Genomic DNA, 55,602 nt, shown 5'->3' with positions numbered 1-55,602 from the left:
CGCCCGTGGTGTCTCAGGCATCCTCAACGTGGAGATCACGCCCGAGCTGGCCGTACGGCTCGCCGGTGCCTATGCGACCACGTTGAAGAAGGGCTCCACGGTCACCACGGCCCGTGACCACTCCCGAGGCGCCCGCGCACTCAAGCGAGCGGTGATCTCCGCGCTGCAGGCCAGCGCCATCGACGTACGGGACCTGGAGAACGTTCCGCTGCCCGTGGCCCGGCAGCAGACCGCGCGCGGCAGTGCCGGCGGCATCATGATCCGGACCTCGCCGGGTGTGCCGGACTCCGTCGACATCATGTTCTTCGACGGGCAGGGCGCGGACCTGTCGCAGGGCGGCCAGCGCAAGCTGGACCGTGTGTTCGCACGGCAGGAGTACCGCCGGGCGTTCCCCGGTGAGATCGGCGACCTGTACTTCCCGGCGAGCGTCTTCGACTCGTACACCGGGTCGCTGCTGCGGAACGTCGACATCACCGGGATAGCGGAGTCGGGCCTCAAGGTCGTCGTGGACGCGTCCAACGGCAGCGCCGGTCTCGTGCTGCCCAGCCTCCTCGGCAAGCTCGGCGTGGACTCGCTGACGATCAACCCCGGTCTCGACGAGTCCCGGCCCACGGAGACCGAGGAGATGCGGCGCAAGGGCCTGGTGCGTCTCGGTGAGATCGTGGCGTCCTCCAGGGCCGCGTTCGGTGTGCGGTTCGACCCCGTCGGCGAGCGGTTGTCGCTCGTGGACGAGAAGGGCCGGATCATCGAGGACGACCGGGCGCTGCTCGTGATGCTGGACCTGGTGGCCGCGGAGCGGCGCAGCGGCCGGGTGGCGCTGCCGGTGACCACGACCAGGATCGCCGAGCAGGTGGCCGCCTATCACGGCACCCAGGTCGAGTGGACCACCACCTCTCCCGACGACCTCACGCGCGTGGGACGTGAGGAGGGCACCATCTTCGGTGGCGACGGCAAGGGCGGGTTCATCGTCCCCGAGTTCAGCAGCGTCTACGACGGCACGGCGGCCTTCGTACGGCTGATCGGGCTGGTGGCCCGTACGCAGCTCACGCTGAGCCAGATCGACGCGCGGATTCCGCGGGCGCACGTCCTCAAGCGGGACCTGGCGACTCCGTGGGCCGTCAAGGGCCTCGTCATGCGGCGCGTGGTCGAGGCGGCCGGGGACCGGTCCGTCGACACGACCGACGGTGTGCGGGTCGTGGAGACCGACGGGCGCTGGGTGATGGTGCTGCCCGACCCGGCCGAGGCCGTCACCCATCTGTGGGCCGAGGGGCCGGACGACGCCTCGGCGCAGGCCCTGCTGGACGAGTGGGCGGCCGTGGTGGACAGCGCCGGGCGGTAGGACCGGCGGCTCCGGACGGCGAAAGCCGCCGCACGCGCGCGTGCCGGACAAGTGCCCCCAGGGGGGCCTGTCCGGCACGCCGGTGGGGCCATTCGGAGGTACTGCTCTCGACATGCGACGATGTGCGGCATGCCGCAGCAATCCCCCGTTCGGAGCAGCCCCCCGCGGTCGTCGCGCCCGGACGCGTCCATGTCGCTGATCACCAACGTCATGGACCACAGCCTCGACGACGGCTACGCGGAGGCCGCCGCCCGGCGGGCGGCACAGGGTGAGGCCGGCGGGCTGCCGAAGACGCTCAGGGCGAAGCTGGGCCTGGCGGCGGGCCTGGTCCTCACAGCGCTGGTGGTCACCGTGGGAGCGGCACAGGCGAGGATCGCGGCACCCGTGGTGGCCAAGGAACGCCAGGAGCTGATCGACCGCATCGACCGGGAGACCGCGGACGCGGACCGGCTCGAAAGCGACGTCGACAAGCTGCGCGACGATGTCGACACGCGCCGGCGGGCGGCACTGCGCCGCAGCGGCGGCGGCTCCGAGGCCGATCTGGTGGGCGTGCTGTCGGGCGCGAGCGCGGTGCACGGCCCCGGCATCAAGCTCGTGGTGAACGACGCAAAGGAGGCCAGCGCCGGCGGCGACGGCTCCAATCCGCGCGAGACCTCCGGCTTCTCCGACACCGGACGGGTGCGCGACCGGGACATGCAGCGGGTGGTGAACGGACTGTGGGCCTCCGGGGCCGAGGCCGTCTCCATCAACGGGCAGCGGCTGACGGCCCTGTCCGCGATCCGGGCCGCGGGTGACGCGATACTGGTCGACAACAGGCCGCTGGTGCCGCCGTACACGGTGCTGGCGGTGGGGGACGGGCAGAGGCTGAGCACCAGGTTCCAGGACAGCGCCGACGGGCTGTATCTGCACGCCCTGGAGGAGAACTTCGGCATCCGGGCCACCATCTCCACCGAGGGTGACGTCCGCGTGCCCTCCGCACCGAGTGTGATCGTACGCACAGCACAGCCGAACGCCGAGAAGACTGAGAAGGGCACATCGTGATCGCCGTACTGGGCCTCATCGTGGGAGTCGTGGCCGGCCTGTTGGTCCGGCCGGAGGTTCCCGCGGTCGTCGAGCCTTATCTGCCGATCGCCGTCGTGGCCGCGCTGGACGCGGTGTTCGGCGGTCTGCGGGCCATGCTCGACGGCATCTTCGACGACAAGGTCTTCGTGGTGTCGTTCCTGTCCAACGTGGTCGTGGCCGCGCTGATCGTCTTCCTCGGCGACAAGTTGGGCGTCGGGGCGCAGTTGTCCACCGGTGTCGTGGTCGTCCTCGGTATCCGTATCTTCTCCAACGCCGCGGCGATCCGGCGACACGTCTTCCGGGCTTGAGAGCGATGAGCAACCAGGACGAGCGGCCGGAGAACAGGCTGCGCAAGGAACTGCCCGACGAGGTCCCGGCCCCGGCCGCCGAGCCGGAGCGAACCCCCGCCGGTCCGGAGTGGACGCCCGCGGAGCCGCGGCGGACACCTGCCGAAGGAGCCGAGGGTGGCGAGCCACCGCTCACGGGCCGGCAGCGGCTGGTCAAGGGGGTGTGGCCGCCGCGTGTCACCCGGGCCCAACTCATCGTCGCGGTCCTGCTGTTCGGCCTCGGCTTCGGTCTGGCTGTGCAGGTGGCGTCGAACAGCGACAGCGACAGCGCGCTGCGCGGGGCACGTCAGGAAGATCTCGTTCGCATCCTCGATGAACTGGACGACCGTACTCAGCGTCTTGAGGACGAGAAGCAGGGACTCGACAAACAGCGCCAGGAGCTGCAGAGCAGCTCCGACCAGGCCGCCGAGGCGCGCAGGCAGACGGCCGAGAAGGAGAAGCAACTCGGCATTCTGGCGGGCACCGTGGCGGCGCAGGGTCCCGGTATCACCATGACGATCGAGGACCCGAAGGGGACGGTCAAGGCGGACATGCTGCTCGACGCGATCCAGGAGCTGCGCGCGGCCGGCGCGGAGGCGATCCAGGTCAACGGCGTGCGCGTGGTCGCGAGCACCTACTTCACCGACTCCGGCAAGAGCGTGAGCGTCGACGGGAACAAGATCAACGCACCGTATCGTTTCAAGGTCATCGGTAAGTCGCAGGATCTCGAACCGGCTCTGAACATTCCGGGAGGCGTGGTGCAGACTCTGGAGAAGGAGCAGGCCACGGTGACTGTCGAGCGGGCGGGCAAGATCGTCGTGGACGCCTTGCGACAGGTGAAGCAGCCTGACTACGCTCGGTCGTCCTCCCAGTGAACCGGCGGTGCATGGGGGGCATCCGGCAGGGGCATGAGGTTGCGGGGGGTCGGCGCACCGAAGAAGTGGCGTGTGGTGGAAACTGTCTGGTGGATACGGACGTTGTGAGGATGTCCGGGTCGACCGGTGTAGGCAATCAGGGTTCGTCCTGCCCCACGGGCGGGTCTGTTTCGGTCAAGGGGAATCGCCCGTGAAGTTGTTTGCGAAGTTGTTCGGCAAGAGCGCGCGAGAGGGCAGCGACAACGCGACCGCTCGTCATCGCGCACAGCCTGACGCAGAGGGCCGGCGCCCACTGTTCCGGGACCAGGTCGCTGGTCCGGGCGGTGACATTTCCGGAGGCCAGGGCGCGGCGTCTGTTGACCCTGCCCAGTCCGGCGGCATAGGTTTCGGGCAACCGTCAACCTCAAGTGCGGGTGGAGGGTTTGCCTCCGACCCGTATGCGTCCAACGCCCCCGCGGGGCAACCGCGGCAGGAGGATCCGTCCATGTCCGTCCTGGTGTGTACGAGGTGCGGTAACCGCAACGCGGAGAACGCCCGCTTCTGCTCCAACTGCGGTGCGCCGCTGCGGCCCGGTGTGGCGCCGGAGCGTGCCTCGGAGACCACGTCCACGATCTCCATCTCCGGCATCGAGGCCTACGACGCCGAGGTGACCGGGCAGACGCAGGTGCCGATGCTCTCGCCCGAGGCGCAGGCCGCGGTCGACGCGCTGCCGTTGGGCTCGGCACTGCTGGTGGTGCGCCGGGGACCGAACTCGGGCAGCCGCTTCCTGCTGGACAGCGACCTGACCACGGCCGGCCGGCACCCGCAGAGCGACATCTTCCTGGACGACGTCACGGTCTCCCGTCGGCACGTGGAGTTCCGGCGCTCCCCGGACGGCTCGTTCACGGTGGCCGACGTGGGCAGTCTGAACGGCACGTACGTCAACCGTGAGCGGATCGACCAGGTGCCTCTGTCGAACGGTGACGAGGTACAGATCGGCAAGTACCGGCTGGTCTTCTACGCGAGCCGACAGGGCATCTGACCCCCTGGACTCCGTCCGGGGGGAACCCAGGGAAGGTCCATGCTGCACACACCGAGCGGCGGTGCCCGAGGCGGTACCGCCGCCACGGACGCACTGATGAGCATCGGCACGGTGCTGAACGCGCTGCGTGACGAGTTCCCCGAAGTCACCATCTCCAAGATCCGCTTCCTGGAGTCCGAGGGGCTCATCGAGCCGCGGCGGACTCCGTCGGGATACCGCAAGTTCAGCCCCGGGGACGTCGACCGCCTCGCGCACGTCCTGAGGATGCAGCGGGACCACTACCTGCCGCTCAAGGTGATCCGCGAACACCTGGACGCCATGGAGCGCGGTGAGGCCGTGCAACTGCCGGTGGTGGGGCGCCAACGCACCGGGGAAGAGCCGCCTGAGCCGTCCGAGCGGCCCACGGTCGCCCGGGTCGGGCGGGCCGAGCTGCTGGCGGCGGCGGACATCGGCGAGGACGACCTCGCGGAGTGGCAGTCGTACGGGCTCATCGCTCCGCTGGAGGACGGTGTGTACGACGCGGCGGCCGTCACCGTGGCCTCGCTCGTCGCCGAGCTGGGCCGGTTCGGGATCGAGCCGCGCCATCTGCGGGCGATGAAGGCCGCCGCCGACCGGGAGGCGGGCCTGGTGGACCAGGTCGTGGCCCCTCTGAAGCGCCACCGCAACCCCCAGACCAGGGCTCACGCCGAGGCCCGGGCGAAGGAGCTGGCGGCGCTCACGATGCGGCTGCACGCGGCGCTGGTGCAGACCGCTCTCGGCGTGCGTCTGCCCTGAACGGCGGGATGTCCCGGGCGGCCGGATCGGGCACCTGTTCCCGGCCCGACTACCCAAAGGTCCCGAGCACGGCCTAGGGTTGCTGTGTGAACGAGCTCGATGTCGTAGGTGTCCGGGTCGAAATGCCCTCCAACCAACCGATCGTGCTCCTGCGCGAAGTGGGGGGCGACCGCTACCTCCCCATCTGGATCGGGCCGGGGGAGGCGACGGCGATCGCTTTCGCCCAGCAGGGCATGGCCCCCGCGCGACCGCTGACCCACGACCTGTTCAAGGACGTGCTGGAGGCCGTCGGCCAGGAGCTGACCGAAGTACGCATCACGGATCTGCGTGAGGGCGTCTTCTACGCGGAGCTGGTCTTCGCCAGCGGGGTCGAGGTGAGCGCCCGTCCCTCCGACGCCATAGCGCTGGCCCTGCGTACCGGGACGCCGATCTACGGCAGCGACACGGTGCTGGACGACGCGGGCATCGCGATCCCGGACGAGCAGGAGGACGAGGTGGAGAAGTTCCGCGAGTTCCTCGACCAGATCTCGCCGGAGGACTTCGGCACCAGCAGCCAGTGAGGTGCAGCGGCTCGGCGACCCGGAGGCGGTGACCTGCGGGCCGCTTCCCGGCGTCGTGGCAATTGCCACCGGCCATCCAGAGCGTCACGCGGCCCTCCGCGAGAGCATTCGGCTAGCCTTTCCCCGCGGTGGGGCACGAGAAACCACTCTTAGGGTGATTATCACCCGGCGTGGCGAGTGTGGCGATCGTTGACGCACCCCTGGTGACTGCCTACCGTCGAGAAGGCAGTTCAAGGACGGAGGTCGGCGTGAGAACGAGCGGCGACGGTACGGCTGGGGGTGCCCCCGGACGCGGTTTCGGGGAGAGCGGTCCGTACCCTCCCCCGGGTTCCCAGCCGCGTTCCAGCGGGCAGTACGCATATCCCGGCGGCGCGGTCGACCACGCCCCACAGCGGCCGACGGCGGTGCCGAACGGCGAAGGGGTGGCGTCCATGGCGTCCGAGGAGATCGGCTACCGGGGGCCCACGGCCTGCGCGGCCGCCGGCATCACCTACCGGCAACTGGACTACTGGGCCCGCACCGGCCTGGTGGAGCCGAGCGTTCGGCCCGCCTACGGGTCGGGCACCCAGCGCCTCTACAGCTTCCGGGACGTGGTCGTCCTCAAGATCGTCAAGCGGTTCCTGGACACCGGGGTCTCGCTGCAGAACATCCGCACGGCCGTGCAGCACCTCCGAGAACGCGGTTTCCAGGACCTGGGGCGCATGACCCTCATGAGCGACGGCGCCACGGTGTACGAGTGCACCTCGCCGGACGAAGTGCACGCCCTGCTCCAGGGCGGCCAGGGCATCTTCGGGATCGCGGTCGGCGTGGTCTGGCGGGACGTGGAGAGCGCGCTCTCCCAGCTGCACGGCGAGCGTGTCGACACGGGGGAGACCCTGGTCGGGCACAACCCGGCGGACGAGCTGGCGCGGCGGCGCAACCGGGCCGTCTGAGTACGGCCCACCGAGCCCCACGGGCCGTGCGCCCGCGTTGTCAGTGGTGTGGTGCAGCATCGGAGATGTGAGAAACGCGCCCACGATCCTGCATCTCGACATGGATGCCTTCTACGCCTCGGTGGAGCAGGCATCCAAGCCGAGCCTGCGGGGCAAGGCCGTGATCGTGGGCGGACTCGGACCGCGCGGCGTGGTGGCCACCGCGTCCTACGAGGCGCGGGTGTTCGGGGTGCACTCGGCGATGCCGATGGCCCAGGCGCGCCGGCTGGCACCCAACGCCGCGTACCTGGTGCCGCGCTTCAGTCTCTACCGGTCTGTGAGCGAGCAGGTGATGGCGCTGCTGCGGGAGCTGTCGCCGCTGGTGGAGCCGCTGAGCCTGGACGAGGCGTTCGTCGACCTCGAGGTCCGGGAGGCGGCCTGGGACGCGGACTCGGCGCGCCGCGTGGGGACGAGGCTGCGCACCGAGATACGGGCGGTCACCGGGCTCACGGGGTCGGTGGGGCTCGCCGCCTCCAAGATGCTCGCGAAGATCGCCTCGGAGGAGGCCAAACCGGACGGACTCGTCCTCGTGGAACCCGGCACCGAGCGGGCGCTGCTCGGGCCGATGCCGGTGCGGACCCTGCCCGGGGTGGGGCCGGCGACCGGGGACCATCTGCGGCGGGCCGGGATCACCACGGTCGAGGAGCTGGCCGAGGCCGGCGAGGACGAACTCGTGCGGCTGCTCGGCAAGGCGCACGGGCACGCGTTGTACGCGATGGCGCTGGCGCGCGACGACCGGCCCGTGGTCGCCGAGCGGGAGACCAAGTCGGTTTCCGTCGAGGACACCTACGACGTGGACATCCACGACCGGCTGCGGGTCGGTATCGAGGTGCGGCGGCTCGCCGACCGGTGCGTGCGGCGACTGCGCGAGGCCGGGCTGTCGGGGCGGACCATCGTGCTGAAGGTCCGCCGGTACGACTTCTCGACGCTGACCCGGTCCGAGACGCTCAGAGGGCCCACGGACGACCCCGCGGTGATCCGGGAGGCGGCCGAGCGGCTGCTGGACCCCGTGGACACCACGGGCGGGGTGCGGCTGCTCGGTGTGGGTGTCACCGGGCTCGCCGACTACACCCAGGAGGACCTGTTCGCCCAGGCGGCGCAGCCCTCGCGGGCGGCGCAGGCGCCGGAGGAGCCCGTGGCCGAGAGGGTGCGGGAGCGGCCGGAGCCCGTCGAGCGGCAGTGGCGTGCCGGGCAGGACGTGCGGCACGCCGCGTGGGGCCACGGCTGGGTGCAGGGCAGTGGCCTGGGCCGGGTGACGGTGCGCTTCGAGACGCCTCAGTCGGAGCCGGGGCGGGTGCGGACGTTCGGCGTGGAGGATCCCGCGCTGGAGCCGGCGGATCCGCTGCCGCTGGTACTGGGCAGGGATCCGCTGCCGCGGGTGCCGGACGCCGGTCCGCCGCCGCGCCTGTCGGGTGCTGTCGACGCCGATCCGTAGCGGGTGCCCGTGGTCCGCCGGATGCGGGCTTCGTCGTGGTCGCGCGCGGTTCTCCGCGCCCCGCGGTGCGGGCTCAGGGCTCCTCGGTGCCCGCCAGCTTGCCGAAGTCGTGGTCCGCCAGCGGGGAGGGCGCCGCCACGTCCAGCCCGTAGTGGTGGTAGAGCTGGAGTTCCTGTTCGGGGGAGAGGTGGCGGCCCACGCCGAAGTCGGGTGCGTCCTTGATGAGCGCACGGTCGAAGGGAACCTGCAGGGCGCCCTCGACGATCTCGCTGGGCTCAAGGGGGACGAAGGCGTCCCGGGAGAACAGACCGGTGCGTATGGCGGCCCACTCCGGCACACCCGTGGCGTCGTCGAGGTACACCTCGTCGATGGTGCCGATCTTGGTGCCGGTGCGGTCGAACGCCTTGCGGCCGATCAGGTTGCGCGGATCGATGTCGGTCTGCACGGTCCCTCTCCCTCCACTGGTCGCAACTCATCCGTAAGCACTACGAAAGAGCACAATCAGGGAGGCGGCCACTCGAAGGCCCGGGCGTTGACCTCGCTGGTAGGCTGACAGCGGCTGCTGACCCCGTGCGGGAGAGTCCTCCGACCACCTCGGAGGCGCCGAAGGAGCAAATCCTCCCCGGAATCTCTCAGGCTCACGTACCGCACGGACGAGGTCACTCTGGAAAGCAGGGCGGATGTCGACGGCGTCCGCCCTCACCGACGGTGAAAGCCGGCGCCCTCGGGCCGCCGGTGAAGCTCTCAGGTCGAGATGACAGAGGGGGAGGCCGTCGGGGTATCCGTACCGGGGTGCCCCTCGAAGGTCGTGTCAGACCAGGAGGCCTCCGCAATGACCGCCTATCGCACCCCGCTCTCCGAGCTCGAAGCGGGCATCCCCTTCGAGCAGCGCCACATCGGGCCCGACCAGGAGGCGCGGGCCAAGATGCTCGCGCACGTCGGCTACGGCTCGCTCGACGAGCTCACCGCCGCCGCGGTCCCGGATGTGATCAAGAACGCCGACGCCCTGGACCTGCCGGGTGCCCGCACCGAGGCCGAGGTGCTCGCCGAGCTGCGCTCGCTCGCCGACCGCAACCAGGTCCTCGGCTCCATGATCGGCCTTGGCTACTACGGCACCTTCACCCCGCCGGTCGTGCTGCGCAACGTCATGGAGAACCCGGCCTGGTACACGGCCTACACGCCGTACCAGCCGGAGATCTCCCAGGGCCGGCTCGAGGCCCTGCTGAACTTCCAGACCATGGTCGCCGAGCTGACCGGGCTGCCGACGTCCGGCGCCTCCCTCCTCGACGAGGGCACGGCCGCCGCCGAGGCCATGGCGCTGTCCCGGCGCATGGGCAGGAACAAGAAGGGCCTGTTCCTGGTCGACGCGGACGCCCTGCCGCAGACCGTCGCCGTCATCGAGACGCGCGCCGAACCGACCGGCGTCGAGGTCGTCGTCGCCGACCTCTCCGACGGCATCCCGGCGGAGATCGCCGAGCGCGAGATCAACGGCGTGCTGGTCCAGTACCCGGGCGCCTCGGGTGCCGTCCGCGACATCAAGCCGGTCATCGACCAGGCGCACGAGCTGGGCGCCCTCGTCACCGTCGCCGCCGACCTGCTCGCGCTCACCCTGCTGACCTCGCCGGGCGAGCTGGGCGCGGACATCGCCGTCGGCACGACCCAGCGCTTCGGCGTGCCGATGGGCTTCGGCGGGCCGCACGCGGGCTACATGGCGGTGCACGAGAAGTTCGCGCGCAGCCTGCCCGGCCGTCTCGTCGGCGTGTCCGTCGACGCCGACGGGCACAAGGCCTACCGCCTGGCGCTGCAGACCCGTGAGCAGCACATCCGCCGCGAGAAGGCGACCAGCAACATCTGCACCGCCCAGGTGCTGCTCGCCGTGATGGCCGGCATGTACGCCGTCTACCACGGCCCCGAGGGACTGCGGACCATCGCCCGCCGCACCCACCGTTACGCCACGATCCTCGCCGAGGGACTGAAGGCGGGCGGCGTCGAGATCGTGCACGGCGCCTACTTCGACACCCTCACCGCGCGCGTGCCCGGCAGGGCCGCCGAGGTCGCGGCCGCCGCCCGGGACAACGGCGTCAACCTGCGTCTCGTCGATGCCGACCTCCTCTCCCTGGCCTGTGACGAGACCACCAACCGGGCTCAGGTGGCGGCCGTCTTCACCGCCTTCGGCGTCGAGGGCGACATCGAGGCGCTGGACGCGGCGGCCGGCGAGGCCCTGCCCGAGGCCCTGCTGCGCACCGACGACTACCTCACTCACCCGGTCTTCCACGAGCACCGCTCCGAGACCGCGATGCTGCGCTACCTGCGCCGGCTCGCCGACCGGGACTACGCGCTCGACCGCGGCATGATCCCGCTGGGCTCCTGCACCATGAAGCTCAACGCGACCACCGAGATGGAGCCGGTCACCTGGCCCGAGTTCGGCCAGCTGCACCCCTTCGTGCCCGCCGAGCAGGCCGAGGGCTACCTCACGCTCATCCGCGAGCTGGAGGAACGTCTCGCCGAGGTCACCGGCTACGACAAGGTCTCGCTCCAGCCGAACGCCGGTTCGCAGGGCGAGCTGGCGGGTCTGCTGGCCGTGCGCGGCTACCACCGCGCCAACGGTGACGAGCAGCGCACCGTCTGCCTCATCCCCTCCTCCGCGCACGGCACCAACGCGGCCAGCGCCGTGATGGCCGGCATGAAGGTCGTCGTCGTCAAGACCGCCGAGGACGGCGAGATCGATGTCGCCGACCTGCGGGCGAAGATCGAGCAGTACCGCGACGAGCTGTCCGTACTGATGATCACCTACCCGTCGACGCACGGTGTGTTCGAGGAGCACGTCGCCGACATCTGCGCCCAGGTCCACGAGGCCGGCGGCCAGGTGTACGTCGACGGCGCCAACCTCAACGCGCTGGTCGGCCTCGCCAAGCCCGGTCACTTCGGCGGCGACGTCTCGCACCTGAATCTGCACAAGACCTTCTGCATCCCGCACGGCGGCGGCGGTCCCGGCGTCGGCCCGGTGGGCGTCCGGTCGCACCTGGCGCCGTACCTGCCGAACCACCCGCTGCAGCCGGCGGCCGGCCCCGAGACCGGCGTGGGCCCGATCTCCGCCGCGCCGTGGGGCAGCGCCGGCATCCTGCCGATCTCGTGGGCGTACGTCCGCCTGATGGGCGGCGAGGGGCTCAAGCGCGCCACCCAGGTCGCCGTGCTCTCCGCCAACTACGTCGCCAAGCGCCTCGAGCCGCACTTCCCGGTGCTCTACAACGGTCCCGGCGGCCTGGTGGCGCACGAGTGCATCATCGACCTGCGCCCGCTGACCAAGGCGACCGGCGTGAGCGTGGACGACGTCGCCAAGCGGCTCATCGACTACGGCTTCCACGCGCCGACCATGTCCTTCCCGGTGGCCGGCACGCTGATGATCGAGCCGACCGAGTCCGAGGACCTCGCGGAGCTGGACCGGTTCTGCGAGGCGATGATCGCCATCCGCGCGGAGATCGAGAAGGTCGGCTCCGGCGCATGGCCGGCGGAGGACAACCCGCTGCGCAACGCGCCGCACACCGCGCGGGCGCTCGGCGCGGACTGGGACCACGCCTACAGCCGCGAGGAGGCCGTCTTCCCGGGCGGTGTCGCGGTCGCGGACAAGTACTGGCCGCCGGTGCGCCGCATCGACCAGGCCTTCGGCGACCGCAACCTGGTGTGCTCCTGCCCGCCGCTGGACGCGTACGAGGACTGAGCGAGCCGTACGTGTGAGCCCCGCCCGTGGTACGGGCGGGGCTCCCGCGTTTCCGCGTTTCTCAGGCCGTGGCCAGCGACACCTCGGTCGCCTTGATCAGGGCGACCACGTCGGAGCCCACGAAGAGGCCGAGGTCCTCGGCCGCGTCCCTGGTGATCGCGGCGGTCAGTTCGCCGCCGGCCACGGCGACCTTCACGGAGGCCATGACCTCGCCCCGGGTGAGACGGGTGATCGCGCCGGGCAGCTGGTTGCGGATCGACAGGCCCTCGATCCGGCTGGTCGAGAGGGAGACCTCGGTCGACTTCACCAGGACGCGGACAGCGGTGCCGGGGGCGAGGGCGAGTTGCTCGGCGGCCTCCAGGGTGATGGCGGCCGTCAGCTCCGGGCCGCCGTCCAGCCGCACCTTGACGATCGCCATGACCTCGCCCGGGTGGACCTCGGTCACGTTGCCGGGGAGCTGGTTGCGGATGCTCAGTGTCATGAGCACCCACCGTAGAGCGCCTGCCCGGTCAGGCGGGGTACGCGTGGGTCTGCGTCGCCTTCACTGTCGCCCATACCGACGCACCCGGACGCAGGTCCAGTTCGGCGGCGGCGACCGTGGTGAGGTCGGCGGCGAGGGGGAGTTCGCCGGTGAGGTCGGCGCGGATCTGATCGCCGTGGGTCTCCAGGCCCGCGACCTCGCAGCGCCACAGGTTGCGGGCGCTGGCGCCGGTGGGCCGGTCCCGGAAGAGGGTGACGGCGGCCGGCGGGAAGGCCACGAAGACGGGGCCTGACAGGTCTTCCGTGGTCGCCACCGAGGGGCCCGCGTCCAGCCGTACGGTGTGCCCCCCGGCCTGTCCGCGGTAGAGGTTGAGGCCGACGAGCCGGGCGATGTAGTCGGTGCGCGGCCGGCGGGCGATCTCCGCGGGGGTGCCCTGCTGCACGACGTGGCCGTGCTCGACGACCACCAGCCGGTCCGCGAGCACCATGGCGTCCAGCGGGTCGTGGGTGACCAGCACGGCGACGGCCTCGAACTCGGCGAGGTGGCGGCGGAGCTGGGCGCGGACCTCCAGGCGGGTGCGGGCGTCCAGCGCGGCGAGCGGTTCGTCCAGGAGCAGCAGCCGGGGCCGGGTGGCCAGGGCGCGGGCGAGCGCGACGCGCTGGGCCTGGCCGCCGGACAGTCGGCGGGGCTTGGCCCCGGCGTGCCCGGCGAGGCCCATGCGGTCCAGCCAGGCGGCCGCCTGCGCGCGAGCCTCGGCCTTGCCCGCACCATGACAGCGCGGCCCGAACGCAACGTTGTCCAGGGCGGACAGGTGCGGGAAGAGCAGATAGTCCTGGAAGACGACGCCGACCGGGCGGCACTCCGGCGGGGTGCGCTCCAGTGAGGTGCCGTCCAGTCGCAGGTGGCCGCCGGTGAGCGGCAGCAGCCCGGCGAGGGCACGCAGGGCGGTGGTCTTGCCGGCGCCGTTCGGGCCCAGCAGCGCGATGACGTCGCCGGGGGCGGCGGTCAGCGCCACGTCGAGCCGGAAGTCCCTCCGGTCGACGACGAGCCGGGCGTCGAGCCCCTGCTCGCCGACGGCCTTCGGCCCGGCTTCGACGGGGAGATCGGTCCCGGTCATGGGGGCCGGGCCCGCCGTCGGTACCCGCCCGGGGTCGGCTTCCGTCCTCACCTCGCCCTCCATGCTCACCTCGCCGCCCCTCCTCACCCGGTCCTCCATCCCCATCGTGCCCTCATGCCCCCGTCATCCATCGGTCCCGCAGTCCCGCCAGCACCGCGATCGACACGGCCAGCAGGACCAGGCTCAGGGAGATGGCCGCCTCCGGGTCGTTCTGCAGGGCGAGGTAGACGGCCAGCGGCATGGTCTGGGTACGGCCGGGGAAGTTGCCCGCGAAGGTGATCGTCGCGCCGAACTCGCCGAGCGCGCGGGCCCAGGCCAGGACCGCGCCCGCGGCGACGCCGGGGGCGATCAGCGGCAGGGTGACCCGGCGGAACGCGGTGAACCGCGAGGCGCCGAGCGTGGTCGCCGCCTCCTCGTAGCGCGGGTCGGCGGCGCGCAGGGTGCCCTCGACGCTGATGACCAGGAACGGCATCGCGACGAAGGCCTCCGCGATCACCACCCCGGCGGTGGTGAAGGGCAGGGTGATCCCGAACCACGCGTCCAGCCACTGGCCGACCACCCCGTTGCGGCCGAGGGCGAGCAGCAGGGCGACGCCGCCCACCACGGGGGGCAGGACCAGAGGCAGGGTGACCAGGGCCCGAACGAGGCGGCGACCGGGAAAGTCGGTGCGCGCCAGCAGCCAGGCCAGCGGCACGCCCAGCACCAGACTGACCCCGGTCGCCGCCGTGGCGGTGACCAGGGACAACTGGAGGGCCTGCCACACCTCGGCGCTGGTCAGCTGGTCGGGCAGGCTGCCCCAGGGCGCGCGGACGAGCAGCGCGAGGAGGGGCAGCAGCAGGAACGCCAGCGCCACGACACCGGGCACCAGCAGGGGCAGCGGCACCCCGCGTGCGCGTCGGCGCCGGGGCCCGCCCGTGCGGGGGCGAGCCACGGTGCCGGGCCTGCCGAGCGAGGTCACGGCTCGAGGAACCCGGCCTCGCCCAGGACCCGGCGGCCCTCGGCGGACCGCACCAGCGCGATGAACGCCTTGGCCGCGGGGGCGTTGCCGGCGTTCTTCAGCAGGGCGATCGGGTAGTCGTTGATGGCCTTGGCCGACTCGGGGAACTCCACGCCCTCCACCTTGTCACCCGCCGCCTTCACATCGGTCCTGTAGACCACGGCGGCGTCGGCCTCCTTCAGCTCCACCTTCGTCAGGGCGCTCTTGACGTCCTGTTCGTAGGAGACCGGGGTCAGCTTGAGCCTGCCGGCGTCGAGGGCCTTCTGGGCGGCGGCGCCGCACGGCACGGTCTCGTCGCACAGCACGACCTTGAGGCCGGCCTTGGTGAGGTCCTTCAGGGAGGACACCTTGCCGGGGTTGCCGGGCAGTGTGGCGATCTCGAGCTGGTTGCGGACGAAGGTGGCCGGGGTGCCCACCGCGTCCTTCCTGTCCGTCACGATCGCCATGGTCCTGGGGCTGGCGGCGGCGAACACATCGGCCGGCGCACCGCTGGTGATGCTCGCGGCGAGGGTGTCGCTGCCGCCGAAGTTGAAGCTGGCCTTGGTGCCGGGGTGCTGCTTCTCGAACTCCTTGCCGAGGGTCGTGAAGCTCTCCTTCAGGGAGGCGGCGGCGAACACGGTGACCGAGCCGGCCAGCTTCGGGGACGCGGAGCCCGAGGTGTCCGAACCGCCGGCCGACGAGTCGTCGGAGGAAGAGGAGCAGGCGCTGAGTGATATCAGGGCGGCGGCTCCCGCACCCGCCAGCTGCAGCATCCGCCGGGTCCGGCGCACGGAACGGGTCATCACGGATCTACTCCTCGAGTCCTTGAACGAGCTGTCGCGCCCTGCCACGGCCGTAAGCCGGCCGTGCGCCGATGATACTGCCGCATCTGCCAGATGTAAGTCTGCTGTCTCATCGCATGAGCGAGACGATTCCCCTGACGAGCTGGCATGTGCGTTTGTACGGGGGTGACGGCTGGGTACGGTTATCCGGGAGGTGGTCGCAGGTGACGCTCGCGGAACTCGCCCTGACCGGCGATCTGTTGCGCCCCACCAGGCTGACCGTGCCGGATCTGCTCGGCCGGCCGCAGCACCGGGTGGCGGTCAGCTTCGAGTGCGCCACCAGCGGCGTCCAGCGCCACCGGTTCAGCGGCCCGCGCCTCCATGACGTCCTGGCCGACGCCGGTCCGTCGTTCGACCCGGCCCGGCGCAAGGACCGGCTGCGCTTCCTGATCGCCGTCACCGGCACGGACGGCCACCACGCCGTGCTGTCCTGGGCGGAGATCGACCCCGACTTCGCCGGGGCCGCCGTACTGCTCGCCGTCACGATCGACGACACCCCGCTGGACGCGGCCGGCCCCCAGCTGGTGCTGCCGCAGGACCGCTGCGGGGCCCGGCACGTCAGCGGCATCACGGCGATCCGGGTCGACGGGGGATACGGCTTCGGCGCACCGGGGCCGGCCCCGGCCGGCCGCACGCACACCGGGTGAAGGCGAGGGGCCGCACCCTCGTGGTGGGAGCCGGTCAGACCCGGTCGATGTGCACGTTGGTGGATTTCACGCGCGCGGTCGCCTCCACGCCGACCTCCAGGCCCAGTTCCTCCACGGCCTCACGGGTCAGCAGCGACACCAGCCGGTGCGGCCCCGCCTGGATCTCCACCTGGGCGGCGACGTCGCCGAGCTTGATGGCGGTGACGATGCCGGGGAAGGCGTTGCGGACGGAGGTGTAGGGCGCGTCCTCCTCGCCGCCGCCCGTCCCGGCCAGTTCGACCGAGAACGCGGCGAGGTCCTTGCCGTCGATGAGTCGCCGCCCGGCCTCGTCGCGATGGGTCGCCACCCGGCCGGCGTCCGCCCATCGGCGGGCGGTGTCCGGGCTCACGCCGAGCAGCCGCGCGGCCTGGCCGATCGTGTAGGACTGCATGCCGGTCACGATAGGGCCATCACCCGGGAACCATGGACATGGGGTCACCCGGCCCGGCGTGATCGCGGACAGCGACTCCCTGGTGATCGGCCCTGCCTGTCGGGCCGGCGGTGGACGAGCCCCTCAGCCCGTGTGCACGCGCGGGCGGCGGGTGCGGTCCGGCTCCGCCTCGCGCAGGACCTCACGGGTGACCGGGGCGACCTCGCCCTGTCCGAAGAGGAAGAACCGCAGGAAGTTCGCGAACGGGTTGCCCTCGGTCCATTCGAAGTAGATGTGCGGGGTGCAGCCGGTCAGGTCGCGTGCGTGCAGGAGGAGCGCGGCGAGGGCGTTGGGGATGGAGGAGGACTCGACGGTCAGCACGCGGTAGCGGTTGTGCAGGACCTCGCCGCGTACCGTCAGGCCCGCCTCGAACTCGGAGGGGTCGGTGACGGTCACCTCGACGAAGACGAAGTCCTCCTGTTCCGGCATGTCGTTGTCGGCCCGGATCTGCTCGACCTTGTCGCGGTACTCGGCCTTGTCCCGTCCGTCGGGCTGGTTCGCGATGAACCGCATCTTGCGGCTGGCCATGTCCCGGACGAAACGCTCCGCCATCGGGTCCATGGTCACGCTGGTCACGCGCAGTTCGAAGGCGCGGGCCAGCCGGGACAGGAAGGAGACGAGGATGATGCCGGCGATGAAGCAGGCGCCGATCTTCACACCGTCAGGGCGTTCGATGACGTTCACGACGGTCGTGTAGAGGAACACCACCGAGATGACCGCGAAGCCGATGCTCCAGCGGTGCTGCCCGGCCCTGCGCGCGGCGATGGTCACCGCGATCGCGGCCGAGCTGATCAGCACCAGCACGCCGGTGGCGTAGGCGCCGCCCTGCTTGTCCACGTTGGCATCGAAGATCCAGGTGACCAGGAAGGCGACCAGGGTGAAGACGATGACCATCGGGCGCACCGCCCGGGCCCAGTGCGGGGCCATGCCGTACCGGGGCAGATAGCGCGGCATCAGGTTGAGCAGTCCAGCCATCGCGGACGCGCCCGCGAACCACAGGATCGCGATCGTCGAGATGTCGTAGACCGTGCCGAAGGCTCCGCCCAGGTACTCGTGCGCGAGGTAGGCGAGGGCGCGGCCGTTGGCCTGCCCGCCGGGCTTGAACTCGTTCTCCGGGATCAGCAGCGTGGTGATGAAGCTGGTGGCGATCAGGAAGCAGCTCATGATCAGGGCCGCGGTGGTCAGCAGCTTCTTGGTGTCCCGGATCCGCCCGGCCGGCCGTTCCTCGGTGTCGCCCTGGTCGCCCTGGACGTGCGGCATGACGGCCACACCGGTCTCGAAGCCGGACAGACCGAGCGCGAGCTTGGGGAAGACGAGCAGGGCGACGCCGATCATCACGAACACGTTGCCGTGCTCCGCGGTCAGGGCGCTGCTCCAGTCGGCCACCACGTGTTCGGCGCTGAGGACGTGCCAGAGGCCGTCGAACACGACGACCACGTTGAGCCCGAGGTAGATGCCGACCAGGGCGACGGCGACGCCGATGGCCTCGAGGAAGCCCTTGAGGAACACCGCGCCGAGCAGGGCGACCAGGAACAGAGTGATCACCATCTGGTGGCCCTGGAGCGCGCTGTTCAGGTGCGGGTTCTCGACCAGGTGGGTGGAGGCGTCGGCGGCCGACAGGGTGATGGTGATCAGGAAGTCGGTGGCCGCGAAGCCCAGCAGGGTCAGCACGAACAGCTTGCCCTTCCAGAACGACAGCAGCCGTTCCAGCATGGCGATGGACCCCTCGCCGTGCGGGCTCTCCTCGGCCACCCTGCGGTAGACCGGCAGGGCACCGGCCAGGGTCACGATCACCAGGACGATCGTCGCGATCGGTGACAGCAGGCCGGCCGCGAGGGCGGCGATGCCCGGCTGGTAGCCGAGGGTGGAGAAGTAGTCGACGCCGGTCAGGCACATCACCCGCCACCAGCGCTGACCCCGGTGCGGAGCCTCCGGCACGGCATGGGGCCCGGTATGGCCGCCGTGCTTGCCCATGTCGGACAGCCCCTCCAGCATCCAGGCGCGCAGGCGACTGGGAGGAGGGTGCTCGGTCGTGGCCATCGGCGTGCTCCAGGTGTGTGGCTCAGTGGTTTCCGGCCATCACGCGGACGGCGGCACCAGCGTAAGCAGAGAGTGACGTCATGGCCCCTGGATCGAGGGCCGGGGGGCGTCAATCTTGCGTTAAGACTGGCCCGGCGGGAGGGGCGAAGCATCAAGAAGCGGAGGCCGGAGGCCGATGGAGGGGCATCGGGCGGTAGTGGGAGGGATGGCCGCGGACCAGCGGGCGGCGGGCACCGAGCGTCATCTCGTACGACCCCTCCATGCTGCTCCCGCGCAGGAGGATCCGCAGCCGCAGTGAGCGGGTGACCCGGCGTCACAGATCCCTGGTGTCCATGCGCCGGTGCCACGCGTTGCGCCGGTGGACGGCCACGAGGTCCGACTCGAGCGGCGACGGAGGCACCGCCAGCACCGGGCAGCGGGAGTGGGTGAGGCAGTGCCGGCAGACGCGGCCCGAGAAGGCACGCTGAAGGCCCCGCCGGCCGGCGCCCACGACCAGCAGGTCGTTCTCGCGGTCCGCGGTCGCCACCAGAGCCCTGCCCGGGGTGCCGCGCACGATGACCGCGCACATCGGCACCCCCGGCCCCTCCTCGCCGAAGATCTCGCCGAGCACCGAGGCCAGTCGCCGCTTGGCCAGCCGCTGCCACTCCTCGACCAGCAGGGCGGCGGCGGGGGAGCGGCGCGCGGTGGCGTCGCCCCCGGGCGGCTCCCAGGCGAGCACCGGCCACAGTTCGGCTCCCAGCCTCCGGGCCAGCGCGGTCGCCCGGCGCAGGGCCGTGACGCTGCCCAGGGAGCCGCTCACGCCGACCACCACACGGGCCGCCGCCGAGGTGTCGTAACCGGACATGACTCCCCCGTTCCTCACGGATCGCCGCGGGCGCCGGCTCCCCGGCCGTGTCCGCGTGCAGGGCCTACCTTCCATCCCACTCCCGAGTGGGCGACGAGACCAGCCGTACGGACCCTCGAGGCAGCCTGCCTCAGTAAAATTCGGCAACAGCTTCGAAACTTTCGACATCCCGTGACCCTGTGAGGCGTACATGTGGACGTACGGCAACCCGGTCATCCCCGGCTTCCACCCGGACCCGAGCGTCTGCCGGGTGGGTGACGACTTCTACCTGGTGTGCTCGAGCTTCGAGTACTTCCCCGGAATACCGCTGTTCCACAGCCGGGACCTGGTGCACTGGTGCCAGCTCGGCAACGTCCTCGACCGGCCGGAGCAGTTGGCGCTGCCCGACGACGTGCCCGCCTCCGGCGGTGTCTACGCGCCGACCATCCGGTACCACGACGGGCTCTTTTACGTCATCACGACCGTCGTCGGCGCCGGAGGCACCTGCCTCGTCACCGCCGAGCGCCCGGAGAGGCCCTGGTCGGACCCGGTGTGGATCGACCTGCCCGGCATCGACCCCGACCTGGCCTGGGACGAGGACGGCCGGTGCTGGTGCGCCATGGCGGGCGTGACGGTCGCGCGGATCGACCCCCGCACCGGTGAAGTGCTCGAGGGGCCGCTGCCGACGTGGTCCGGCACCGGCCTCAGGGATCCCGAGGCGCCGCACCTGTACCGGGTCGGCGACTGGTGGTACCTGCTGATCGCCGAGGGCGGCACCGCGCTCGGCCACGGCGTCTCGGCCGCCCGTGCCCGCTCGCCGCGCGGCCCCTGGGAACCGGCGCCCGGCAACCCGCTGCTGTCCCACCGCGGCACCGGGCTGCCGGTCCAGTGCACCGGCCACGGCGACCTGGTCCGGGCGCCGACGGCAGTTGGTGGATGGTGCTGCTGGGCACGCGGCCGCGTGGCTGCTTCCCGGAGTTCCACGTACTCGGCCGCGAGACCTTCCTCGTGCCCGTGGAATGGGTGGACGGCTGGCCCCGGCTCGGCCCGGTGCGGGAGCGGCACCCGGCGCCGGCCGCCCGGGCGCCCGTCCAACCGTCCCCGGCGCGGGACGACTTCACCGGCCCGGAGCTGGCGCCGCACTGGATCTCGCCGCGGCGCCGGCCGGAGGGCCGCGCCTCGCTGACCGAGCGGCCGGGGTGGCTGACGCTCGCGGCCACCGGTGACAGCACCGACCTGCCCGGGCACACCTTCGTCGGCCGCCGTCAGCAGCACCACGACTGCCGGGCCGCGGTCCTGATGGACGCCGGGCCGTCGGCGCGTGCCGGGCTGTCCGTCCGGCTGGACGAGGCCCATCACTACGACCTGGAGGTGGCCGCGGGAGTGGCGTCCGTGATCGTGCGGATCGGCCCGGTGCGGCAGCGCGTCGCGGAGCACCCGGTGCCGGCGGGCCCGGTCACCCTGGCCGTCGACATCCGGGCGACCCGGAACGCACGACCACTGGGCGGCCCCGACACCGTCGCCTTCTGCATCGAAACTTCCGAAGGGCTCGTTCGGCCGGCCGAACTCGACGGCCGCTACCTGTCCAGCGAAGTGGCCGGCGGGTTCACCGGCCGTGTCCTCGGCATGTACGTCACCGAGGGGCGGGCGGCCTTCGACTGGTTCTCCTACGAGCCCGTCGGCTAGTGCGCAACACCTTGACGCTCTTCACGTGCCTTTCTAGAGTCGCGGATCGGAACGTTCGGGACTTGGACCGAATGTTTCGGTCCGCCGGAGTGTGCCGAGCGAGGTGAGCGCCTGCGGTGGCCCTGCTTTTTTGCGTTTGGAACCTCTCCGAAGCACTTCCGAAAGTTTCGAAGGAGCGCATGATGGGCGACCCTGCACTGTCCCGCCGCGGCTTTCTGGCGGCTTCCGTCGCCGCCGGCCTCGGGGCGACCGCACTCAGCGGCTGCGGCGGCGACTCGGACGGAGGGTCGTCCTCGGGGACGACCACGATCGAGTGGTGGAACATCTCGACCACCGAGCCGACCAAGACCGTCTGGGCCGGCCTCGCCAAGAAGTTCGAGGCCCAGAACCCCAAGGTCAAGGTGAAGATCGTCCAGCTCGAGAACGACGCCTACAAGTCGAAGATGACCGCGCTGACCGCCTCCGGGAAACTGCCGGACATCTTCCACACCTGGGGCGGCGGTGTGCTCAAGCAGCAGGTCGACGCCGGTCTGGTCGAGGACCTGACCGGCGGCACCAAGGCCTGGGCCGACGGACTGCTGCCGGTCGCCAAGCAGCCGTACCTGCTGGACGAGAAGGTGTACGGCATCCCGTTCGACATCGGCATGGTCGGGTTCTGGTACAACAAGGCGCTCTTCAGGAAGGCCGGGATCACCACACCCCCCACCACCTGGAGCGGCTTCCTCGACGCCGTACGGAAGCTGAAGTCCGCCGGCGTCACCCCGGTCGCCCTCGCGGGCAAGGAGAAGTGGCCCGGGATGTACTACTGGGCGTACCTGTCGATGCGCACCGCCGGTGCCGGGGCACTGCAGACGGCCGGCGAGAGCAAGGACTTCACCGGCGCGGACTTCGTCGACGCGGGGCGGCACCTGAAGGAACTGGTGGCCCTCCAGCCGTTCCAGAAGGGCTTCCTCGGAGCCGCCTACTCCACCCCGACCGGCCAGGCGGCCACCGTCGGCAACGGCAAGGCCGCGATGGAACTCATGGGGCAGTGGGCCCCGGTCGTGGAGGCCGACGCGGGCAAGGGGCTCGGCGCGGATCTCGGATTCTTCCCGTTCCCCGAGGTCGAGGGTGGCAAGGGGAAGATCACCGAGGTGTTCGGCGGAGGCGGTGGGCACGCGCTGCGCAAGGGCGCCCCCCAAGCCGCCGTGGACTTCCTGAAGTTCTTCGCCAGCGAGACCACCGACCGCGAACTGGTCAGGAAGACCGGGGTGCTGCCGGTCGTCCCGGCCGCCGGGAGCGTGCTCACCGACGCCAACCTCAAGGCCGTGCACGCCCAGTTGAAGGCCGCCACCGGCTTCCAGCTCTACCTCGACCAGGCCTACGCGCCCGCCGTCGGGCAGGAGGTCAACGACTGCGTCGCCGCGCTCATCGCCGGGTCGAAGTCGCCCGAGCAGGTCGCCCAGTCCATCACCAAGACGGCCAAGGAAGAGCAGTAGCCGCCGATGACCTCCACCTACCTCCCCGACCGGCGGAGCGGCCCGGCCGTCGACCGTCCGCCCCCGGCCGCGAGCGCGGTCCGCGGGCGGGCGCGGCGGCGCACGCTGAACTGGCTCACCGCGGTCGGCTTCCAGCTCCCCGCACTGGTGCTGTTCGTCGGCCTGGTGCTGCTGCCCATGCTGTTCGCGCTGTACGCCGCCCTCTTCCGCTGGGGCGGCTTCGGCATGCCCTCCGACTACACGGGCGCGGACAACTTCGGCCACCTCTTCCAGGACCCGGTCTTCCTGGGCGACCTGTGGCGCTGCCTGGTCCTGGTCGTGCTCTCGCTCGCCCTGCAACTGCCGTTCGCCCTCGCCATGGCGGTGCTGCTCAACCAGCGGCTGCGCGGCCGGGCGGTGTACCGGATGCTGTTCTTCGCGCCGTACGTCCTGTCCGAGGCCATCACCGGCGTGTTGTTCAGCATGATCTTCGCCCCCGGCGACGGACTCGCCGACCACGCCCTCGGCGCCATCGGCCTGGACGGCCTGGGCGGTGAGTGGTTCGCCGATCCCTCCTACGTCATGGCCACGCTCTTCCTCGTCATGACCTGGAAGTACTTCGGCTTCCACATGATGCTGTACCTGGCCGGACTCCAGTCGGTCCCGGCCGAGTTGCACGAGGCGGCGCTGATCGACGGCGCCGGTCCCTGGCAGCGCTTCCGCAACGTCACCCTGCCGCTGCTCGCGCCCACCCTGCGCATCAGCGTCTTCCTGTCCGTCATCGGGTCGATCCAGCTGTTCGACCTGGTGTGGGTCGTCACCCAGGGCGGCCCCGACCACCACTCCGAGACGATGGCCGTGACCATGTTCCAGTACGGCTTCAAGCGCTACCAGGTCGGCTACGCCAGCGCGATCAGCGTGGTCATGTTCGGCATCTGCCTCGTCTTCGCCCTCGCCTACCAGCGGTTCGTGCTCCGCCGCGACCTCCAGGGGGCCACCACGACGATGAGGGGAGCCGGCACGTGAGGCGCCAGACCGTACGCACGCTTCCGCTGTACGTGATCCTCGTCGTGGTCGGCGCGGTGATGGTCGTACCCCTGCTGTACGCGATCCTCTCGGGCCTCAAGTCCACCGACGAGCTGTCCCGCAACCCGTTCGGGCTGCCCGACCGGTGGCTGACGGGCAACTACACCGGCATCCTGCGCTCAGGCGACTTCTGGCGGCTCCTCGGCAACAGCACGCTGATCGCCGTGGCGACGACCGTGCTGGTGGTCGCGGTGTCCGCGCTGGCGGCCTTCTCCTTCGCCCGGTTCGCCTTCCGGGGCCGGGAGTTGCTGTTCACCCTCTTCACGATGGGGCTGATGTTCCCCTTCGCGGTCGCCGTCCTGCCGCTGTTCCTGCTGCTGCGCTCCCTGGACCTGCTGGACAACCCGCTCGGCGTGATCCTCCCGCAGGCCGCCTTCGGACTGCCGATGACGATCATCATCCTGCGCGGCTTCTTCCGGCAGATACCCGGCGAGCTGGAGGAGGCGGCCACGCTGGACGGCTGCAGCGCCTTCGGATTCTTCTGGCGGGTGCTGCTGCCCATGGCCCGGCCCGCGCTCGGTACCGTCTCGGTCCTCGCGGTGGTCACGAGCTGGAACAACTTCCTCCTGCCGCTGCTGGTGTTCACCGACAGCACCTGGTGGACGCTGCCCATCGGCGTCCAGCAGTTCCAGGGCCAGTACTCGGCGGAGTACGCCCGTGTCTTCGCCTACCTCGTGCTCGCCATGGTCCCCGCCCTCGCCTTCTACTCGGTCGCCGAACGCCAGCTCGTCGGCGGTCTGACCGCCGGCGCCACCAAGGGCTGAGCCGTATCCCCCTGACAGACAGGAGTCGCACCATGCCCAAGACGCGCCTCAGACTCGAGGGCGCCCTCGCGGCCCTCCTGGTGGCCGCGGGCCTCGCCACCGGACCCGCCGCCCAGGCGCAGGAGCACCGGCCCACCCTCGCCGACCTCGCCCAGCGGCACGGCCGCTACTTCGGCAGCGCCACCGACAACCCGGAACTCACCGACAGCGCCTACACGAAGATCCTCGGCAGCGAGTTCGACATGATCACCCCGGGCAACGGGATGAAGTGGTACGCCACCGAGCCGCGACAGGGTGTCTTCGACTGGACCGACGGCGACCGGATCGTGAACCTGGCGCGCCGGCACCACCAGCGGGTCCGCGCCCACACCCTCGTCTGGCACAGCCAGCTTCCCGACTGGCTGACCGCGAAGGAGTGGACGGCCGGCGAGCTGCGCGCCGTGCTGAAGAAACACATCACCACGGAGGTGCGGCACTACCGGGGCAAGGTCTACTCCTGGGACGTCGTCAACGAGGCGTTCAACGAGGACGGCAGCTACCGCGAGACCATCTGGTACAAGACCCTCGGCCCCGGCTACATCGCCGACGCGCTGCGCTGGGCCCACCAGGCCGATCCGCACGCCAGGCTCTACCTGAACGACTACAACATCGAGGCCGTCGGCCCGAAGAGCGACGCCTACCACCGGCTGGCCGAAGAGCTGAAGGCGCGGGGCGTCCCGCTCGACGGCATCGGCCTGCAGGCCCACCTGGCCCTGCAGTACGGCTATCCCGCCACCCTGGAGGACAACCTCCGCCGCTTCTCCCGCCTCGGCCTCGACACCGCCCTCACCGAGGTCGACGTGCGCATGCAACTGCCCGCCACCGACGAGAAACTGGCAGAACAGGCCGCCTGGTACGGGGACCTGACCGAGGCCTGCCTGGCCGTCCGCCGCTGCGTGGGCGTGACGATCTGGGACTACACCGACAAGTACTCCTGGATCCCGGCCTTCTTCCCCGGTGAGGGCGCGGCCCTGCCCTGGGACGAGCGGCTGACCCCCAAGCCCGCCTACTCCGCGCTGCTGCAAGCGCTGCGACAGCGGACGGTCACCTGACGTAGCCGGCTCCGGACATGGGTCGGGGCCGGTGCGCACCGTATGTGTGCGGCCGGCCCCTCGGGTCGCCGGGCGGCGCGGCGGAACCGCCCGGAACGCTCGCCTAGGCGGCGGTCATCACCTGGTCCGCACCGAGCGGGCGGTGCGGGGCGATGACGCGGCCGTCGGGCAGAAGCTCACCGGTGTCCTCGAAGAGCAGGACGCCGTTGCACAGCAGACTCCACCCCTGCTCCGGGTGGTGCGCCACAAGGCGGGCGGACTCCCGGTCGGCGGACTCGGCTGGCGGACACGGTGGCTGGTGCTGGCACATGGATGGGATCTCTCGCTCTGTCGTGGTCATGTCCGTCCCCCGTGGCGAATAAGTCGGTCGGAACCCAGTGTTGCCCTCTGGGCGTCAATCCGCAGGGATTTCGCGGCACCGCTTCTCACAGGTTCATGACGCGTCACCCGCGCGGACGGTTCATTCCAACTGCACTGTCACTTCGGGTGGTTCTGGGGGGCCGGATAGGGCTAGTCCGGACGGCGGAGATCCCTTTCCGGCTCGTAGGAGCGGTTAATTGCTCGTACGAGCGAGCGGCTGCCGGAAAACAGTCGTACCCCGCTTCCCTTCCGGGGAACGGGGTACGCGCGCGTCGTTCAGGCGGGGATGGAACCGAGCAGCGGTACGGGAGTCGCCCGATGGGTCAGCACCGGGAGCAACTCGGCGACGCGGTGCGGCCGGTGGGCCGGGATGCCGGGTGGCGCCGGGGCCAGGGGTACGAGCAGGTCGGTGGCGGCCGGATGCCCCTCGGAGGCGTCGGCGGCGACGTCGCCGTGCAGCCACAGGGTGAGCATGTACAGGCCGGGCACGGACAGCAGGCGCGGCTGGTACGGCTGCGTCAGCGCCTCGGCCTGCTGCAGGGCGCGCTCGGTGGAGGCGATCCAGGGGCCCTCGAAGAAGTGCGAGAAGGCCCAGCCGTCCGGGGTCAGCATGGTGTCGGCGGCGGCCACCGCGCGATCGCCGCAGCGGATCACGAAGCGCCAGCCGGCGAGCCTCGTCGCGGACAGGCCCTGTGCGGTGATCCGGTCCAACACGTGCACCGGAAGCGGGAGTTGGGGCGTCGTGGGTCCCTGAGCGGCGCGCAGGGACGGAGTTCGGGCCTCACGGACCGCGGTGGGGGAACCGAGGGCAGTGAGGACGGAACGCAGTGCGGGCGCGGGTGCGGCGGACGCGTGCAGGGGCATGGTGGGTCGCCTCTCGTTCGACAGGCGCGGCGGCGCGAGGAGGGTGGGGCGGACAGCGCTGTCAGCTCACGGGTGGCCTGAGAGGTGGGGCCCGGTTCGATGAACGAGGGTGCGGCTGTGGCCTGCCGCTGAATCGACGGCAGGAACACGACAGAAACCGGGACCGCGGGCACCAACCTTAGGCCTCGTTCGCGAAGTTTATACGACGCGTGTTCAGACGATGTTTCGTCTACCGCATTCCGGCCGACCCGGCAAGGCGTCATTCAGCCGCTGATTCGCACGCATACATCCCGCTTTTCGTGCCGGGAGGGCCTCGCTGACCTCGTGATACGCCGCCGCCGCGGTCGGCCGATTGTCGTCGGCGTTTTTCACGAGGCGATCGGGGCACACGAACGTGCGTGGTGCGCCATGCCCCGTGAATGTGCCGCCGGGAACATTCCGACAGAGTAGCGGGCGCCGGGCCCGCGCGGGACGTTATCGATCGCTTCCGCTGGGCATCATCCAAACCCGGGACCCCGGCGGCCGGTCTGCGGCCCGCCCATCCGAGGAGGGAAACCCAGATGGGGGAGAAGGTCGTGGCAGGGCAGTTCGACCTGTCCGATCGTCAGCGCTACCGCGAAAAGCTCCAGAAGTGCCTGACGGGACTCGAGCGGCTGCTGGACGAGAAGCGGTTCGACCGCGCCAAGAACCTGATGGGCGTCGAGATCGAATTGAATCTCGCCGGCCGCGACGGCATGCCGAAAATGTTGAACGGGCAGGTACTGGAGCGCATCGCGAGCCGCGATTTCCAAACGGAACTCGCGATGTTCAACCTCGAGGTGAACATCGCCCCGCACCGGCTGGGCGGCCGGGTATTCGACCGGCTCGCCGAGGAACTGCGGACTTCGCTGGCGTACGCCGACCGAAAGGCCGGCGAGGTGGACGCCGGCATCGTGATGATCGGCATTCTGCCCACGCTCGACCGCGACGACCTCGTCTCCTCCAACCTCTCCGAGGTGGACCGCTACACCCTGCTCAACGACCAGATCGTGGCGGCGCGCGGCGAGGACTTCCGGCTCGACATCGATGGCGTGGAGCACCTGAGCTGTACCTCGAAGTCCATCGCCCCCGAGGCCGCCTGCACCTCCGTACAACTGCACCTCCAGGTCACCCCGGCCCGCTTCGCCGATGTGTGGAACGCCGCGCAGGTGGCGTCCGCGGCACAGATCGCCGTCGGCGCCAACTCGCCGTTCCTGTTCGGGCGCGAGCTGTGGCGCGAGTCCAGGCCGCCGCTGTTCCTGCAGGCCACCGACACCCGCCCGCCGGAGCTCCAGGCACAGGGCGTACGGCCGCGCACCTGGTTCGGCGAACGGTGGATCTCCTCCGCCCACGACCTGTTCGAGGAGAACCTGCGCTACTTCCCGGCGCTGCTGCCGATCTGCGACGACGAGGACCCGCTGGAGGTCCTCGATGCCGGTGGCATACCGAAGCTCGCCGAACTGGTGCTGCACAACGGCACGGTGTACCGCTGGAACCGGCCCGTCTACGACATCGCGGACGGCGTGCCGCACCTGCGGGTGGAGAACCGGGTGCTGCCGGCCGGCCCGACCATCACCGACGTGATCGCCAACGCGGCCTTCTACTACGGCCTGGTGCGGGCCCTCGCCGAGGAGTCGCGTCCGGTGTGGACCCGGCTGCCGTTCGAGGCGGCCGAGGCCAACTTCGACGCGGCCTGCCGGGACGGCATCGAGGCCCGTTTCGTCTGGCCGCGCCGGGGCCGCTACGGCGGTACGGGCGAGGTCGACGCCGTCACCCTGGTCCGGGACGAACTGCTGCCGCTGGCGTCCGCGGGCCTCGACGCGTGGGGGGTGGAGGCCGCCGACCGCGACCTCTACCTGGGCGTCATCGAGGAGCGCTGCCGGCGCCGGGTGAACGGGGCGGCCTGGCAGGCGGCCACCTTCCACCGGGCCCTGGAGCAGGGCCTCGGCCGCGGGGCCGCGCTGGCCGCGACGACACGCCGCTACGCCGAGCTGATGCACGTGGGCGAGCCGGTGCACACCTGGCCGGTGGGACTTCCGGAGCCGGTGCCGCTCGGCTGAGCGGGGGCGAGGCGGTCCGCTCCCGCGGCAAGCCCGGCCCGGGTAAGCGCTCCAGGAGGCGATCCGGCATGCTGTGAGCTCGCACGGCCGGAGCGACGACAGGAGTGCACGTGGAGGCGGACCCGGCGGCCGACGGCCCTTCGCGGGGGCGGTTCCCGCGGCGGATCTTCCGGGACGAGACACTGCTCGTGCTGGCGCTCTCGCTCGGCGCGAGCGGGGTGTCCGCGCTGATCAGCTTCGTCGGGTCGGTCACCAAACCGGGCGGGCTCAAGGACCAGGCGGCCACCCTCAACGCCTCCGCCGCGCCCGGGCGCCCCTGGCTCGACCTGGCCTGGCAGCTCTTCGGCATCGCCTCCGCGCTGGTGCCCGTGGCCCTGGTCGCCCACCTGCTGATGCGCGAGGGCGAGAGCCTGCGCACGCTGGGCTTCGACCGCACCCGCCCCTGGCCCGACCTCGGCCGGGGCGCGGGCGTCGCGGCGGTCATCGGCAGCACCGGGATCGCCTTCTACCTGGCCGCCCGCGGCCTCGGTTTCAACCTCACCGTGGTGCCCGAGGCCCTGCCCGAGGTGTGGTGGAAGTACCCCGTGCTCATCCTGTCCGCGGTGCAGAACGCGATCCTCGAGGAGGTCATCGTCGTCGGCTATCTGCTGCGCAGGCTGGGGCAGCTGGGCTGGACGGCGGGGACCGCGCTGGTGGCCAGCGCGGTCCTGCGCGGCTCGTACCACCTCTACCAGGGCATCGGCGGCTTCATCGGCAACATGGTGATGGGCGTGGTCTTCGTCTGGCTCTACCGCCGCTGGGGCCGGGTCGGACCGCTGGTCGTCGCCCACTCCCTGCTCGACATCGGCGCGTTCGTCGGCTACGCCCTGCTCGCCGGCACGGTGGACTGGCTGCCGACGGCCTGAGGGCGGACCGGCCCCGGCCGGTCAGGCGAGCAGTTCGCCGTCGATGACGGTGACCGCGCGGCCGGTCAGCAGCGTGCGGTCGCCCCGCAGACCGGTGCGGACCAGTCCGGAGCGGCGGGAGGCCTGCAGCCCCGTGAGATCGTCCCGGCCGAGACGGGCGGACCAGTGCGGGGCCAGCGCGGTGTGGGCGCTGCCGGTGACCGGGTCCTCGTCGATGCCGACGTTCGGGAAGAAGCAGCGCGAGACGAAGTCGTGGCCGAGGGACGGATCGTCGGCGCGGGCGGTGGCGATGATGCCCCGCGAGGAGTGCGCCATCAGGGCCTTGTGGTCGGGGGCGAGTCCGAGCACGGTCCGCTCGTCGGCCAGCTCCACCAGCAGGTCGCCGACGTTGGGCCCGGTGTCGTAGGCGACGAGCGGGTCGGCGCCCAGCGCCTTGCCGACGCCGTCCGGGATCTCCACCGCGGTGAGCGGGGCGGTGGGGAAGTCCATGGTGATCCAGCCGTCCGGGCCCGGCGTGGCGACGAGGACACCGCTGCGGGTGGCGAACCGCACCGGCCCCTCGTGCGCACCGGTGGTGTGCAGGACGTGCGCGGTGGCGAGCGTGGCGTGGCCGCACATCGCGACCTCGGCGACGGGAGTGAACCAGCGCAGCGCCCAGTCCGCGTCGCCGCCCGCGGGCAGCCGGTGCGCGAATGCCGTCTCGGCGTGGTTCACCTCCAGGGCGACGTTCTGGAGCCAGTCGTCGTCCGGGAAGACGTCGTCCAGGAGCAGGACGCCGGCCGGGTTGCCGGCGAAGGGGCGGTCGGTGAAGGCGTCGACGATTCGGATGCGCATGGCGCAGACGCTAGGGCCGTGGCGGGCCGGTCACCAAGGCCAATCGGCGAGTCCTGGACCGATTTCGGCGCGGCGGCCCGGTCGGCGGTCCCGCAGGGCCTCAACTCCGGACGGATGCGGCAGGGTCTTGGCGTCCGACCGGTTCCGATATATCGTTGAGACATCGCGTAAGAACGCGATGCGAACGTGACAGGTCAGCGATGGAATGGAGTGATCACGATGCGCAGTCACGGATTCGAGCGTGGACATCGTCAGGACGGCCCTGGCCGGCACGGCCGGGGCGGGTTCGGCGGCTTCGAGGAGCGGCGGGCCGCCTTCGGGCCCTTCGGCCCGGGTGGCCCCGGCTGGGGACCCGGCGGGCCCGGCTTCGGACCGGGGCCGTGGGGGCCGCGAGGGCGCGGCGGACCGAGGGGGCGGGCGCGGCGCGGTGATGTGCGCGCCTCGATCCTGGCCCTGCTCAAGGAGCGGCCCATGCACGGTTACGAGATGATCCAGGAGATCGCCGAGCGCAGCGGCGGCGCCTGGAAGCCCAGCCCCGGCTCGGTCTACCCCACCCTCCAACTGCTGGAGGACGAGGGTCTGATCGCCAGTCAGAGCGAGGGCGGGAAGAAGCTGTTCGCCCTGACCGACAGCGGCCGCACGGCCGCCGAGGACGGCCCGGAGGCTCCCTGGGAGGAGGCCTCGCGCGGGGTCGACTGGGAGGCCCTCGGTGAGATCCGGCAGGCCGGCATGGGACTGATGCAGGCCTTCGGGCAGGTCTGGAACACCGGGACCAAGGAGCAGCGCGACAAGGCGCTGACCGTCATCACCGACGCCCGGAAGAAGTTGTACCTCATCCTCGCCGACGAGGCCTGAGCCGTGCGGCACCAGGGCAGGGCGCCCCGCTGAACCTCCGCGGGGCGCCCTCGCCGTTTCAACGCCTGATCTCCTCCCTGAGGATGAGATCCCGGCGGGCGATGTGCACTCCGTGCGGGACGCGAAGATGGTTCCCCTCGCGGATGTCCGGGCCGCCCGGGACTGATGAGGTAGCGGTGTGCATCCCCGTACAGCCCGCTGGAGCATCCCTGAGCAGGGACTCCCGCACACGGACGACGATGCCGGGCTCGACGGCGAGCTGGCGGCGGTGGTCGCCGGTGCCCGCCGCCGGGCGGTACGCGACGGGGACCGCCAGATCGACACCGCCCATCTGCTCCACTCGCTCCTGGAGCACGACCCCGAGGTGCGGGCCGCCGTCGGCGAGGCCCCGCGGCTCGCCCGGCTGCTCGGCTACCTCGCGCAGCGCAGCATCGGCTACGGGCTGCGCTGGCAGCACACGGTGGAGGGCTCCGGCGCGCTCGCCGTCGTACCCGGTCGCGCCCCGTACGGCGGTGAGCGGGCGGGCGGCGGTGCGCACGGCGACACCGGTCACTGGTCGCCCATCGCGGCCGTCGCCCTGGAGGAGGCCCGTCGGCGCGCACGGCGGCGCGGTGCGGAGCGGACCGGCGGCACCGATCTGCTCGCCGGGCTCGTCGTGGACCCGCGGTCCCGGGCGGTCGAGGTCCTCGAGCGCGCCGGCATCCGGACCCGCGAGCTGGGCGCCCGGCTCGACGGCCGCGCGGCGGACGTCCGCCCCTGACGCCGTCCATCACCTGAGACAGGTGTCATCGGGGGTGACGCTCATGTCAACGCCTGTCATCATGTGCCGGTGCCTATATCTGCAAGCAGCCGGGGCAGCCACGGCAAGGGCGTCGGGCTCGGTCTCGCGCTGCTGTCCGCGCTGGCCTTCGGCGGGTCCGGAGTCGCGGCGAAGCCGCTGATCGAGGCGGGACTCGACCCGCTCCACGTGGTGTGGCTACGGGTGGCGGGCGCCGCCGTGGTCATGCTGCCGCTCGCCGTGCGGCATCGCACGCTGCCGCTCCGCCGACCCGCGCTGCTCGCCGGGTTCGGCCTGCTGGCCGTGGCCGGCGTCCAGGCCTGCTACTTCGCCGCGCTCTCCCGCATCCCGGTCGGCGTGGCGCTGCTCGTCGAGTACCTGGCCCCCGCGCTCGTGCTCGGCTGGGTGCGGTTCGTGCAGCGGCGGCCGGTGACCCGCGCCGCCGCGCTCGGCGTGGTCCTCGCCGCCGGCGGTCTCGCCTGTGTGGTGGAGGTGTGGTCGGGCCTGAGCTTCGACGCGTTCGGACTGCTGCTCGCGCTCGGCGCCGCCTGCTGTCAGGTCGGCTACTTCGTCCTGTCCGACCAGGGCAGTGAGGCGGGCGAGCAGGCGCCGGACCCGCTCGGCGTCATCGCCTACGGCCTGCTCGTCGGCGCCCTCGTGCTGACCGCCGTGGCCCGCCCGTGGAGCATGGACTGGTCGGTGCTGACCGGGTCCGCGCGGATGAACGGCACCACCGTCCCGGCCGTCGCCCTGCTGGCCTGGATCGTCCTCGTCGCCACGGTCGTCGCGTACATCACCGGCGTGCTGTCCGTGCGCCGGCTGTCCCCGCAGGTCGCCGGTGTCGTCGCGTGCCTCGAAGCGGTCATCGCGACCGTGCTGGCCTGGGTGCTGCTCGGCGAGCACCTGTCCGCGCCGCAGATCATCGGCGGCGCCGTGGTCCTCCTCGGCGCGTACATCGCCCAGTCCTCGGCGCCCGCCAAGGGCGCGGCGGAGCCGGTGGCCGCGGGCGGTGGCGCGGAGCGGGAGTTGTCGGCACGCGGAACGGCTGCCTAAGGTGCTGGTCATGACCTCCGACGCGCTCGTCCTTTCGCCCCCCGCCGCCTGAGGCGGGCCTCCGGGATGAACGCCTGGCGCGCGGCGCCGGGCGGGACGGTGCTGCCCGCAGACGAAGTCCGCGCGCCCCGCTGATCCGGGTCGCCTTCCGAACTTCCGCACTCCGGTGCGCTTCTGCGGAGAGAATCCTCGTGTCGAACGCTGTCCCAGGCCTGCCCGTCGGGCGTGGCCTGCTCTATCTGATCGTCACCGGTGCCACCTGGGGCACCGCGGGTGCCGTCGCCTCGCTGGTCTACCGGACCAGCGAGATGGGTGCCTTCACCCTCTCCTTCTGGCGCTGCGCCGTCGGACTCGTGCTGCTGCTGGCCGGCCGGCTGCTGCGCGGCCGCACCCGGGCGGCGGCGCCCGAACCGCTGCGCCGCAGGGCCGCGAAGGCCGCCGCCACCGGCCTCGGGCTGGCCGTCTTCCAGACCGCCTACTTCGCCGCCGTGGGGTCGACCGGGCTCGCCGTGGCCACGGTGGTCACACTGGGCGCGGGCCCCGTGCTGATCGCGCTCGGCGCCCGGCTCACCCTGGGGGAGCGGCTCGGCGCGGGCGGCGCCCTCGCGGTCGCGGGCGCCCTCACCGGGCTGGCCGTACTCACCCTCGGCGGCTCCGCCGCGACCGTCCGGCCGGTCGGGGTGCTGTACGCGCTGGCGTCGGCGGCCGGCTACAGCGGCATGACGCTGCTGACCCGCCGCTGGGGACGCGACGGCGCCGCCGACGCCTCCGGCACCACCATCGGCGCCTTCGCCGTCACCACCCTGTGCCTGCTGCCGTTCGCCCTGGGCGAGGGGCTGTTCCCGCACACCGGACACCCGGTACGGCTGCTGGTCCTGATCGCGTACATCGCGTCCGTGCCCACCGCCCTCGCCTACGCCCTGTACTTCGCGGGTGCCGCCGTCGTACGGTCCGCCACCGTCTCCGTGATCATGCTGCTGGAGCCGGTGACCGCGGCCGTGCTCGCCGTGGCGCTGCTCGGCGAGCGCCTCACGGCGGCCACCCTGGCCGGAACGCTGCTGATGCTCGGCGCTGTCGCGGGCCTGGCACTGGGGGAGGCCCGCGGTGCCGGACGCCGCGAGCCGGTTCCCGTGACCTCCTAGCTCACGGCGTCAGAGTTCACGGCGTCAGATAGTCCGGGAGTCCGATGCCGGGCGCCAGGTCGGGGTTGGGGACGGGGGCCTCGTAGCCCTTGCGGAGCGGCACGACCCCGGCCCAGTGCGGCAGGGACAGGTCCTCGGGCTCGTCGTTGGCGCCGCCGGTGCGGATCTTCGCGGAGACCTCGTCGAGGTCGAGGCGGATGACCGCGGTGGCGGCCAGCTCCCTCTTGTTCGCGGGCCGGGAGTCGGCGGCCCGGCCCGGTACGACCTGATTCACCAGCGCGTCCAGGGCCAGCCGTCGCTCCTCGGGGTCGGTGACCTCGTGGGCGGTGCCGTGCACCACCACCGAGCGGTAGTTCATCGAGTGGTGGAAGGCGGAGCGGGCCAGCACCAGCCCGTCGACATGGGTGACCGTCAGGCAGACCTCGAGGCCCGGGTCCGCCTCGCCGGTCATCCGCAGCGGGCGCGAACCGGTGGACCCGTGGACGTACAGCCGCTCGCCGACCCGGCCGTACAGCGTCGGCAGCACCACCGGCGCGCCGTCGCGGACGAAGCCGAGGTGGCAGACGTAGCCCTCGTCGAGTATCGCGTGCACCACGTCCCGGTCGTACGACGCCCGGTTCGCGGAACGCGTGGGCACGGTGCGGTCGGTCGGCGTGTACACGGCGGACGGCGACGAGGCTTCCCGGGTCCCCTGCATGGCGATCTCCATTGCACTAGTGCATAATTGGTTTTGTGCTAGGAGAGTATCCGATTCAGGGCCGGGGCGCAGCGGAGATCGCGGCCAGCGTCGAGCGGGCGGTCGGCGCCGGGGAGCTGGAGCCCGGCCGACACCTGCCCCCCATGCGGGATTTGGCGACCCGGCTCGGGGTGAACCCGAACACGGTCGCGGCCGCCTACCGCACCCTGCGCGAACGCGGGGTGATCGAGACCGACGGGCGGCGCGGCAGCCGGATCCGCCCCAAGCCGGCCACGACGGGACGCGAGCAGATCCGGGTGGAGGTGCCGGCGGGCGTGCGGGACGCGGCCGACGGCAACCCGGACCCCGCGCTGCTGCCCCGCCTCGCGGACGCCTTCGCGGTGGCCGCCGCGCACGGCGACCGGGAGCCGGTGCTCTACGGGCACGACCCGGTGGAGCCGGAGTTGGCCCGGCTGGCCCGCGCCGCGCTGGACGCCGACGGGGTGCCGGACGGCCCCGTGGCCGTGGCCTCCGGTTCCCTGGACGTCATCGAACGGGTCCTCGCGGCCCACCTCAAGCCGGGCGACCGGGTGGCGGTGGAGGACCCCGGCTGGGGCAGCGTGCTGGACCTGGTCCCGGCGCTCGGTCTGCGCACGGTCCCCGTCGGCGTCGACGACGAGGGGCCGCTTCCCGGGGACGTCCGCGGCGCGCTGGAGTCCGGGGCGCGGGCGCTGATCGTCACCGACCGGGCGCAGAACCCGACCGGTGCCGCGCTGACCGCCACGCGCGCGCGTGCGCTGCGTTCGGTCCTCCGGGACCACCCGGGGACTTTGCTGATCGAGGACGACCACGGCCACGGCATCGTGGATGTGCCGCTGTGTCCGCTGGCCGGTGTCACCCGCCACTGGGCCTTCGTCCGCTCCGTCGCGAAGGCCTGGGGGCCGGACCTGCGCCTCGCGGTGTTCACCGGGGACGCCGTCACCGTCGACCGGGTGCGCGGGCGGCAGCGGCTGGGCCCCGGATGGGTGAGCCGGCTCGTGCAGCGGGCCGTGGTGGAACTGTGGCGCGGCGGCGCGGTGGACGCCCGTGAGGTGGCGGCCTCGTACGGCGGCCGCCGGGAGGCCCTGGTCGAGGCGCTGGCCGCGCGCGGGGTGGCGGCGCACGGCCGCAGTGGCATGAACGTCTGGGTGCCGGTGCCCGACGAGACGGGCGTGGTGGCCCGCCTGCTGCACGCGGGCTGGGCGGTCGCTCCGGGCGCCCGGTTCCGGCTGGGCTCGCCGCCGGGCATCCGTGTCACGGTCTCGGCCCTCGCCCCGCGGGACATCGTCCCCCTGGCGGAGGCGGTGGCGGCGGCGGTACGCCCTTCCCCGGCCCGCTCCTACGGCTGAGGGCCGCGCCGGGGGCCGCGAGGCGGCGGCTCAGGCCCTGGACCTGATCTGGGTGAGCGCGGCCCCGGCGAGAACGATCACGGCGCCGACCGGAGTGGTCCAGCGCAGCGACTCCCCGAGGATCGCCACGCCCGCCGCCGTGGCGATGACCGGGATGAAGTACGTGACCATCTGCGCCGTGGTGGGCCCCACCTCGGCGACGAGACCGTACTGGATGAGCACCGCCAGCCCTGTGCCGAGAGCGCCCAGCGCGGCCACGGCCAGCAGCGGGACGACCGGGAAGTGGTCCGGGAACGGGGTGAACAGCGGGGTCACGACGGCCAGTTGCACCGTGGCCAGCAGGAGCTGGGCGCCCGTCATGGACAGATGCGAGTTACCGGTTCCGGCCAGGGTCCGGCGGACGTAGATCCAGCCGATCGGGTAGCTCAGCGAGGCGAGCAGCGCCATCGCCGTGCCCGTCGCGTCCAGCCCGTGGAAGCCCTGCCAGGCGCCCAGCACCGTCAGCACACCGAGGAAGCCGAGGCCGAGCCCCGCGACACGCACCCGCGTGGGCCGGTCCTCGGAGAGCGCGACCATCGACAGGGCCATGCCCCACAGCGGCGAGGTGGCGTTGCAGATGCCGGCCAGCGTGGAGGGGATGGTCAGCTCGGAGTACGCGAAGAGGGAGAACGGCAGGGCGTTCAGGAAGAACGCGGCGACCGCCATGTGTCCCCACAGCCGGGCCCCGCGCGGCAGCCGCTCCCGCTTCACGGCCATCGCCGCCGCCAGCACCGCCGTACCGAAGACCAGCCGGCCGAGGGTGACCTGGAACGGCGCGTAGCCCTCCGTGCCCACCTTGATCAGCAGGAAGCTGAAGCCCCAGATCAGCGACAGGGCGCCGAAGCGCAGCCGCCAGTCGAGGCGGGCGCGGGGCCGGGCGGGCGCGGGGGACTGGGTTCGGGGTGCGGTGACCGTGCTCATGACGTCAACGATGCGGGACCCGACCGCGTAGCACAATCGAGAATTCTCACCGGATACCTCTTAGAATCACTTACATGTTGAACCTGGAGCGCCTGCGGACCCTGGACGCCCTCGCCCGGCACGGCTCGGTCAGTGCGGCCGCCGACGCCCTGCACGTCACGACGTCCGCGGTCTCCCAGCAACTCGGCAAGCTGGAGCGCGAGGCCGGACAGCGGCTGCTCGCGAAGAACGGCCGGGGCGTACGGCTCACGGACGCCGGGCGGCTGCTGTCCGAGCACGCGGCCCGCATCCTGTCCCAGGTCGAACTCGCCCAGGCCGATCTCGAGGCGCACCGCGGCCAGGTCGCCGGCGAACTGCGCGTCTCGGCGTTCCCGACCGCGGCCCGCGGCCTGTTCCCCACCGCGCTCGCCGACCTGCGCGGCCGGCACCCGGGCCTGCGGGTGCGCTCCAGCGAACTGGAGCCGGAGCACGGCATCGCCGCCGTCGTGCGCGGTGACCTCGACCTGGCCGTCGTCCTCGACTGGTACAACAAGCCGATGCCCGTGCCCGACGGCCTGGTCAAAGCGCCCCTGCTGGACGATCCGGCCGATGTCGCCATGCCGGCCGGGCACCCGCTCGCGAACCGGGAGGAGGTGGACCTCGCCGAGTTCGCGGAGGACGAGTGGATCACCTGGGGCGAGGGCGAGTTCTGCCACGAGTGGCTGATGTTCACCCTGCGCTCCAAGGGCATCGAGCCGATCGTCGGGCACCGGGCCGGCGAGACCCACACCCAGCTCGGGCTGGTCGCCGCCGGTCTCGGCGTGTGTATCGCGCCGCTGCTGGGCCGGCACCCGGTGCCCCCGGGCATCGTCATGATCCCGCTCAGTCAGCGGGTGCGGCGGCACGTCTACGTCGTCTGGCGGGCGGACGCCGACCGCCGCCCCTCGATCCGCGCCGCGGTCGAGGCGCTGCGGGCGGCGGCCGAGCGGGTGAGCGAGGTCTAGGGCTTTTCCGGCGCCCTCATGTCCCGCCGGGTTCCGGGCCTCACCGAACCGCCCCGAGCTTGCGGAAGTCCCAGGACACGATCGTGTCCGGGGTCAGCCGGGCCCAGGCGTGCCGGCCGTCGTGCGGCATCTCGTCCATACCGAAGTACTTGCGCGCGAACACCGTCTCCGGGGTGTCGAGTTCGGCGCGCAGCTCCCCGGTCCGGGGCACCTCGCCCACGAACTCCACCCGTCCGGACAGCTCGGCCCCGCGCAACTGGTCGTACTCCTCACCCGAGTCGACCACGACCGCCACCCGGGGATCGCGGCGCAACTGCGTCCAGCGCCGGCTGCGCACCACGGAGTACAGCCACAGCGAGGTGCCGTCCCAGGCGAACCACAGCGCGCTGACGTGCGGCGCGCCGTCCGCCGAGACGGTCGCGACCCGGCAGGTGCGCCGGCTGGTCAGGAAGTCGTCCAGCTCCCCGGGCGTCATCATGATCTTCCGGCCCCGGCGCTGCTGCGTCACGGTCATACGGCCCCCTCTTTCTCCCACGTCGAACCGGCGGAACCCGCCCCTGGCGTGATCCTCCGAGATCACGTCGGGAAAGGGAACAGGACGAGTTCACCGGCCTCGCCGGCGCGCCTCAGGCCAGCTTGATCTCGTCGCCCGAGACGGTGATCTTCTCGGCGGCCAGCGGACGGGTCGCGGGCCCCTGCTTGACACTGCCGTCCTCGACGGAGAAGTGGCTGTTGTGACACGGGCAGACGATCGCGCCGCCCGAGATGCTGGACACGGCGCAGCCCTGATGGGTGCACTTGGCGGAGAACGCCTTGTAGGTGCCCGCCTTCGGCTGGGTGACCACCACGCCCCGGTCCTTGAAGATCTTGCCGCCGCCCTCCGGGATGTCCGAGGTCCGGGCCAGGGCCGTGCCCCCGGCCGAGTCGTCGGAGCCCGCGGAACCTCCGCCCTGGGACGAGCCGGTGGACCCGGTCGCGCCCGCGGTCCCGGACCCGGTGTCCACGGTGTCCGAGGAGTTGTCGCCCGAACCGCAGGCGGTCAGCGCGGCGGCGAGCCCTGCCGCTCCGGCCGCCGCAACGACGGTACGGCGGGCCGGTCCCGTTTCGGGCTTGAACGATGCGCTGGTCATGAAGTGGTTCCCTTCCGCGGAGCGTCTCGTGATCCGTCCAGGGGTACGGTCCCCGGCCGCCACCTGTTCAGACGGGCGCCCTGATCCATGCCCTCCGGAGGTCAGGCGGGCATGAAACCACGGCCGACGGCCGGATGCCGGGACCACGACCGCGCACCGGCCGGCCGTCCGTCGGCCGGACCAGCCCCTGCCCCAGTAGCCTGGGGCGATGCTCAAGGAAGTCACCGCCACCCGCTACATCACACCTTTGCGTGAGGGCGGCTCGCTGCCGGGACTCGTCGAGGCCGACGACTTCGGTACGTACGTCATGAAGTTCACCGGCGCCGGACAGGGCCGCAAGACCCTGGTCGCCGAGGTGGTGTGCGGCGAACTCGCCCGCCGGCTCGGCTTCCGGATGCCCCGGCTGGTGACGGTCCGGCTGGACCCCGTACTGGGCCTCGGCGAGCCCGAGCAGCAGGTGCAGGACCTGCTCAGGTCCAGCGGCGGCACCAACCTCGGCATGGACTTCCTCTCCGGCGCCCTCGGTTACGACCCGCTCGCCTTCCCGGTGAGCCCCGCCGAGGCCGGGCGGATCGTCTGGTTCGACGCGCTGATCAACAACGTCGACCGCTCCTGGCGCAACCCCAACCTCCTGGTGCACCGCGGTGAGCTGTGGCTCATCGACCACGGCGCCACGATGATCTGGCACCACAACTGGCCCTCCGCCGAGGCCTCCGTGGCCCGCCCCTACGACGCCGCCGACCACGCCCTCGCCCGCTTCGCGCCGGAGGTCACGGCCGCCGCGGCCGAACTGGCACCCAGGGTCACCGGGGACCTGCTCGCCGAGGTCACCGCCGAGATCCCCGACGCCTGGCTGGCCGACGAGCCGGGCTTCGGCACCCCGGACGAACTCAGAGACGCCTACGCGCGGCCGCTGCTCGCCCGGGCGGCCGTCATCGCCGAGCGCATCACCGGCATCGAGGAGGGCAAGTGAGCGAGCGTCACATCCACATGGCCGGCCATGTGACCGAGCGCCACATCACCCGGGCGGGCCAGGGCGGTGACCGGGACGTGTTCGAGTACGCCCTGCTGCGCGTCGTCCCGCGCGTCGAGCGCGGCGAGTGCGTCAACGCCGGCGTGGTGGTCTACTGCCGCGCCCAGGCCTATGTCGGCGCCCGCACCCACCTGGACGAGGCCCGGCTGCTCGCCCTGGACCCCGGGGCGGACGTGGCGGGGGTGCGGGCCGCGCTCGGCGCCGTCGAACAGGTCTGCGCCGGCGGCGAGGAGGCCGGACAGGCGGCCGGCGACGACGCCGGGCGGCGCTTCCGCTGGCTGATCGCGCCCCGCTCCACCGTCGTGCAGCCGGGGCCGGTGCACACCGGGCTCACCACCGATCCGGCGGCGGAGACCGAGCGTCTGCTCGACCTCCTGGTGAGGTAATGGATCACACCGGCCCGGTGTCCCGTTGACACCGGGTGCCAGGGCTTCTAGCGTCGCGTGTGCTGAAGGTACTAAGCGGTCGCTCACCGCACTGGCCGGCTCCGCCAGGAGCCGCACAGGTTCTCTCAAGGGCGAGGAGAAGCAGCAATGTCCACCACTGAACAGCGGGTCGCGGTAGTCACCGGCGCGGCGCGCGGTATCGGCGCCGCCACCGCCGTACGGCTGGCCGCCGAAGGTCGCGCGGTCGCCGTGATCGACCTCGACGAGGCCGCCTGCAAGGACACCGTCGAGAAGATCACCGCGGCCGGCGGCCGGGCGATCGCGGTCGGCGCGGACGTCTCCGACGAGGCGCAGGTCGAGGCCGCCGTCGCCCGGATCGTCGAGGAACTGGGCGCCCCGACCATCCTGGTCAACAACGCCGGCGTACTGCGCGACAACCTGCTGTTCAAGATGAGCGTCTCCGACTGGGACACCGTCCTGAACGTGCACCTGCGCGGCTCGTTCCTGATGACCAAGGCGGTCCAGAAGCACATGGTCGACGCGGGCTTCGGCCGGGTCGTCAACCTGTCCTCGTCCTCCGCGCTCGGCAACCGCGGCCAGGCCAACTACTCGGCCGCCAAGGCAGGCCTGCAGGGCTTCACCAAGACCCTCGCCATCGAGCTGGGCAAGTTCGGCATCACCGCCAACGCCGTCGCCCCCGGCTTCATCGCCACCGAGATGACCAAGATCACCGCCGATCGGGTCGGTATGGGCTTCGACGACTTCAAGAAGGCCGCCGCCACCCAGATCCCGGTCCAGCGGGTGGGCGAGCCCGAGGACATCGCCAACGCCATCGCCTTCTTCACGGGCGAGGCGGCCGGCTTCGTCTCCGGCCAGGTGCTGTACGTCGCCGGCGGACCGCTCGACTAGGAAGTCTGGGGATCACGGACATGACTGAACTCCCGGAGCTCTCCGGCAAGGCAGCCCTCGTCACCGGCGCCAGCCGCGGCATCGGTTACGGCATCGCCGAGGCGCTCGTCGCCCGCGGCGACCGCGTGTGCATCACCGGACGGAACGAGGACGCCCTGAAGGAGGCCGTCGAACGGCTCGGCGCCGACCGGGTCATCGGCGTCGCCGGCAAGGCCCACGACCTCGGCCACCAGGGCGAGGCCGTCGAGCGGACCATGGAGGCCTTCGGCCGCGTCGACTTCCTGGTCAACAACGCCGGCACCAACCCCGTCTTCGGGCCCATCGCCGACCTCGACCTTGACGTCGCCCGCAAGGTGTTCGAGACCAACGTGATCTCGGCGCTCGGCTTCGCCCAGAAGACCTGGCACGCCTGGCAGAAGGACAACGGCGGCGCGATCGTCAACATCGCCTCGGTCGCGGGTCTCGCTCCCTCGCCGTTCATCGGTGCCTACGGCGTCAGCAAGGCCGCGATGATCAACCTCACCCAGCAGCTGGCGCACGAGTTCGCGCCCCGCGTGCGGGTCAACGCGATCGCCCCGGCCGTCGTGAAGACCAAGTTCGCCGAGGCCCTCTACGAGGGCCGTGAGGCCGAGGCGGCAGCCTCCTACCCGCTCGGCCGGCTCGGCGTGCCCTCCGACATCGGCGGGGCCGCCGCGTTCCTCACCTCCGAGCAGTCCGACTGGGTCACCGGTCAGACGCTCGTCGTGGACGGCGGCATCTTCCTCAACGCCGGCGTGGGCTGACCGGTACCGTCCGGTCGTCTTTTTCGGGCGCCGTTTCCCAGCGGAACGGCGCCCGAAACGCCGCACAAAACACGCACAGCGGATTGACAACGTAGTCATCGCGCAATCGATCAAGAAGGCCTTGTTCCGGGGAGGTTCACGGGGCCGGACGCTGCGGTATGGTCTGCCGACCCTTGGTATGGCAGATCGAGGAGCGTGCGCGTGTTCAACCGGAACCGATTCCTGCGGAGAGTCGCGGCGATCGCGTCCATATCCCTGGTGGCCGGCTGCGGTCTGTTCTCGGACGGGGATCCCGACAGCAATGGCCCGATCGTCGTCGGGACCACCAGCGCGCCCAGCACCCTGGACCCGGCCGGCGCCTGGGACGGCTCCTGGGAGCTCTACCGGAACATCTACCAAACTCTCCTCGCTTACCCGAACGGCGTCACCACCCCCCAGCCGGACGCCGCGGAGAGCTGCTCCTTCACCGACGCCGCCAGCCGCACCTACCGCTGCAAGCTGCGCCCCGGCATGCAGTTCGCGGACGGGGACCCGCTGAACGCCGAGGCCGTCCAGCACTCCATCAACCGCATCCGCACCATCGACGCCCCCGGCGGCCCCGCCGGACTGCTCGGCAGCCTGGACAGCGTGGACGCGGTCGGCGACAACGAGGTGGTCTTCCACCTCAACCAGTCCGACGCCACCTTCCCGTTCGTGCTCGCCACCCCGGCCATGTCCATCGTCGACCCCGACGACTACCCGGCGAACTCGCTGCGCAAGGACAACAAGGTCTTCGGCTCCGGGCCGTACACGCTGCAGTCCTACGAGGAGGGCAAGCAGGCCGTCCTGGCGCGCAACGACCACTACCAGGGCTTCGCCAAGCGGCAGAACAACGCGGTGACCATCCGGTACTACCAGGACTCGGCCACCATGGTGAAGGCGCTGCGCGACAAGCAGATCGACGTCACCTACCGAGGCCTCGCCGCCGACGACATCCTCACCCTGCAGCGGGCCGGCACCACCGACCTGCAACTGGTGGACGGCACCGGCACGGACATCAGCTACCTGGTGTTCAACCCCAAGGACTCGTGGGCCAAGCAGCCCGCCGTGCGCAAGGCCATCGCCCAGGTCGTCGACCGGGGTGCGATCGCGCACAAGGTCTACAAGGACACCGTGGTCCCGCTGTACTCGATGGTCCCGGCCGGTCTGACCGGCCACGCCACCAGCTACTTCGACGACTTCGGCGACCCGAGCGTGTCCAAGGCCCGCAGGATCCTCACCGACGCGGGCATCACCCAGCGCGTCCCGCTCACCCTCTGGTACACCACCGACCGCTACGGCTCCGAGACGGCCGTGATGTTCCAGGAGCTGAAGCGGCAGCTGGACGCCTCCGGACTGTTCAGCATCACCCTCAAGAGCCGCCCCTGGAAGACCTATGTGGTCGGCTACCAGAAGGGCGAGTACCCGGTGTTCGGCCGCGGCTGGTTCCCGGACTTCCCCGACGCGGACAACTTCATCGCCCCGTTCGTCGGCGAGCAGAACGCCCTGGGGACGCCGTACCCGTCCAAGCAGATCACCAACGTGCTGCTGCCCCGCTCGCGCGCCCAGGGCGATCGCGGCAAGGTGGTCAAGGACCTGGAGGCCGCCCAGCAGATCATGGTGAACGACGCCCGGCTGATCCCGTTGTGGCAGGGCCGGCAGTACGTGGCGGCGAACGAGGACATCTCGGGCGGCGAACGCGCCCTCGACCCGTCGACGATCATGATGATGTGGGAGTTGCACCGCAAGACGAGCTGGTGACGGTCCTTCCGCCGCCGGCTGTCAGTGGTCGCCTGTAGGTTCTGAAACCTGAAGTGACCGCACATCGTGAGGACGTTGACGTGACCGACATCGCCATGCTGCCCGAGTCCTGGCGCGGGGTTCTGGGCGACGAACTGCAGCAGCCCTACTTCAAGGAGCTGACCGAGTTCGTCGAGGATGAGCGGGCGAGGGGTCCCGTCTACCCGCCGCGCGAGGAGGTCTTCACCGCGCTGGCCGCGACGCCGTACGACAAGGTCAAGGTGCTGATCCTCGGCCAGGACCCGTACCACGGCGAGGGCCAGGGCCACGGTCTGTGCTTCTCGGTCCGTCCCGGCGTGAAGACCCCGCCCTCCCTGCGGAACGTCTACAAGGAGATGAAGGAGGAGCTGGGCCTGCCCGTCCCGGACAACGGCTATCTGATGCCGTGGGCCGAACAGGGCGTGCTGCTGCTCAACGCGGTGCTCACGGTCCGGGCCGGGGAGGCGAACTCGCACAAGGGCAAGGGCTGGGAGAAGTTCACCGACGCGGTGATCCGCGCCGTGGCCTCCCGCCCCGACCCGGCGGTCTTCGTGCTCTGGGGCAACTACGCGCAGAAGAAGCTCCCGCTGATCGACGAGACCCGGCACGTGGTGGTGAAGGGCGCGCATCCCTCACCGCTGTCCGCGAAGAAGTTCTTCGGCTCCCGCCCCTTCACCCGGATCAACGAGGCCGTGGCCGGTCAGGGGCACGAGCCCGTCGACTGGAGGATCCCCGACCTGGGCTGACCCGATCGGCCCCGCGCGGCCCCGTGTCGTACGGGGCCGCCTGCCCCGGATCACCCGTGCCTGCGGTTAGCGTCGGGGCAGACGGTGACCCGACAGCCGACGACGGCCGGAGGACGCGGTGGCGGAGCGACAGGGGCAGGCGGCGCCGGACGCCGTGCTGACGCGGATCGGGCAGGTCGTGATGCTGCATCACGGCGGCGACCGTGAGGAGGCCCGCCGCCGCCTTCTCCTGCTGTGGGCGGAGATCGGCGAGGAGGGCGCCCCGCTGCACCGCTGCACCCTGGCCCACTACCTGGCCGACACCCAGGACGACCCGGCCGACGAACTGGCCTGGGACCTGCGGGCCCTGTCGGCGGCCGAGGAGCTGACGGACGGCCGCGGCGCCGGTGACCCGCTCAGCGTCCGTGCCTTCATCCCCTCGCTCCACCTCAACCTGGCCGCCGACTACGAGAAACTGGGCCACGCCGAAGCCGCCCGCAGCCATCTGGGCCGGGCCCGCCGCACCGCCGGCACCCTGTCCGACGACGGCTACGGCGACGGGGTGCGGGCCGCGATCAGCCGCCTGGAGCTGCGGCTCGGGGACGAGGGCACCCCGGGCGACTCCTGGGGACCGCCGCGGCAGCGGCCCACCGGCTAGCCGGGTCGGTGACCGCGGGGGTCAGTGGCCGTAGGTCTGCTCGCAGATCTCCGACTCGGGGCTGCCGCCGCGCCAGCCGCCGTACTGCCTGCCGAGGGCGCACACGTCCGGGGCCTGTGGCACCGGCTGCGCCGCGCCCGGAAGGCCGCCGCCCCGCTGCCGTGGGCGGTCCTGGTGCGGAGGGGCGGGTGCGGGCGGAGCGGCCGGGCGGTGGGTGACCGGCGGTGCCGCGGGCGTCCGGCGCGGGGCGGCGGGCTCGCCGTGCCGCGGTCGCTGGGACGGGCCGGCCATCTCCAGCGCCTCCCGCGCCGGTGCCTGCACCACCCGCGGCACGGCACTGCCGTCCGGACGGGGCCCCGTTCGTTGCGAGGACACGGTGTCCGGCGGGGGACCGGAGGTCGTCGGGCGCTGTACCGTGACGCAGCCGGAGAGGGCCGAGACGGCCACGGTGACCAGAAGCGCTGCGGTGGTCGTCGTTCGATGCACCCGTGCAACTCTGCTGGGTCGGCCGCCGAGTTGACACCGTGCACCGGGGGTTGATGCCCCGCACGGGTGATCTCCTGCCCCGTACGGAGGGCCCCGGCGTCCCCAGGGTGACGCTCAGTCGCCGGTCGCGCCGTCGATCCGCTCGCGGACCAGGTCGGCGTGGCCGTTGTGCCGGGCGTACTCCTCGATCATGTGGGTGTAGATCCAGCGGAGGCTGTGCCGCTCACCGGTGTGCCGGTGCCTGCCCCGGGACGGGTCGTCCAGGGCGAAGCCGGCCGCGTGGCGCCGGGCCGCTTCGATCTCGGCCTGCCAGGTGGCGTACGCCTCGGACCAGGTGTCCGCCTCGGTGAGCCGGAACTCGCCGTCCGGGTCCGCGTCGCTGTAGTGGATCGGCTTCGCGTCCTCGTCCGCGAGGACCCTGCGGAACCAGGACCGCTCCACCTCCGCCATGTGCCGCACCAGCCCCATCAGGGACAGCGTGGAGGGAGGCACGGAAGCCGTCCGCAGCTGGGCGTCGGTCAGGCCCTCGCACTTCCACGCCAGGGTCTGCCGGTGGTAGTCGAGCCAGCCCTCCAGCATGGTGCGTTCGTCGGCGTCGGTCGCGGGTTCCCGGCGTTCATCGGTCATTCCCGCATCCTCGCCCAACGCGGCTCTTCCCACCAGGGAATTCCGGTGCCGGAGCACTCAGGCCCCGGAGCATTCGGGCCGGCGGGGCGCCGGCCGGCCGCCCCGTATGCTTCCGGCAGGGCATCCGCGGGCAACCGGTAGGAGAGAGCACGTGAAGGTCGGCTGCATCGGACTCGGGGACATCGCGCAGAAGGCGTACCTGCCGGTGCTGGGCACGCAGCCGGGCGTCGAACTGCACCTGCAGACCCGGACGGCCGCCACCCTCACCCGGGTCGCCGACTCGCTCCGTCTGCCGGGCGGGCAACGGCACACCACCCTGGACTCGCTGCTCGCGACCGGCCTGGACGCGGCCTTCGTGCACGCGCCGACCGCCGTCCACCCGGACATCGTCACCCGGCTGCTGGAGGCCGGCGTGCCCACCTACGTGGACAAGCCGCTCGCCTACGAACTCGCCGACTCCGAGCGTCTGGTGGCGCTCGCCGAGCGCCGGAACGTCTCGCTCTGCGTCGGCTTCAACCGCCGTCACGCCCCGGCGTACGCGCAGTGCCTGGACCACCCGCGCGAGCTGATCCTCATGCAGAAGAACCGGATCGGGCTGCCCGAGGAACCGCGCTCGCTGATCCTGGACGACTTCATCCACGTCGTCGACACACTGCGCTTCCTGGTGTCGGGCGTGGTCGACGACGTGGCCGTGCGCGCCCGCGTCGAGGGCGGCCTGCTCCATCACGTGGTGCTCCAGCTCGCCGGGGACGGCTTCACCGCGCTCGGTGTGATGAACCGGCTCAGCGGCTCGGCCGAGGAGATCCTCGAGGTCTCCGGGCAGGACACCAAGCGTCAGGTGCTCAACCTGGCCGAGGTGATCGACCACAAGGGACAGCCGACGGTGCGCCGGCGCGGCGACTGGGTGCCGGTGGCCCGCCAGCGCGGCATCGAGCAGGCGGTGCTCGCCTTCCTCGACGCGGTGCGCGCCCGGAAGGTGCTCAGCGCCCGGGACGCACTGGCGACCCATGAGCTGTGCGAGCGCGTGGTACGAGCGGTTCTGGACCGGTCCGCCGCAGCCTGAGCGCCCGGGCGCCCTCGCCCACGCACAGCGCCGCCAGCACCAGCAGCGCTCCGTGCACCGGCCAGTCGCCGTAGCGGACGTACGGGGTGACCCCGTGGGCCAGGGGTACCTCGTACACGTGGGCGGTGCTCGCGTCGGTGCCGAGCCACGGGCCGAGGCGCTGCCCGGCCGGGCCGAAGACGGCGGAGACACCGGTCAGCGTCGAGTGCACCATCGGGCGGCCGGTCTCGGCGGCCCGCAGCGCGGCCAGCGAGGCGTGCTGCTCCGGGGCCCAGCTGCCCTGGAAGGACGAGGTGGAGGACTGGCCGAGCAGCACGTCCGCGCCGTCACCGGCCAGTCGGCGGCTCATGTCGGGGAACGCCGTCTCGAAGCACACCAGCGGGCCGATCCGCAGCCCGTGCCCGACGTTCATCACGACCTGCTCGGTGCCGCGCCGCCGGTCCTCACCGGCCGCCCTGCCCACCGAGGTGGCCCAGCCCAGCACGGAGCGGGCCGGTATGTACTCGCCGAAGGGGATGAGCCGCATCTTGTCGTAGCGCTCACCCGTCGGGCCGTTCGCGCCGACGAGGACCGAGCTCTTGTAGATACCGGGCCGGTCGGAGCGGTGGGCGTCCACGTTGACCAGCAGGTCGGCGCCGGTCTGCCGGGACAGCGCGGCGATCCGCCGGGCCAGGTCCGGCCGGTCCTCCAGATCGAAGCCGACACTGCTCTCGCCCCACACGATCAGGTCGACGCCCTGCCCGGCGAGTCGCCTGGTCAGTTGTTCCTCGCGGTCGAAGCGCCGGTCGGGGCTGTCCGGCCCGCCGATGACGCCCGGCTGGACGACGGCGATCCGCACCCCGCCGTCGACGTCAGGGCGGGGCGCCCACGCCCAGGCGGCCGAGGTCGCCGCGGCGGTGGCGACCAGTGAGGCCACCGCCGGCATCCGCGACTCGCGCACCGACACCAGTACCGCCACCGCCACGTTGACGGCCACCACCAGGAAGCTGAGCAGCCACACCCCGCCCACCGAGGCCAGCCGCAGCGCCGGCCCCACCTGCCACTGGCTGGAGCCGAGCATCCCCCAGGGGCCGCCGAGCCCCTGCCAGGAGCGGACCAGCTCCACCGCCAGCCACGCCGAGGGCAGCACCAGCAGCGCGGCCGCGCCCCGCCCCGGCGACGCGACGCCGCCGAGGAACCGGCGGATCAGCCAACCCCAGGGCGCCCAGAGCACGCCCAGCAGTCCGGCTATCAGGAAGATGAACACGTGCAGGCTCGGCAGCAGCCAGTGGTGCACGGCCACCATGAACCCGAAGCCGCCGCACCAGCCGTCGTACGCCGCCCGCCGCGCGGTCGGCGCGGAGCGCGCCAGCAGGATCCAGGGCACCAGGGCGACGTACGCGAACCACCACAGCGCGGGCGCCGGGAACGCGAACACGGGCACGGAGCCCGCCAGGGCGGCGACGCCGGAGCGTCGCCAGGGGGAGGTGAGCCAGTGGTCGATCGTCCTCATAAGGAGTCTCCCTACCCAGCACTGCCTCCAGTGTGCGCGCCGGAAGCGATCTCCGACAGGGCGCGCCGGGGCACGCGGTGGCTCATCCGGGAACGGCCGCCGGTGCCGGCTCGGGCGTCCGGCGCCACTTCTCGTGCACGACGACCCGGCTCAGCCGCCAGCCGTCCGGCGTGCGCAGCAGCCCGAACTCGTACCGGCCGCCGCACACCAGGTCGGGGGCGCCGGAGCCGCCGTCGCCGGCGAGGCGCATCGGGTTGACGTAGTCGGCCCGCACCCGGGCGGTGTCCCCGGTGTCGTGCTCGTGGATCCCGAACCGCACCCGGCGGTTGACGATCAGATGCTGGCGCATCCCGAACGACTCCAGGCTCTCGGCGAGCCATCCGGCCACCCGCCCGGCCTCGCCCTCGATGCCGCCGGCGGAGCGGTAGTCGGCCCGCCCGTCCGCCGTGAACAGCCCCCGGTAGGCGGTCCAGTCCCCGTCGTCCACCGCCACCGCGTACTCGGTGACCGCCTCGTCCACGGCCAGCCGGTCCATCACGGTCGAGAGCTCCACACGCTGCGTCATCGGCACAGTGTTGGCCAAGGGAGGCCGGGTGCCAAGTGCACGGGCGATATTGGGGGTGCGCACATACGGCCGAGGAGGGGCACGGGAGGCGACCCGGCGCACGTGGCACCCAGAGCACCGACGGACGCGCCACTCAGGGCAGGAGCGCCAGGGCCTCGGTCAGGTTGTGCTCGGCGATCCCCGCCATGGCGGCCCGGTCGGGGAAGTCGCCGTCGAGCAGCCGCAGCGGGCCCGCGACCAGGGAGAGGCGCATCGCGAGGGCGTAGAGGTCCATCCGCCGGGGGTCGAGGCCGGGGCGGTACAGCACGGGGTAGCGCTCGCCGAAGCGGAGCCGCAGGAAGACGTGCTCCCACTCGACGTCGAAGTGCATGACGCCCTCGATGTCGATCAGCACCGCGCGGCCGTCGGCGTCCACCAGGACGTGGTCGGGTCCCAGCTCTCCGTGGATCAGCCCGTATTCGGCGCGCGGGGCCACCAGCGCGGCCAGGTGGTGGAGACGGTCGCGCAGGCGGTCCTCCACCGCGGTGATCCGGCGATCGCGGCCCGACGCCTCCGCGAGATCGGCCAGGGCGCGGTCGAGGACCAGTCGCTCGCAGGAGACCCCGCTCGCGGTGCCGCCCTCCCGCAGCAGGTCCACCCGCCCGTACCGCGGGTCGTGGTGCCGGTGCATGGTGTCCGTCGCCGCGGCCAGGTCGGCCAGGGCGGCCGCCGCGCGGGCGGGGTCGGTCTCGAAGAGCGCTTCGAGGGTGTCCTCGGAGACGTCCTCGACCACGGCCACGTCCGCCGGGTAACGACGTCGTCCGCCATCGGCCAGCAGCACCCGCGGAACCCGCACGCCCAAGTCGTCCAGAGTGCGCCGGGCGGCCAGGAACGGGGCCAGGCCCGAGGCCGGTGCGAGCGGGTCGCTCGCGTCGGTACCGTGCTGTCCGGGCCAGAAGTTCTCCGTCTCGGCCCAGTTGTAGACGATCACCCTCGTCACCGGGGCGCCGTCGACCCGGACCCGGTACACCCCCTTCTTGCTGCCACCGCGCAACCGCTCCACCGCGACCGCGCGGCAACCCGGACCCAGCGCCTCACGCACCAGCCCCGGCAAGTCCTCGGTATCCGCGAGTCTTCGCATGCGCCGAACATACCGGGCCGGCGCCGACACCCCTCCCGGTCCCGAACTCCCGCCTCAGGCCGCCTCGATGACGCGGCCGCGGACGGCCTGGGCCCACTCGACCACCAACAGCTCGTACTCCGCGCGTTCCTGGGGCGACAGGGTGCCACCCGCGCGCAGCCAGAGCGCCCGGATCCGCTCGTTCAGCTCGGCGGCGGAGCGCACGGAACCACGGGGCATGAAATCGGGGGACATGCGGCCCAGCCTAGGGGCAAACACTGACGCTGCGCTACCGATCGGCTACTCGAGCCGCGGAGGTTGGCCGGTGCCCGGTGTGCTCAGCTCGCGGATTCGGCCGCGTGCGGGCTCAGTACGCCCGTCGTCACCAGCGCGATGATGACGATGCCGAGGGCGATCCGGTACCAGACGAACGGCATGAAGCTCTTGCTGGAAATCCACTTCATGAACCAGGCGATCACCGCGTATCCCGACGCGAAGGCGATCACCGTCGCGAACAGGGTGGGGCCCCAGGCCACCTCACCGCCGCCCACCGAGTCCTTCACCTCGAACACGCCGGACGCCAGCACCGCCGGGATGGCCAGCAGGAAGGAGTAACGGGCCGCGGCCTCACGCCGGTAGCCCATGAACAGGCCGCCGCTGATGGTGGCGCCGGAGCGGGAGACGCCGGGGATGAGGGCGCAGGCCTGGCAGAGGCCGAAGATCAGGCCGTCCTTGACGCCCAGGTTCTCCAGGGTCTTGCGCTGCTTGGGCGCCCGGTGCCGGCCGCCCCGCTCGTCGCGGGCCGCCAGCCGGTCGGCTATGCCTATGACCACGCCGACGACTATGAGCATCGTCGCGGTGATCCGCAGATCGCGGAACGGGCCCTCGATCTGGTCCTTCAGCGTCACGCCCAGCAGACCGATCGGGATCGAGCCGACGATCACCAGCCAGCCCATCTGGGCGTCGTGGTCGTGTCGCATCGCCTTGTCGGACAGGGACCGGAACCAGGCGGAGACGATCCGGCCGATGTCCTTGCGGAAGTAGATCAGTACCGCCGCCTCCGTGCCGATCTGGGTGATCGCCGTGAAGGCCGCCCCAGGGTCCTCCCAGCCCGAGAAGGCCGCGGTCAGCCGCAGGTGCGCGCTGGAGGAGACGGGGAGGAACTCGGTCAGCCCCTGGACGAGTCCGAGGACGAGGGATTCAAACCAAGACATGGAGGTGAGGCGTCCAAGTGTTGAGGGGGATACGTGGTGATCATGTGACGGGGGCAGCGTAGCGGGCGTGTGGGCGGCGGAGGAGCGCCGGATCGAGGTCCACGACGTCGACCCCGGGGCGGGTACCTGGGCGCTGACCTGGACGAGCGCCGTCACCAACCGGCGTGCCGAGCCGCTGCGCCTCGGCAGCCCGACCACCGCCGGGCGCGAACTCGCGAGCTACACCGGGCTGTTCTGGCGCGGGCCGAGGGCGTTTCGCGGCGGCAGGACCATCGGGCCCGAGGCGGAGGGGCCAAAGCTGATGGGCATGCAGGCGCCCTGGCTCGCCTTCTCCGGGGAGCACGACGGCAGGGACGGCCACGCGACCCTCGTCTTCGCGCACGCCCCCGAGAACGACCACGCGGGCACCCGGGGCGGCCATCCGGCCCACTGGTTCGTCCGCGACGAGCCGTTCGCCGCGGTCGCCCCGTCCTGGGCCTTCTTCGAGGAGCTGGAACTCGTCCCCGGCGCCACGCTGCGGCGCCGCTACCGGGTCGTCGTGGCCGACGGCGCCTGGGGCCGGGAGGACGTGGCCCGGTACCTGGAGGCGCATCCGTGGTGAGCGCCGGGAAGTCCACCGGCCCGCCGGGCGGGGGCGCCGTCTCGTGCGGGCGGCTCGACGTGTACCGGCAGGGGTAGTAGGCGACCCGCGCGACCGCCGCCCGGTCCGTGCGTCACACCGTGGCCGGTCCGGCGACCGTCCAGCCGGGGGACTGCGGGTGGGCCGTCAGGTCCTCGTGCCGGACCGGGGCCCCGCAGGCCCGGCACGTCACCTGGGGGACCAGTTCGCCGCCGCAGCTGTGCTCGATGACCATGGGGAGGCCGACGCCGCCGCGCAGATGGCGGTCGCCCCACTCCTTGAGGGTCATGAGGACCGGCTCCAGCTCCAGCCCCGCCTGGGTCGGCCGGTACTCGAAGCGCTGCGGACGCTCGCTGTACACGCGCTTGGTGAGGATCCCGGCGTCCACGAGCCGGCGCAGCCGGGTGGCCAGGATGTCGCGCGGCGCGCCGATGTTGCGCACGAGCTGGTCGAAGCGGCCGTTGCCCAGGCACACCTCCCGCAGTACGAGCAGCGAGTACTTCTCTCCGACCAGCGCGAGGGCGTCGGCGATGGAGCAGGGGCGCGGGTCCTTCGTGGCGGCCATGCGGGCCAGTCTAAGTGAGGGTTTGATTTTCCAACGCACCAGGCTATGGTGAGTTGGAAATTCCTACTCACCAGTAGCCGAGCGTGCGAACGCTCAGGCATCGCGGGAGGCCCGCACCATGCGCGACGCAGTCATCGTCGAAGCCGTACGCACCCCCATCGGCAAGGGCAGGCCGAACGGCTCCCTCGCCCACGTTCACCCGGTCCAGCTCCTCGCCCACACCCTGCGCACCCTGGTCGAGCGTTCCGGCGTCGACCCGGCCCTGATCGACGACGTCATCGGCGGCACCGTCGACCAGGTCGGCGAGCAGGCCATGAACACCACGCGGTACGCCGTCCTCGCGGCCGGCCTGCCCGAGGCGGTCCCGGCGACCACGGTGGACCGCCAGTGCGGCTCCTCCCAGCAGGCCGTGCACTTCGCCGCGCAGGGCGTCATCTCGGGCGCCTACGACCTCGCCGTCGCCTGCGGCGTGGAGTCGATGAGCCGGGTGCCGATGTGGTCCAACGTGCCGGCCGGCAAGGACCCGTTCGGCCCGGGTGTCGCCGAGCGCTACCCGGAGGGTTTGGTCCCGCAGGGCATCAGCGCCGAACTCATCGCCGCCAAATGGTCCCTCACGCGCGCGCGGATGGACGAGTTCGCGGTCTCCTCGCACCGGAAGGCCGCCGCCGCGTGGCAGGCCGGCCTGTTCGACGCCGAGGTCGCACCCCTGGACGGCGTCGCCCGCGACGAGTGCGTACGGCCCGGCAGCAGCCCGGAGATCCTCGCCGGTCTGAAGCCCGCCTACTACGACGCCGGCTTCGCCGAGCGCTTCCCGCAGATCGAGTGGAACGTCACCGCGGGCAACGCGAGCCCCGTCAACGACGGCGCCTCGGCCGTGCTGATCACCTCCGGTGAGACGGCCGCCCGTCTCGGCCTGCGCCCGCTCGCCCGGCTCCACAGCTTCGCCGTCACCGGCTCCGACCCGCTGCTGATGCTCACCGGAGTCGTCCCGGCGACGGAGAAGGTGCTGCGCCGCGCGGGGCTCGGCCTGGACGACATCGACCTCTTCGAGGTGAACGAGGCCTTCTCCAGCGTGGTCCTGGCCTGGCAGCAGGAGACGGGCGCCGATCTCGCCAGGGTCAACGTGCACGGCGGTGCCATCGCCCTCGGCCATCCGCTCGGCGCGAGCGGCACCCGGCTCACCACGACACTGGTCCACGCCATGCGCGAGCGCGGCGCCCGCTACGCCCTGCAGACCATGTGCGAGGCGGGCGGACTCGCCAACGCCATGATTTTGGAGAGCGTCTGACGGACCCGGTCCCCGCGGTGGGTCAGCCGGCGCGCAGCTGGTGGCGCTTGCGCCAGGCCACCACCGCGCCCACCAGCGCCGGTACGGCGATGCAGGCCATCGCGATCAGGAAGGCCGGGGAGGTCGGCGCCGAGGCACGGGCGCCGGCCACCGCGTAGGCGGCGGTGTTCGGGATCGAGCCGAGCGCCGTCGCCAGCAGGAACGGCAGCCAGCCCATCCGGGAGACGGCGGCACAGTAGTTCGCCGCCCAGAACGGCACACCCGGGAAGAGCCGGGCCACCATCATGGACCGGAAGCCGTGCCGGCTGAGCTGTCCGTCGGCGGCCTTCAGCCAGCGCCCCCGCAGCAGCGGGCGCAGCGCCTCCTGCCCGAGCATCCGGCCGAGCCCGAAGGCCAGCCCGGCGCCGAGCACCGTGCCCGCCAGCGCCGTCGCCCCACCCAGCTCGGAGCCGAACAGCGCACCCGCCGCCAGGTTCAGCAGCGGGCGCGGCACGAACGCCACCGTGCACAGCCCGTACGCCGCCGCGAACATCACGGCCGCCGCGGCCCCGCCGAGCTGCGGCGGCCAGCCGTGCGTCAGCAGCCGCTGCGGCTCGAACGCCAGCACCCCCGCCGCGGCGCCCGCGAGCAGCACGAGCAGCAGGGACAGGCGGGCGTACGGCGACAGCGCCGCGCGTGTGCAGCGGACGGCGAACCCCGTGCGGGACAGGGACGGTACGGCTGCGACC

The 55,602-nt window shown here is 71.9% G+C and carries 55 protein-coding genes, 3 pseudogenes and 1 riboswitch (2 of these 59 running past the window's edge); of the genes and pseudogenes, 34 read left to right on the top strand and 24 right to left on the bottom strand.

Going from position 1 to position 55,602, the window contains the following annotated elements:
- From ACFVVO_RS09935 to ACFVVO_RS09895, 9 genes and pseudogenes are all read left to right on the top strand, one after another.
- Positions 1-1,339: the 3' portion of a sugar phosphate nucleotidyltransferase gene (locus ACFVVO_RS09935; protein WP_390053344.1), read on the top strand. The gene continues 1,157 nt to the left of window position 1, outside the view; 1,339 of the gene's 2,496 nt are visible here — the last part of the coding sequence; its start codon lies off the left edge, out of view; its stop codon occupies positions 1,337-1,339.
- A 120-nt stretch (positions 1,340-1,459) separates the two neighbouring features.
- The gene (locus ACFVVO_RS09930; RefSeq protein ID WP_390053343.1) at positions 1,460-2,380 is read left to right on the top strand and encodes a DUF881 domain-containing protein; all 921 of its coding nucleotides are present in this window, start codon (positions 1,460-1,462) and stop codon (positions 2,378-2,380) included.
- Positions 2,377-2,709, top strand: coding sequence for a small basic family protein (locus ACFVVO_RS09925; RefSeq protein ID WP_006134295.1), 333 nt, complete (start codon positions 2,377-2,379; stop codon positions 2,707-2,709). The genes ACFVVO_RS09930 and ACFVVO_RS09925 overlap by 4 nt, the downstream gene beginning before the upstream one ends.
- Before the next feature lie 5 nt (positions 2,710-2,714).
- A complete protein-coding gene (locus tag ACFVVO_RS09920; RefSeq protein ID WP_390053341.1) occupies positions 2,715-3,602 on the top strand; it encodes a DUF881 domain-containing protein in 888 nt (295 codons plus the stop codon).
- 190 nt (positions 3,603-3,792) lie between these two features.
- Positions 3,793-4,623: an FHA domain-containing protein gene (locus tag ACFVVO_RS09915; RefSeq protein ID WP_390053340.1), complete on the top strand. Its 831-nt coding sequence runs from the start codon at positions 3,793-3,795 to the stop codon at positions 4,621-4,623.
- Between the two features lie 39 nt (positions 4,624-4,662).
- Positions 4,663-5,397, top strand: coding sequence for a MerR family transcriptional regulator (locus tag ACFVVO_RS09910; RefSeq protein ID WP_390053339.1), 735 nt, complete (start codon positions 4,663-4,665; stop codon positions 5,395-5,397).
- Positions 5,398-5,483: 86 nt separating this feature from the next.
- The gene (locus ACFVVO_RS09905; RefSeq protein WP_026253112.1) at positions 5,484-5,957 is read left to right on the top strand and encodes a bifunctional nuclease family protein; all 474 of its coding nucleotides are present in this window, start codon (positions 5,484-5,486) and stop codon (positions 5,955-5,957) included.
- A gap of 248 nt (positions 5,958-6,205) precedes the next feature.
- Entirely contained in the window at positions 6,206-6,889 is a 684-nt protein-coding gene (locus ACFVVO_RS09900; protein ID WP_390053338.1) for a MerR family transcriptional regulator, read from the top strand.
- A 67-nt stretch (positions 6,890-6,956) separates the two neighbouring features.
- A pseudogene (locus ACFVVO_RS09895) lies at positions 6,957-8,515 on the top strand (DNA polymerase IV).
- On the opposite strand, the gene ACFVVO_RS09890 reads toward ACFVVO_RS09895, so the two are convergent.
- Entirely contained in the window at positions 8,437-8,808 is a 372-nt protein-coding gene (locus tag ACFVVO_RS09890; protein ID WP_390053336.1) for a PRC-barrel domain-containing protein, read from the bottom strand. The pseudogene ACFVVO_RS09895 and the gene ACFVVO_RS09890 sit on opposite strands and share 79 nt — an antisense overlap.
- 118 nt (positions 8,809-8,926) lie before the next feature.
- Positions 8,927-9,021: riboswitch (glycine riboswitch) on the top strand.
- A 174-nt stretch (positions 9,022-9,195) separates the two neighbouring features.
- Between ACFVVO_RS09890 and gcvP the strand changes: the two genes are divergently transcribed.
- Positions 9,196-12,081, top strand: coding sequence for an aminomethyl-transferring glycine dehydrogenase (gcvP, locus tag ACFVVO_RS09885; RefSeq protein WP_390053334.1), 2,886 nt, complete (start codon positions 9,196-9,198; stop codon positions 12,079-12,081).
- A gap of 61 nt (positions 12,082-12,142) precedes the next feature.
- Here gcvP and ACFVVO_RS09880 read toward each other — a convergent pair whose 3' ends face one another.
- The 4 genes from ACFVVO_RS09880 to modA all read right to left on the bottom strand — a co-directional run bounded on the left by ACFVVO_RS09880 (position 12,143) and on the right by modA (position 15,458).
- The gene (locus ACFVVO_RS09880; protein ID WP_390053332.1) at positions 12,143-12,562 is read right to left on the bottom strand and encodes a molybdopterin-binding protein; all 420 of its coding nucleotides are present in this window, start codon (positions 12,560-12,562) and stop codon (positions 12,143-12,145) included.
- A gap of 28 nt (positions 12,563-12,590) precedes the next feature.
- Complete coding sequence (locus ACFVVO_RS09875; protein WP_390053392.1) at positions 12,591-13,679, bottom strand: ABC transporter ATP-binding protein; 1,089 nt, start codon at positions 13,677-13,679, stop codon at positions 12,591-12,593.
- Positions 13,680-13,791: 112 nt separating this feature from the next.
- Positions 13,792-14,637 carry an ABC transporter permease gene (locus ACFVVO_RS09870; RefSeq protein WP_390053330.1) on the bottom strand — a complete coding sequence of 282 codons (846 nt, stop codon included), beginning with the start codon at positions 14,635-14,637 and terminating at the stop codon, positions 13,792-13,794.
- Positions 14,634-15,458 carry a molybdate ABC transporter substrate-binding protein gene (gene modA / locus ACFVVO_RS09865; RefSeq protein ID WP_390053328.1) on the bottom strand — a complete coding sequence of 275 codons (825 nt, stop codon included), beginning with the start codon at positions 15,456-15,458 and terminating at the stop codon, positions 14,634-14,636. The genes ACFVVO_RS09870 and modA overlap by 4 nt, the downstream gene beginning before the upstream one ends.
- A gap of 203 nt (positions 15,459-15,661) precedes the next feature.
- On the opposite strand from modA, the gene ACFVVO_RS09860 reads away from it, so the two are divergent.
- Complete coding sequence (locus ACFVVO_RS09860; protein WP_390053326.1) at positions 15,662-16,144, top strand: molybdopterin-dependent oxidoreductase; 483 nt, start codon at positions 15,662-15,664, stop codon at positions 16,142-16,144.
- A 34-nt stretch (positions 16,145-16,178) separates the two neighbouring features.
- Here the strand turns inward: ACFVVO_RS09860 and ACFVVO_RS09855 are convergent, their stop codons facing one another.
- The 3 genes from ACFVVO_RS09855 to ACFVVO_RS09845 all read right to left on the bottom strand — a co-directional run bounded on the left by ACFVVO_RS09855 (position 16,179) and on the right by ACFVVO_RS09845 (position 19,497).
- Positions 16,179-16,574: a helix-turn-helix transcriptional regulator gene (locus tag ACFVVO_RS09855; protein ID WP_358929878.1), complete on the bottom strand. Its 396-nt coding sequence runs from the start codon at positions 16,572-16,574 to the stop codon at positions 16,179-16,181.
- Positions 16,575-16,697: 123 nt separating this feature from the next.
- Positions 16,698-18,653 carry an amino acid transporter gene (locus tag ACFVVO_RS09850; protein ID WP_390053324.1) on the bottom strand — a complete coding sequence of 652 codons (1,956 nt, stop codon included), beginning with the start codon at positions 18,651-18,653 and terminating at the stop codon, positions 16,698-16,700.
- A 313-nt stretch (positions 18,654-18,966) separates the two neighbouring features.
- Positions 18,967-19,497 carry a universal stress protein gene (locus tag ACFVVO_RS09845; RefSeq protein WP_390053322.1) on the bottom strand — a complete coding sequence of 177 codons (531 nt, stop codon included), beginning with the start codon at positions 19,495-19,497 and terminating at the stop codon, positions 18,967-18,969.
- Between the two features lie 190 nt (positions 19,498-19,687).
- Between ACFVVO_RS09845 and ACFVVO_RS09840 the strand changes: the two are divergent.
- From ACFVVO_RS09840 to ACFVVO_RS09820, 5 genes and pseudogenes are all read left to right on the top strand, one after another.
- Positions 19,688-21,162, top strand: a pseudogene (locus ACFVVO_RS09840) (glycoside hydrolase family 43 protein).
- 182 nt (positions 21,163-21,344) lie between these two features.
- The gene (locus tag ACFVVO_RS09835) at positions 21,345-22,640 is read left to right on the top strand and encodes an extracellular solute-binding protein (protein WP_390053320.1); all 1,296 of its coding nucleotides are present in this window, start codon (positions 21,345-21,347) and stop codon (positions 22,638-22,640) included.
- Positions 22,641-22,646: 6 nt separating this feature from the next.
- Positions 22,647-23,645, top strand: a complete 999-nt coding sequence (locus ACFVVO_RS09830) for a carbohydrate ABC transporter permease (protein ID WP_390053319.1) — start codon at positions 22,647-22,649, stop codon at positions 23,643-23,645.
- Positions 23,646-23,704: 59 nt separating this feature from the next.
- Positions 23,705-24,469, top strand: coding sequence for a carbohydrate ABC transporter permease (locus ACFVVO_RS09825; RefSeq protein ID WP_390053390.1), 765 nt, complete (start codon positions 23,705-23,707; stop codon positions 24,467-24,469).
- Between the two features lie 32 nt (positions 24,470-24,501).
- On the top strand, positions 24,502-25,560 hold the full coding sequence (locus ACFVVO_RS09820) for an endo-1,4-beta-xylanase (protein ID WP_390053318.1): 1,059 nt from the start codon (positions 24,502-24,504) through the stop codon (positions 25,558-25,560).
- Positions 25,561-25,663: 103 nt separating this feature from the next.
- On the opposite strand, the gene ACFVVO_RS09815 is transcribed toward ACFVVO_RS09820, so the two are convergent.
- Both ACFVVO_RS09815 and ACFVVO_RS09810 read right to left on the bottom strand, forming a co-directional pair.
- The gene (locus tag ACFVVO_RS09815; RefSeq protein WP_061918215.1) at positions 25,664-25,870 is read right to left on the bottom strand and encodes a DUF5999 family protein; all 207 of its coding nucleotides are present in this window, start codon (positions 25,868-25,870) and stop codon (positions 25,664-25,666) included.
- A 326-nt stretch (positions 25,871-26,196) separates the two neighbouring features.
- Positions 26,197-26,784 (bottom strand): hypothetical protein, encoded by a 588-nt coding sequence (locus ACFVVO_RS09810; RefSeq protein WP_390053316.1) that lies wholly within the window; start codon positions 26,782-26,784, stop codon positions 26,197-26,199.
- A 560-nt stretch (positions 26,785-27,344) separates the two neighbouring features.
- Here ACFVVO_RS09810 and ACFVVO_RS09805 point away from each other — a divergent pair.
- A complete protein-coding gene (locus ACFVVO_RS09805) occupies positions 27,345-28,862 on the top strand; it encodes a glutamate--cysteine ligase (protein WP_390053315.1) in 1,518 nt (505 codons plus the stop codon).
- Between the two features lie 104 nt (positions 28,863-28,966).
- Complete coding sequence (locus tag ACFVVO_RS09800) at positions 28,967-29,767, top strand: CPBP family intramembrane glutamic endopeptidase (protein ID WP_390053314.1); 801 nt, start codon at positions 28,967-28,969, stop codon at positions 29,765-29,767.
- Positions 29,768-29,788: 21 nt separating this feature from the next.
- Here the strand turns inward: ACFVVO_RS09800 and ACFVVO_RS09795 are convergent, their stop codons facing one another.
- A complete protein-coding gene (locus ACFVVO_RS09795) occupies positions 29,789-30,601 on the bottom strand; it encodes a PhzF family phenazine biosynthesis protein (protein WP_390053312.1) in 813 nt (270 codons plus the stop codon).
- Between the two features lie 219 nt (positions 30,602-30,820).
- Between ACFVVO_RS09795 and ACFVVO_RS09790 the strand changes: the two genes are divergently transcribed.
- The 4 genes from ACFVVO_RS09790 (at position 30,821) to ACFVVO_RS09775 (ending at position 34,429) form a co-directional block, all read left to right on the top strand.
- Positions 30,821-31,456 (top strand): PadR family transcriptional regulator, encoded by a 636-nt coding sequence (locus ACFVVO_RS09790; RefSeq protein ID WP_390053310.1) that lies wholly within the window; start codon positions 30,821-30,823, stop codon positions 31,454-31,456.
- A gap of 178 nt (positions 31,457-31,634) precedes the next feature.
- Complete coding sequence (locus tag ACFVVO_RS09785; protein WP_390053308.1) at positions 31,635-32,216, top strand: Clp protease N-terminal domain-containing protein; 582 nt, start codon at positions 31,635-31,637, stop codon at positions 32,214-32,216.
- A 63-nt stretch (positions 32,217-32,279) separates the two neighbouring features.
- A complete protein-coding gene (locus ACFVVO_RS09780) occupies positions 32,280-33,287 on the top strand; it encodes a DMT family transporter (protein WP_390053306.1) in 1,008 nt (335 codons plus the stop codon).
- Positions 33,288-33,478: 191 nt separating this feature from the next.
- Entirely contained in the window at positions 33,479-34,429 is a 951-nt protein-coding gene (locus ACFVVO_RS09775) for a DMT family transporter (protein WP_390053304.1), read from the top strand.
- 16 nt (positions 34,430-34,445) lie between these two features.
- On the opposite strand, the gene ACFVVO_RS09770 is transcribed toward ACFVVO_RS09775, so the two are convergent.
- Positions 34,446-35,126 carry a pyridoxamine 5'-phosphate oxidase family protein gene (locus ACFVVO_RS09770; RefSeq protein WP_390053302.1) on the bottom strand — a complete coding sequence of 227 codons (681 nt, stop codon included), beginning with the start codon at positions 35,124-35,126 and terminating at the stop codon, positions 34,446-34,448.
- Positions 35,127-35,161: 35 nt separating this feature from the next.
- On the opposite strand from ACFVVO_RS09770, the gene ACFVVO_RS09765 reads away from it, so the two are divergent.
- Positions 35,162-36,493 (top strand): aminotransferase class I/II-fold pyridoxal phosphate-dependent enzyme, encoded by a 1,332-nt coding sequence (locus ACFVVO_RS09765; protein WP_390053300.1) that lies wholly within the window; start codon positions 35,162-35,164, stop codon positions 36,491-36,493.
- Positions 36,494-36,523: 30 nt separating this feature from the next.
- On the opposite strand, the gene ACFVVO_RS09760 is transcribed toward ACFVVO_RS09765, so the two are convergent.
- The gene (locus ACFVVO_RS09760; protein WP_390053298.1) at positions 36,524-37,453 is read right to left on the bottom strand and encodes a DMT family transporter; all 930 of its coding nucleotides are present in this window, start codon (positions 37,451-37,453) and stop codon (positions 36,524-36,526) included.
- A gap of 74 nt (positions 37,454-37,527) precedes the next feature.
- Here ACFVVO_RS09760 and ACFVVO_RS09755 point away from each other — a divergent pair, with 74 nt between their 5' ends.
- Positions 37,528-38,436, top strand: a complete 909-nt coding sequence (locus ACFVVO_RS09755; protein ID WP_390053296.1) for a LysR family transcriptional regulator — start codon at positions 37,528-37,530, stop codon at positions 38,434-38,436.
- Positions 38,437-38,476: 40 nt separating this feature from the next.
- Here ACFVVO_RS09755 and ACFVVO_RS09750 read toward each other — a convergent pair whose 3' ends face one another.
- On the bottom strand, positions 38,477-38,950 hold the full coding sequence (locus ACFVVO_RS09750; protein ID WP_390053295.1) for a pyridoxamine 5'-phosphate oxidase family protein: 474 nt from the start codon (positions 38,948-38,950) through the stop codon (positions 38,477-38,479).
- 112 nt (positions 38,951-39,062) lie between these two features.
- The gene (locus ACFVVO_RS09745; RefSeq protein WP_390053293.1) at positions 39,063-39,566 is read right to left on the bottom strand and encodes a Rieske (2Fe-2S) protein; all 504 of its coding nucleotides are present in this window, start codon (positions 39,564-39,566) and stop codon (positions 39,063-39,065) included.
- A gap of 208 nt (positions 39,567-39,774) precedes the next feature.
- Here ACFVVO_RS09745 and ACFVVO_RS09740 point away from each other — a divergent pair, with 208 nt between their 5' ends.
- From ACFVVO_RS09740 to ACFVVO_RS09710, 7 genes are all read left to right on the top strand, one after another.
- Positions 39,775-40,539, top strand: coding sequence for a HipA family kinase (locus ACFVVO_RS09740; RefSeq protein WP_390053292.1), 765 nt, complete (start codon positions 39,775-39,777; stop codon positions 40,537-40,539).
- Complete coding sequence (locus tag ACFVVO_RS09735; protein WP_390053290.1) at positions 40,536-40,985, top strand: DUF3037 domain-containing protein; 450 nt, start codon at positions 40,536-40,538, stop codon at positions 40,983-40,985. The genes ACFVVO_RS09740 and ACFVVO_RS09735 overlap by 4 nt, the downstream gene beginning before the upstream one ends.
- Positions 40,986-41,132: 147 nt before the next feature.
- A complete protein-coding gene (fabG, locus tag ACFVVO_RS09730) occupies positions 41,133-41,894 on the top strand; it encodes a 3-oxoacyl-ACP reductase FabG (protein ID WP_390053288.1) in 762 nt (253 codons plus the stop codon).
- A gap of 20 nt (positions 41,895-41,914) precedes the next feature.
- A complete protein-coding gene (locus ACFVVO_RS09725; RefSeq protein ID WP_390053286.1) occupies positions 41,915-42,676 on the top strand; it encodes an SDR family oxidoreductase in 762 nt (253 codons plus the stop codon).
- A 201-nt stretch (positions 42,677-42,877) separates the two neighbouring features.
- The gene (locus tag ACFVVO_RS09720; RefSeq protein WP_390053284.1) at positions 42,878-44,455 is read left to right on the top strand and encodes an ABC transporter substrate-binding protein; all 1,578 of its coding nucleotides are present in this window, start codon (positions 42,878-42,880) and stop codon (positions 44,453-44,455) included.
- Between the two features lie 80 nt (positions 44,456-44,535).
- Positions 44,536-45,219 (top strand): uracil-DNA glycosylase, encoded by a 684-nt coding sequence (gene ung / locus ACFVVO_RS09715; RefSeq protein WP_390053283.1) that lies wholly within the window; start codon positions 44,536-44,538, stop codon positions 45,217-45,219.
- Between the two features lie 118 nt (positions 45,220-45,337).
- A complete protein-coding gene (locus ACFVVO_RS09710) occupies positions 45,338-45,856 on the top strand; it encodes a hypothetical protein (RefSeq protein WP_390053281.1) in 519 nt (172 codons plus the stop codon).
- A gap of 21 nt (positions 45,857-45,877) precedes the next feature.
- Here the strand turns inward: ACFVVO_RS09710 and ACFVVO_RS09705 are convergent, their stop codons facing one another.
- Positions 45,878-46,342, bottom strand: coding sequence for a hypothetical protein (locus tag ACFVVO_RS09705; RefSeq protein WP_390053279.1), 465 nt, complete (start codon positions 46,340-46,342; stop codon positions 45,878-45,880).
- Positions 46,343-46,456: 114 nt separating this feature from the next.
- Positions 46,457-46,969, bottom strand: a complete 513-nt coding sequence (locus ACFVVO_RS09700) for a DinB family protein (protein WP_390053277.1) — start codon at positions 46,967-46,969, stop codon at positions 46,457-46,459.
- Between the two features lie 151 nt (positions 46,970-47,120).
- On the opposite strand from ACFVVO_RS09700, the gene ACFVVO_RS09695 reads away from it, so the two are divergent.
- The gene (locus ACFVVO_RS09695) at positions 47,121-48,032 is read left to right on the top strand and encodes a Gfo/Idh/MocA family protein (protein WP_390053275.1); all 912 of its coding nucleotides are present in this window, start codon (positions 47,121-47,123) and stop codon (positions 48,030-48,032) included.
- Here ACFVVO_RS09695 and lnt read toward each other — a convergent pair.
- From lnt to ACFVVO_RS09670, 5 genes are all read right to left on the bottom strand, one after another.
- Positions 47,950-49,524, bottom strand: coding sequence for an apolipoprotein N-acyltransferase (lnt, locus tag ACFVVO_RS09690; protein WP_390053273.1), 1,575 nt, complete (start codon positions 49,522-49,524; stop codon positions 47,950-47,952). The genes ACFVVO_RS09695 and lnt overlap by 83 nt on opposite strands.
- A gap of 82 nt (positions 49,525-49,606) precedes the next feature.
- On the bottom strand, positions 49,607-50,089 hold the full coding sequence (locus ACFVVO_RS09685) for a nuclear transport factor 2 family protein (RefSeq protein ID WP_390053271.1): 483 nt from the start codon (positions 50,087-50,089) through the stop codon (positions 49,607-49,609).
- Between the two features lie 133 nt (positions 50,090-50,222).
- Positions 50,223-51,209 (bottom strand): phosphotransferase, encoded by a 987-nt coding sequence (locus tag ACFVVO_RS09680; protein ID WP_390053269.1) that lies wholly within the window; start codon positions 51,207-51,209, stop codon positions 50,223-50,225.
- Between the two features lie 54 nt (positions 51,210-51,263).
- Positions 51,264-51,443 carry a hypothetical protein gene (locus ACFVVO_RS09675; protein ID WP_358929948.1) on the bottom strand — a complete coding sequence of 60 codons (180 nt, stop codon included), beginning with the start codon at positions 51,441-51,443 and terminating at the stop codon, positions 51,264-51,266.
- An 83-nt stretch (positions 51,444-51,526) separates the two neighbouring features.
- On the bottom strand, positions 51,527-52,402 hold the full coding sequence (locus ACFVVO_RS09670) for an undecaprenyl-diphosphate phosphatase (protein WP_390053267.1): 876 nt from the start codon (positions 52,400-52,402) through the stop codon (positions 51,527-51,529).
- Between the two features lie 67 nt (positions 52,403-52,469).
- Between ACFVVO_RS09670 and ACFVVO_RS09665 the strand changes: the two are divergent.
- Positions 52,470-53,003 (top strand): annotated as a pseudogene (locus ACFVVO_RS09665) (DUF6807 family protein); the annotation flags it as partial.
- Positions 53,004-53,115: 112 nt separating this feature from the next.
- Here the strand turns inward: ACFVVO_RS09665 and ACFVVO_RS09660 are convergent.
- A complete protein-coding gene (locus tag ACFVVO_RS09660) occupies positions 53,116-53,586 on the bottom strand; it encodes a winged helix-turn-helix transcriptional regulator (protein ID WP_390053266.1) in 471 nt (156 codons plus the stop codon).
- A 118-nt stretch (positions 53,587-53,704) separates the two neighbouring features.
- Between ACFVVO_RS09660 and ACFVVO_RS09655 the strand changes: the two genes are divergently transcribed.
- A complete protein-coding gene (locus tag ACFVVO_RS09655) occupies positions 53,705-54,874 on the top strand; it encodes a thiolase family protein (RefSeq protein WP_390053264.1) in 1,170 nt (389 codons plus the stop codon).
- A gap of 22 nt (positions 54,875-54,896) precedes the next feature.
- On the opposite strand, the gene ACFVVO_RS09650 is transcribed toward ACFVVO_RS09655, so the two are convergent.
- A protein-coding gene (locus ACFVVO_RS09650; RefSeq protein ID WP_390053262.1) for a TVP38/TMEM64 family protein crosses the window boundary here: on the bottom strand, positions 54,897-55,602 show its 3' portion. The gene runs 80 nt beyond the window's last position; only the last 706 of its 786 coding nucleotides appear in the window; the start codon falls outside the window, past its right edge; its stop codon occupies positions 54,897-54,899.

This window comes from Streptomyces sp. NPDC058145 (assembly GCF_042884245.1).
Lineage (GTDB): Bacteria > Actinomycetota > Actinomycetes > Streptomycetales > Streptomycetaceae > Streptomyces.
This window is presented reverse-complemented; position numbering and strand designations above follow the sequence as displayed.

Coding starts and splice junctions, on each gene's coding strand:
- ACFVVO_RS09930 (WP_390053343.1), top strand. CDS start 1,460: ATGTGCGGCATGCCGCAGCAATCCCCCGTTCGGAGCAGCCCCCCGCGG.
- ACFVVO_RS09920 (WP_390053341.1), top strand. CDS start 2,715: ATGAGCAACCAGGACGAGCGGCCGGAGAACAGGCTGCGCAAGGAACTG.
- ACFVVO_RS09910 (WP_390053339.1), top strand. CDS start 4,663: ATGCTGCACACACCGAGCGGCGGTGCCCGAGGCGGTACCGCCGCCACG.
- gcvP (WP_390053334.1), top strand. CDS start 9,196: ATGACCGCCTATCGCACCCCGCTCTCCGAGCTCGAAGCGGGCATCCCC.
- ACFVVO_RS09880 (WP_390053332.1), bottom strand. CDS start 12,562: ATGACACTGAGCATCCGCAACCAGCTCCCCGGCAACGTGACCGAGGTC.
- ACFVVO_RS09875 (WP_390053392.1), bottom strand. CDS start 13,679: ATGACCGGGACCGATCTCCCCGTCGAAGCCGGGCCGAAGGCCGTCGGC.
- modA (WP_390053328.1), bottom strand. CDS start 15,458: ATGACCCGTTCCGTGCGCCGGACCCGGCGGATGCTGCAGCTGGCGGGT.
- ACFVVO_RS09855 (WP_358929878.1), bottom strand. CDS start 16,574: ATGCAGTCCTACACGATCGGCCAGGCCGCGCGGCTGCTCGGCGTGAGC.
- ACFVVO_RS09850 (WP_390053324.1), bottom strand. CDS start 18,653: ATGGCCACGACCGAGCACCCTCCTCCCAGTCGCCTGCGCGCCTGGATG.
- ACFVVO_RS09845 (WP_390053322.1), bottom strand. CDS start 19,497: ATGTCCGGTTACGACACCTCGGCGGCGGCCCGTGTGGTGGTCGGCGTG.
- ACFVVO_RS09835 (WP_390053320.1), top strand. CDS start 21,345: ATGGGCGACCCTGCACTGTCCCGCCGCGGCTTTCTGGCGGCTTCCGTC.
- ACFVVO_RS09830 (WP_390053319.1), top strand. CDS start 22,647: ATGACCTCCACCTACCTCCCCGACCGGCGGAGCGGCCCGGCCGTCGAC.
- ACFVVO_RS09825 (WP_390053390.1), top strand. CDS start 23,705: ATGGTCGTACCCCTGCTGTACGCGATCCTCTCGGGCCTCAAGTCCACC.
- ACFVVO_RS09820 (WP_390053318.1), top strand. CDS start 24,502: ATGCCCAAGACGCGCCTCAGACTCGAGGGCGCCCTCGCGGCCCTCCTG.
- ACFVVO_RS09815 (WP_061918215.1), bottom strand. CDS start 25,870: ATGTGCCAGCACCAGCCACCGTGTCCGCCAGCCGAGTCCGCCGACCGG.
- ACFVVO_RS09810 (WP_390053316.1), bottom strand. CDS start 26,784: ATGCCCCTGCACGCGTCCGCCGCACCCGCGCCCGCACTGCGTTCCGTC.
- ACFVVO_RS09805 (WP_390053315.1), top strand. CDS start 27,345: ATGGGGGAGAAGGTCGTGGCAGGGCAGTTCGACCTGTCCGATCGTCAG.
- ACFVVO_RS09795 (WP_390053312.1), bottom strand. CDS start 30,601: ATGCGCATCCGAATCGTCGACGCCTTCACCGACCGCCCCTTCGCCGGC.
- ACFVVO_RS09790 (WP_390053310.1), top strand. CDS start 30,821: ATGCGCAGTCACGGATTCGAGCGTGGACATCGTCAGGACGGCCCTGGC.
- ACFVVO_RS09770 (WP_390053302.1), bottom strand. CDS start 35,126: ATGCAGGGGACCCGGGAAGCCTCGTCGCCGTCCGCCGTGTACACGCCG.
- ACFVVO_RS09760 (WP_390053298.1), bottom strand. CDS start 37,453: ATGAGCACGGTCACCGCACCCCGAACCCAGTCCCCCGCGCCCGCCCGG.
- ACFVVO_RS09755 (WP_390053296.1), top strand. CDS start 37,528: ATGTTGAACCTGGAGCGCCTGCGGACCCTGGACGCCCTCGCCCGGCAC.
- ACFVVO_RS09750 (WP_390053295.1), bottom strand. CDS start 38,950: ATGACCGTGACGCAGCAGCGCCGGGGCCGGAAGATCATGATGACGCCC.
- ACFVVO_RS09745 (WP_390053293.1), bottom strand. CDS start 39,566: ATGACCAGCGCATCGTTCAAGCCCGAAACGGGACCGGCCCGCCGTACC.
- ACFVVO_RS09740 (WP_390053292.1), top strand. CDS start 39,775: ATGCTCAAGGAAGTCACCGCCACCCGCTACATCACACCTTTGCGTGAG.
- fabG (WP_390053288.1), top strand. CDS start 41,133: ATGTCCACCACTGAACAGCGGGTCGCGGTAGTCACCGGCGCGGCGCGC.
- ACFVVO_RS09725 (WP_390053286.1), top strand. CDS start 41,915: ATGACTGAACTCCCGGAGCTCTCCGGCAAGGCAGCCCTCGTCACCGGC.
- ACFVVO_RS09700 (WP_390053277.1), bottom strand. CDS start 46,969: ATGACCGATGAACGCCGGGAACCCGCGACCGACGCCGACGAACGCACC.
- lnt (WP_390053273.1), bottom strand. CDS start 49,524: ATGAGGACGATCGACCACTGGCTCACCTCCCCCTGGCGACGCTCCGGC.
- ACFVVO_RS09685 (WP_390053271.1), bottom strand. CDS start 50,089: ATGACGCAGCGTGTGGAGCTCTCGACCGTGATGGACCGGCTGGCCGTG.
- ACFVVO_RS09680 (WP_390053269.1), bottom strand. CDS start 51,209: ATGCGAAGACTCGCGGATACCGAGGACTTGCCGGGGCTGGTGCGTGAG.
- ACFVVO_RS09675 (WP_358929948.1), bottom strand. CDS start 51,443: ATGTCCCCCGATTTCATGCCCCGTGGTTCCGTGCGCTCCGCCGCCGAG.
- ACFVVO_RS09670 (WP_390053267.1), bottom strand. CDS start 52,402: ATGTCTTGGTTTGAATCCCTCGTCCTCGGACTCGTCCAGGGGCTGACC.
- ACFVVO_RS09660 (WP_390053266.1), bottom strand. CDS start 53,586: ATGGCCGCCACGAAGGACCCGCGCCCCTGCTCCATCGCCGACGCCCTC.
- ACFVVO_RS09655 (WP_390053264.1), top strand. CDS start 53,705: ATGCGCGACGCAGTCATCGTCGAAGCCGTACGCACCCCCATCGGCAAG.